General features: G+C 39.6%; 72 protein-coding genes and 2 other annotated features (1 of these 74 running past the window's edge). Of the genes, 69 read left to right on the top strand and 3 right to left on the bottom strand.

The annotated features are described in order from the left end of the window. The 67 genes from clpC to POF52_RS26940 all read left to right on the top strand — a co-directional run. Positions 1-949, top strand: the end of a protein-coding gene (clpC, locus tag POF52_RS27270; RefSeq protein ID WP_271996743.1) for an ATP-dependent protease ATP-binding subunit ClpC. Its footprint begins 1,493 nt before the window's first position; 949 of the gene's 2,442 nt are visible here — the last part of the coding sequence; its start codon lies off the left edge, out of view; its stop codon occupies positions 947-949. A 123-nt stretch (positions 950-1,072) separates the two neighbouring features. Beyond that, positions 1,073-2,449, top strand: a complete 1,377-nt coding sequence (gene radA / locus POF52_RS27265) for a DNA repair protein RadA (protein ID WP_013054899.1) — start codon at positions 1,073-1,075, stop codon at positions 2,447-2,449. Between the two features lie 3 nt (positions 2,450-2,452). Beyond that, positions 2,453-3,532 carry a DNA integrity scanning diadenylate cyclase DisA gene (disA, locus tag POF52_RS27260; RefSeq protein ID WP_013054900.1) on the top strand — a complete coding sequence of 360 codons (1,080 nt, stop codon included), beginning with the start codon at positions 2,453-2,455 and terminating at the stop codon, positions 3,530-3,532. A gap of 147 nt (positions 3,533-3,679) precedes the next feature. Beyond that, on the top strand, positions 3,680-4,777 hold the full coding sequence (locus POF52_RS27255) for a PIN/TRAM domain-containing protein (protein WP_014462040.1): 1,098 nt from the start codon (positions 3,680-3,682) through the stop codon (positions 4,775-4,777). A gap of 25 nt (positions 4,778-4,802) precedes the next feature. Next, positions 4,803-5,504 carry a 2-C-methyl-D-erythritol 4-phosphate cytidylyltransferase gene (gene ispD / locus POF52_RS27250; RefSeq protein WP_271996739.1) on the top strand — a complete coding sequence of 234 codons (702 nt, stop codon included), beginning with the start codon at positions 4,803-4,805 and terminating at the stop codon, positions 5,502-5,504. After that, on the top strand, positions 5,501-5,980 hold the full coding sequence (ispF, locus tag POF52_RS27245; protein ID WP_013054903.1) for a 2-C-methyl-D-erythritol 2,4-cyclodiphosphate synthase: 480 nt from the start codon (positions 5,501-5,503) through the stop codon (positions 5,978-5,980). Before ispD ends, ispF begins: the two co-directional genes overlap by 4 nt. A 105-nt stretch (positions 5,981-6,085) precedes the next feature. Next, positions 6,086-7,543: a glutamate--tRNA ligase gene (gltX, locus tag POF52_RS27240; protein ID WP_271996737.1), complete on the top strand. Its 1,458-nt coding sequence runs from the start codon at positions 6,086-6,088 to the stop codon at positions 7,541-7,543. 39 nt (positions 7,544-7,582) lie between these two features. Next, positions 7,583-7,807 (top strand) — a binding site (T-box leader). Between the two features lie 72 nt (positions 7,808-7,879). Further along, a complete protein-coding gene (gene cysE / locus POF52_RS27235; RefSeq protein WP_025753192.1) occupies positions 7,880-8,536 on the top strand; it encodes a serine O-acetyltransferase in 657 nt (218 codons plus the stop codon). After that, entirely contained in the window at positions 8,526-9,923 is a 1,398-nt protein-coding gene (gene cysS / locus POF52_RS27230; protein ID WP_271996734.1) for a cysteine--tRNA ligase, read from the top strand. The genes cysE and cysS overlap by 11 nt, the downstream gene beginning before the upstream one ends. 7 nt (positions 9,924-9,930) lie before the next feature. Beyond that, positions 9,931-10,356, top strand: a complete 426-nt coding sequence (locus tag POF52_RS27225) for a Mini-ribonuclease 3 (protein ID WP_271996732.1) — start codon at positions 9,931-9,933, stop codon at positions 10,354-10,356. Next, positions 10,346-11,089, top strand: a complete 744-nt coding sequence (gene rlmB, locus POF52_RS27220) for a 23S rRNA (guanosine(2251)-2'-O)-methyltransferase RlmB (RefSeq protein ID WP_013054908.1) — start codon at positions 10,346-10,348, stop codon at positions 11,087-11,089. The genes POF52_RS27225 and rlmB overlap by 11 nt, the downstream gene beginning before the upstream one ends. Before the next feature lie 2 nt (positions 11,090-11,091). Beyond that, positions 11,092-11,601 (top strand): NYN domain-containing protein, encoded by a 510-nt coding sequence (locus POF52_RS27215; protein ID WP_013081364.1) that lies wholly within the window; start codon positions 11,092-11,094, stop codon positions 11,599-11,601. Positions 11,602-11,669: 68 nt separating this feature from the next. Beyond that, positions 11,670-12,320, top strand: coding sequence for an RNA polymerase sporulation sigma factor SigH (sigH, locus tag POF52_RS27210; protein ID WP_013054910.1), 651 nt, complete (start codon positions 11,670-11,672; stop codon positions 12,318-12,320). 81 nt (positions 12,321-12,401) lie between these two features. After that, complete coding sequence (gene rpmG, locus POF52_RS27205; protein WP_013081365.1) at positions 12,402-12,551, top strand: 50S ribosomal protein L33; 150 nt, start codon at positions 12,402-12,404, stop codon at positions 12,549-12,551. Between the two features lie 53 nt (positions 12,552-12,604). Then, positions 12,605-12,784 carry a preprotein translocase subunit SecE gene (gene secE / locus POF52_RS27200; RefSeq protein WP_013054912.1) on the top strand — a complete coding sequence of 60 codons (180 nt, stop codon included), beginning with the start codon at positions 12,605-12,607 and terminating at the stop codon, positions 12,782-12,784. A 195-nt stretch (positions 12,785-12,979) separates the two neighbouring features. Beyond that, complete coding sequence (gene nusG / locus POF52_RS27195; protein ID WP_013054913.1) at positions 12,980-13,513, top strand: transcription termination/antitermination protein NusG; 534 nt, start codon at positions 12,980-12,982, stop codon at positions 13,511-13,513. 165 nt (positions 13,514-13,678) lie between these two features. Then, positions 13,679-14,104 (top strand): 50S ribosomal protein L11, encoded by a 426-nt coding sequence (gene rplK / locus POF52_RS27190; RefSeq protein WP_013054914.1) that lies wholly within the window; start codon positions 13,679-13,681, stop codon positions 14,102-14,104. Positions 14,105-14,214: 110 nt separating this feature from the next. Then, positions 14,215-14,910, top strand: a complete 696-nt coding sequence (gene rplA / locus POF52_RS27185) for a 50S ribosomal protein L1 (protein WP_013054915.1) — start codon at positions 14,215-14,217, stop codon at positions 14,908-14,910. A 65-nt stretch (positions 14,911-14,975) separates the two neighbouring features. Beyond that, positions 14,976-15,119: a sequence feature (ribosomal protein L10 leader region), on the top strand. Between the two features lie 40 nt (positions 15,120-15,159). Then, entirely contained in the window at positions 15,160-15,660 is a 501-nt protein-coding gene (gene rplJ, locus POF52_RS27180; RefSeq protein WP_013054916.1) for a 50S ribosomal protein L10, read from the top strand. 44 nt (positions 15,661-15,704) lie between these two features. Beyond that, positions 15,705-16,067, top strand: a complete 363-nt coding sequence (gene rplL / locus POF52_RS27175; RefSeq protein WP_013054917.1) for a 50S ribosomal protein L7/L12 — start codon at positions 15,705-15,707, stop codon at positions 16,065-16,067. A gap of 112 nt (positions 16,068-16,179) precedes the next feature. Continuing rightward, entirely contained in the window at positions 16,180-16,782 is a 603-nt protein-coding gene (locus tag POF52_RS27170) for a class I SAM-dependent methyltransferase (protein ID WP_271996719.1), read from the top strand. A gap of 245 nt (positions 16,783-17,027) precedes the next feature. Then, complete coding sequence (rpoB, locus tag POF52_RS27165; protein WP_271996716.1) at positions 17,028-20,591, top strand: DNA-directed RNA polymerase subunit beta; 3,564 nt, start codon at positions 17,028-17,030, stop codon at positions 20,589-20,591. A 62-nt stretch (positions 20,592-20,653) separates the two neighbouring features. After that, positions 20,654-24,247 carry a DNA-directed RNA polymerase subunit beta' gene (gene rpoC / locus POF52_RS27160; RefSeq protein WP_013081369.1) on the top strand — a complete coding sequence of 1,198 codons (3,594 nt, stop codon included), beginning with the start codon at positions 20,654-20,656 and terminating at the stop codon, positions 24,245-24,247. Between the two features lie 131 nt (positions 24,248-24,378). Further along, positions 24,379-24,627: a 50S ribosomal protein L7ae-like protein gene (locus tag POF52_RS27155; RefSeq protein WP_271996712.1), complete on the top strand. Its 249-nt coding sequence runs from the start codon at positions 24,379-24,381 to the stop codon at positions 24,625-24,627. A gap of 99 nt (positions 24,628-24,726) precedes the next feature. Then, positions 24,727-25,149, top strand: coding sequence for a 30S ribosomal protein S12 (gene rpsL / locus POF52_RS27150; RefSeq protein ID WP_013054922.1), 423 nt, complete (start codon positions 24,727-24,729; stop codon positions 25,147-25,149). Between the two features lie 50 nt (positions 25,150-25,199). After that, positions 25,200-25,670 carry a 30S ribosomal protein S7 gene (gene rpsG, locus POF52_RS27145; RefSeq protein WP_013054923.1) on the top strand — a complete coding sequence of 157 codons (471 nt, stop codon included), beginning with the start codon at positions 25,200-25,202 and terminating at the stop codon, positions 25,668-25,670. A 57-nt stretch (positions 25,671-25,727) separates the two neighbouring features. Beyond that, the gene (gene fusA / locus POF52_RS27140) at positions 25,728-27,806 is read left to right on the top strand and encodes an elongation factor G (protein WP_013081370.1); all 2,079 of its coding nucleotides are present in this window, start codon (positions 25,728-25,730) and stop codon (positions 27,804-27,806) included. 116 nt (positions 27,807-27,922) lie between these two features. Then, positions 27,923-29,113, top strand: a complete 1,191-nt coding sequence (tuf, locus tag POF52_RS27135; RefSeq protein ID WP_013081371.1) for an elongation factor Tu — start codon at positions 27,923-27,925, stop codon at positions 29,111-29,113. A 315-nt stretch (positions 29,114-29,428) separates the two neighbouring features. Then, on the top strand, positions 29,429-29,737 hold the full coding sequence (rpsJ, locus tag POF52_RS27130) for a 30S ribosomal protein S10 (protein WP_013054926.1): 309 nt from the start codon (positions 29,429-29,431) through the stop codon (positions 29,735-29,737). Positions 29,738-29,778: 41 nt separating this feature from the next. Further along, positions 29,779-30,408, top strand: a complete 630-nt coding sequence (gene rplC, locus POF52_RS27125; RefSeq protein WP_013054927.1) for a 50S ribosomal protein L3 — start codon at positions 29,779-29,781, stop codon at positions 30,406-30,408. 28 nt (positions 30,409-30,436) lie between these two features. Continuing rightward, entirely contained in the window at positions 30,437-31,060 is a 624-nt protein-coding gene (rplD, locus tag POF52_RS27120; RefSeq protein WP_013081372.1) for a 50S ribosomal protein L4, read from the top strand. Further along, a complete protein-coding gene (rplW, locus tag POF52_RS27115; protein ID WP_013054929.1) occupies positions 31,060-31,347 on the top strand; it encodes a 50S ribosomal protein L23 in 288 nt (95 codons plus the stop codon). Before rplD ends, rplW begins: the two co-directional genes overlap by 1 nt. A gap of 27 nt (positions 31,348-31,374) precedes the next feature. Next, the gene (rplB, locus tag POF52_RS27110) at positions 31,375-32,205 is read left to right on the top strand and encodes a 50S ribosomal protein L2 (protein ID WP_013081374.1); all 831 of its coding nucleotides are present in this window, start codon (positions 31,375-31,377) and stop codon (positions 32,203-32,205) included. 57 nt (positions 32,206-32,262) lie between these two features. Then, the gene (gene rpsS, locus POF52_RS27105; RefSeq protein ID WP_013054931.1) at positions 32,263-32,541 is read left to right on the top strand and encodes a 30S ribosomal protein S19; all 279 of its coding nucleotides are present in this window, start codon (positions 32,263-32,265) and stop codon (positions 32,539-32,541) included. Positions 32,542-32,560: 19 nt separating this feature from the next. Next, on the top strand, positions 32,561-32,902 hold the full coding sequence (rplV, locus tag POF52_RS27100; RefSeq protein WP_013054932.1) for a 50S ribosomal protein L22: 342 nt from the start codon (positions 32,561-32,563) through the stop codon (positions 32,900-32,902). 3 nt (positions 32,903-32,905) lie between these two features. Next, on the top strand, positions 32,906-33,562 hold the full coding sequence (rpsC, locus tag POF52_RS27095; RefSeq protein WP_013054933.1) for a 30S ribosomal protein S3: 657 nt from the start codon (positions 32,906-32,908) through the stop codon (positions 33,560-33,562). A 2-nt stretch (positions 33,563-33,564) separates the two neighbouring features. Next, positions 33,565-33,999: a 50S ribosomal protein L16 gene (gene rplP / locus POF52_RS27090; protein WP_013054934.1), complete on the top strand. Its 435-nt coding sequence runs from the start codon at positions 33,565-33,567 to the stop codon at positions 33,997-33,999. Further along, the gene (gene rpmC / locus POF52_RS27085; RefSeq protein WP_013054935.1) at positions 33,989-34,189 is read left to right on the top strand and encodes a 50S ribosomal protein L29; all 201 of its coding nucleotides are present in this window, start codon (positions 33,989-33,991) and stop codon (positions 34,187-34,189) included. The genes rplP and rpmC overlap by 11 nt, the downstream gene beginning before the upstream one ends. A gap of 25 nt (positions 34,190-34,214) precedes the next feature. Continuing rightward, positions 34,215-34,478: a 30S ribosomal protein S17 gene (rpsQ, locus tag POF52_RS27080; RefSeq protein ID WP_013054936.1), complete on the top strand. Its 264-nt coding sequence runs from the start codon at positions 34,215-34,217 to the stop codon at positions 34,476-34,478. A 51-nt stretch (positions 34,479-34,529) separates the two neighbouring features. Next, positions 34,530-34,898, top strand: coding sequence for a 50S ribosomal protein L14 (rplN, locus tag POF52_RS27075; protein WP_013054937.1), 369 nt, complete (start codon positions 34,530-34,532; stop codon positions 34,896-34,898). Between the two features lie 49 nt (positions 34,899-34,947). After that, positions 34,948-35,259, top strand: a complete 312-nt coding sequence (rplX, locus tag POF52_RS27070) for a 50S ribosomal protein L24 (RefSeq protein ID WP_013054938.1) — start codon at positions 34,948-34,950, stop codon at positions 35,257-35,259. A 31-nt stretch (positions 35,260-35,290) separates the two neighbouring features. Further along, positions 35,291-35,830 carry a 50S ribosomal protein L5 gene (gene rplE, locus POF52_RS27065; protein ID WP_013054939.1) on the top strand — a complete coding sequence of 180 codons (540 nt, stop codon included), beginning with the start codon at positions 35,291-35,293 and terminating at the stop codon, positions 35,828-35,830. Positions 35,831-35,863: 33 nt separating this feature from the next. Beyond that, on the top strand, positions 35,864-36,049 hold the full coding sequence (locus POF52_RS27060; RefSeq protein ID WP_013054940.1) for a type Z 30S ribosomal protein S14: 186 nt from the start codon (positions 35,864-35,866) through the stop codon (positions 36,047-36,049). Positions 36,050-36,079: 30 nt separating this feature from the next. Further along, positions 36,080-36,478: a 30S ribosomal protein S8 gene (rpsH, locus tag POF52_RS27055; RefSeq protein WP_013081375.1), complete on the top strand. Its 399-nt coding sequence runs from the start codon at positions 36,080-36,082 to the stop codon at positions 36,476-36,478. A gap of 30 nt (positions 36,479-36,508) precedes the next feature. Then, positions 36,509-37,048 (top strand): 50S ribosomal protein L6, encoded by a 540-nt coding sequence (gene rplF / locus POF52_RS27050; RefSeq protein ID WP_013054942.1) that lies wholly within the window; start codon positions 36,509-36,511, stop codon positions 37,046-37,048. 32 nt (positions 37,049-37,080) lie between these two features. Beyond that, a complete protein-coding gene (gene rplR / locus POF52_RS27045; protein ID WP_271996690.1) occupies positions 37,081-37,443 on the top strand; it encodes a 50S ribosomal protein L18 in 363 nt (120 codons plus the stop codon). A 20-nt stretch (positions 37,444-37,463) separates the two neighbouring features. Further along, the gene (gene rpsE, locus POF52_RS27040; RefSeq protein ID WP_013054944.1) at positions 37,464-37,964 is read left to right on the top strand and encodes a 30S ribosomal protein S5; all 501 of its coding nucleotides are present in this window, start codon (positions 37,464-37,466) and stop codon (positions 37,962-37,964) included. A 14-nt stretch (positions 37,965-37,978) separates the two neighbouring features. Then, complete coding sequence (gene rpmD, locus POF52_RS27035) at positions 37,979-38,161, top strand: 50S ribosomal protein L30 (protein ID WP_013054945.1); 183 nt, start codon at positions 37,979-37,981, stop codon at positions 38,159-38,161. Between the two features lie 33 nt (positions 38,162-38,194). Continuing rightward, positions 38,195-38,635, top strand: coding sequence for a 50S ribosomal protein L15 (gene rplO, locus POF52_RS27030; RefSeq protein ID WP_013054946.1), 441 nt, complete (start codon positions 38,195-38,197; stop codon positions 38,633-38,635). Further along, positions 38,635-39,927, top strand: a complete 1,293-nt coding sequence (gene secY / locus POF52_RS27025; RefSeq protein ID WP_013081376.1) for a preprotein translocase subunit SecY — start codon at positions 38,635-38,637, stop codon at positions 39,925-39,927. Before rplO ends, secY begins: the two co-directional genes overlap by 1 nt. Before the next feature lie 66 nt (positions 39,928-39,993). Further along, the gene (locus tag POF52_RS27020; RefSeq protein WP_013054948.1) at positions 39,994-40,647 is read left to right on the top strand and encodes an adenylate kinase; all 654 of its coding nucleotides are present in this window, start codon (positions 39,994-39,996) and stop codon (positions 40,645-40,647) included. After that, positions 40,644-41,390 carry a type I methionyl aminopeptidase gene (map, locus tag POF52_RS27015; RefSeq protein WP_016762725.1) on the top strand — a complete coding sequence of 249 codons (747 nt, stop codon included), beginning with the start codon at positions 40,644-40,646 and terminating at the stop codon, positions 41,388-41,390. Before POF52_RS27020 ends, map begins: the two co-directional genes overlap by 4 nt. 235 nt (positions 41,391-41,625) lie before the next feature. Then, on the top strand, positions 41,626-41,844 hold the full coding sequence (infA, locus tag POF52_RS27010; RefSeq protein ID WP_010285101.1) for a translation initiation factor IF-1: 219 nt from the start codon (positions 41,626-41,628) through the stop codon (positions 41,842-41,844). Between the two features lie 37 nt (positions 41,845-41,881). Continuing rightward, complete coding sequence (gene rpmJ / locus POF52_RS27005) at positions 41,882-41,995, top strand: 50S ribosomal protein L36 (RefSeq protein ID WP_003156543.1); 114 nt, start codon at positions 41,882-41,884, stop codon at positions 41,993-41,995. A 24-nt stretch (positions 41,996-42,019) separates the two neighbouring features. Continuing rightward, complete coding sequence (rpsM, locus tag POF52_RS27000) at positions 42,020-42,385, top strand: 30S ribosomal protein S13 (RefSeq protein WP_013054950.1); 366 nt, start codon at positions 42,020-42,022, stop codon at positions 42,383-42,385. A gap of 23 nt (positions 42,386-42,408) precedes the next feature. Continuing rightward, entirely contained in the window at positions 42,409-42,798 is a 390-nt protein-coding gene (rpsK, locus tag POF52_RS26995; RefSeq protein WP_013054951.1) for a 30S ribosomal protein S11, read from the top strand. A gap of 180 nt (positions 42,799-42,978) precedes the next feature. Beyond that, positions 42,979-43,923, top strand: a complete 945-nt coding sequence (locus POF52_RS26990) for a DNA-directed RNA polymerase subunit alpha (protein WP_013054952.1) — start codon at positions 42,979-42,981, stop codon at positions 43,921-43,923. A gap of 44 nt (positions 43,924-43,967) precedes the next feature. Continuing rightward, positions 43,968-44,330 (top strand): 50S ribosomal protein L17, encoded by a 363-nt coding sequence (gene rplQ / locus POF52_RS26985; RefSeq protein ID WP_013054953.1) that lies wholly within the window; start codon positions 43,968-43,970, stop codon positions 44,328-44,330. 138 nt (positions 44,331-44,468) lie between these two features. After that, positions 44,469-45,308: an energy-coupling factor ABC transporter ATP-binding protein gene (locus POF52_RS26980; RefSeq protein ID WP_013054954.1), complete on the top strand. Its 840-nt coding sequence runs from the start codon at positions 44,469-44,471 to the stop codon at positions 45,306-45,308. Further along, positions 45,284-46,153 (top strand): energy-coupling factor ABC transporter ATP-binding protein, encoded by an 870-nt coding sequence (locus tag POF52_RS26975; protein ID WP_271996675.1) that lies wholly within the window; start codon positions 45,284-45,286, stop codon positions 46,151-46,153. The genes POF52_RS26980 and POF52_RS26975 overlap by 25 nt, the downstream gene beginning before the upstream one ends. Continuing rightward, a complete protein-coding gene (locus tag POF52_RS26970) occupies positions 46,150-46,947 on the top strand; it encodes an energy-coupling factor transporter transmembrane component T family protein (protein WP_016762726.1) in 798 nt (265 codons plus the stop codon). The genes POF52_RS26975 and POF52_RS26970 overlap by 4 nt, the downstream gene beginning before the upstream one ends. Positions 46,948-46,965: 18 nt before the next feature. Further along, positions 46,966-47,706: a tRNA pseudouridine(38-40) synthase TruA gene (gene truA, locus POF52_RS26965; protein ID WP_013054957.1), complete on the top strand. Its 741-nt coding sequence runs from the start codon at positions 46,966-46,968 to the stop codon at positions 47,704-47,706. A gap of 156 nt (positions 47,707-47,862) precedes the next feature. After that, on the top strand, positions 47,863-48,300 hold the full coding sequence (gene rplM, locus POF52_RS26960) for a 50S ribosomal protein L13 (RefSeq protein WP_013081381.1): 438 nt from the start codon (positions 47,863-47,865) through the stop codon (positions 48,298-48,300). Positions 48,301-48,322: 22 nt separating this feature from the next. Beyond that, entirely contained in the window at positions 48,323-48,715 is a 393-nt protein-coding gene (gene rpsI / locus POF52_RS26955; protein ID WP_013054959.1) for a 30S ribosomal protein S9, read from the top strand. 108 nt (positions 48,716-48,823) lie between these two features. Beyond that, entirely contained in the window at positions 48,824-49,249 is a 426-nt protein-coding gene (locus tag POF52_RS26950) for a DUF2521 family protein (protein ID WP_013081382.1), read from the top strand. A gap of 70 nt (positions 49,250-49,319) precedes the next feature. Then, entirely contained in the window at positions 49,320-50,027 is a 708-nt protein-coding gene (gene cwlD / locus POF52_RS26945) for an N-acetylmuramoyl-L-alanine amidase CwlD (RefSeq protein ID WP_013054961.1), read from the top strand. A gap of 90 nt (positions 50,028-50,117) precedes the next feature. Beyond that, positions 50,118-51,191, top strand: coding sequence for an Mrp/NBP35 family ATP-binding protein (locus tag POF52_RS26940; RefSeq protein ID WP_271996668.1), 1,074 nt, complete (start codon positions 50,118-50,120; stop codon positions 51,189-51,191). Positions 51,192-51,229: 38 nt separating this feature from the next. Here the strand turns inward: POF52_RS26940 and POF52_RS26935 are convergent, their stop codons facing one another. Both POF52_RS26935 and gerD read right to left on the bottom strand, forming a co-directional pair. Then, on the bottom strand, positions 51,230-52,138 hold the full coding sequence (locus tag POF52_RS26935; protein ID WP_013081385.1) for a LysR family transcriptional regulator: 909 nt from the start codon (positions 52,136-52,138) through the stop codon (positions 51,230-51,232). Between the two features lie 187 nt (positions 52,139-52,325). Continuing rightward, entirely contained in the window at positions 52,326-52,955 is a 630-nt protein-coding gene (gene gerD, locus POF52_RS26930) for a spore germination lipoprotein GerD (protein WP_013054964.1), read from the bottom strand. A 145-nt stretch (positions 52,956-53,100) separates the two neighbouring features. Between gerD and POF52_RS26925 the strand changes: the two genes are divergently transcribed. Next, the gene (locus tag POF52_RS26925) at positions 53,101-53,721 is read left to right on the top strand and encodes a KinB-signaling pathway activation protein (RefSeq protein ID WP_271996662.1); all 621 of its coding nucleotides are present in this window, start codon (positions 53,101-53,103) and stop codon (positions 53,719-53,721) included. Positions 53,722-53,765: 44 nt separating this feature from the next. Here the strand turns inward: POF52_RS26925 and pdaB are convergent, their stop codons facing one another. After that, positions 53,766-54,530: a polysaccharide deacetylase family sporulation protein PdaB gene (gene pdaB, locus POF52_RS26920; protein WP_271996659.1), complete on the bottom strand. Its 765-nt coding sequence runs from the start codon at positions 54,528-54,530 to the stop codon at positions 53,766-53,768. Positions 54,531-54,666: 136 nt separating this feature from the next. Between pdaB and POF52_RS26915 the strand changes: the two genes are divergently transcribed. Continuing rightward, positions 54,667-54,867: a hypothetical protein gene (locus tag POF52_RS26915; RefSeq protein ID WP_042451667.1), complete on the top strand. Its 201-nt coding sequence runs from the start codon at positions 54,667-54,669 to the stop codon at positions 54,865-54,867. The last annotated feature ends 167 nt before the right edge of the window (positions 54,868-55,034 follow it).

Raw genomic sequence — 55,034 nt, 5'->3', positions numbered from 1 at the left:
AAGACTGCTGAACATGGAAGAGATTCTTCACTCTCGTGTAATTGGGCAAGAAGAAGCGGTAAAAGCAGTTGCAAAAGCTGTGCGCCGTGCTAGAGCAGGCTTGAAAGATCCAAAACGTCCAATTGGTTCATTCATTTTCTTAGGGCCAACAGGGGTTGGTAAAACAGAGCTTGCACGTGCATTAGCGGAGTCAATCTTCGGCGATGAAGATGCAATGATTCGTATTGATATGTCTGAGTACATGGAGAAACATTCTACTTCACGCTTAGTAGGTTCACCTCCAGGATATGTTGGATACGAAGAAGGCGGCCAGTTAACGGAAAAAGTAAGAAGAAAACCTTACTCAGTTGTTCTTTTAGACGAAATTGAAAAAGCGCATCCAGATGTATTTAACATTTTATTACAAGTGTTAGAAGATGGACGCTTAACAGATTCAAAAGGCCGTACAGTTGATTTCCGTAATACGATTTTAATTATGACATCAAACGTAGGTGCTGATACATTAAAACGAAGCAAGCACTTAGGGTTCACAGTGGAAGCAGAAGGGCAAGACTACAAAGATATGAAAGGAAAAGTAATGGCGGAAATGAAGCGCGCTTTCCGTCCGGAGTTCCTAAACCGTATCGATGAAATTATCGTCTTCCATTCATTAGAGAAACCTCACTTAGCTGAAATCGTTAAATTAATGGCGGATCAGTTAACAAAACGCTTAAAAGAGCAAGAAATTGATCTTGAATTAACAAAAGAGGCAATTGATAAGATTGCAGAGGAAGGTTTTGATCCAGAATACGGTGCTCGTCCACTTCGTAGAGCGATTCAAAAGCATATTGAAGACCGTTTATCTGAAGAGCTGCTAAAAGGGGTTGTTCAAAAAGGTCAGAAAGTGACGCTAGATGTAGATAAAGGAGAATTTGTTGTTAAATCCTCCGCTCCAAGCAGCATCAGCTAAATTTACTCAAACCAAGACGAGGCATACGAAAAAACACGTATGCCTCCCTTTTTATTTTAGCTTAGGAAATAGTGTACAATAGAGATAGAAATCGATTGAATGAACGGAGAGATTGATAACATAATGGCGAAACGAAAAACAAAATTTGCATGTCAGCATTGCGGATATGAATCAGCAAAATGGATGGGGAAATGTCCCGGATGCGGAAGCTGGAATTCTATGGTAGAAGAAATGGAAGAAACGAAATCATCACGCCGAGGAGCTTTTTCCGGAGCTACTGCTTCTAAAGTTCAAAAACCTCAGTCAATTACAGCGATTGAATCTACAACAGAACCACGAATTTTCACACCTTCTGCAGAGTTAAATCGTGTATTAGGAGGAGGTATTGTCAGAGGGTCACTCGTTTTAATAGGGGGAGATCCGGGTATCGGAAAGTCTACTTTACTTTTGCAAACCTCCGCGCAGTTAGCAATGAAACAAAATAAAGTACTATATATTTCGGGAGAGGAATCAACCAAGCAAACGAAGTTAAGAGCGGACAGGCTAGGTGTAAAAGCTGAAGAGCTTTATGTTCACGCAGAAACAAACTTAGAATTAATACTAGAGGCCATCTCAAGCATGCAGCCTGATTTTGTGGTGATTGATTCAATTCAAACCATTTACCATGCTGATGTCACATCAGCGCCAGGAAGCGTCTCACAGGTGCGAGAGTGTACGGCTGAACTAATGCGTGTTGCTAAAACGAATGGAATTGCCATCTTTATTGTGGGGCATGTAACGAAAGAAGGGGCCATTGCAGGTCCAAGACTTCTTGAACATATGGTGGATACGGTTCTTTATTTTGAAGGAGAGCGTCATCATACGTATCGTATATTAAGAGCGGTTAAGAACCGGTTTGGGTCTACAAATGAAATGGGCATTTTTGAAATGAAAGAAAGCGGGCTAGAAGAAGTATTGAATCCGTCTGAAATCTTTCTAGAAGAACGGTCTCAGGGAGCAGCAGGGTCGGTTGTTGTCGCTTCAATGGAGGGGACAAGACCCGTATTAGTAGAGCTGCAGGCGCTAATCAGTCCAACGAGCTTTGGAAACCCTAGAAGAATGGCGACAGGAGTAGATCATAATCGCGTTTCGCTTATCATGGCTGTCTTAGAAAAGCGTGTAGGAATGCTGCTGCAGAATCAAGATGCTTATTTAAAAGTAGCAGGTGGAGTGAAATTAGATGAACCAGCAATCGATTTAGCTGTAGCCGTTAGCATTGCTTCAAGCTTCAGAGATGCTGCTTCTAGCGCTACAGATGTTATTGTAGGAGAGGTAGGATTAACAGGTGAAGTACGCCGAGTGTCTAGAATTGAACAGCGCGTTCAAGAAGCGGTAAAATTAGGGTTCCAAAGAATTATTATCCCGGAGAAAAATTTAGGAGGATGGAAAGTCCCAGATGGTATTGATGTGATTGGGGTATCAACAGTAGCGGAGGCTCTGCAATATACATTAGGAGGATAAGCAGTGGAAGGAGAAAAAACAACAGTTAGTCAAAAACAAATATCAGAAATTCTGCAGTTTGTAGCACCAGGAACCCCTATTCGTGACGGTATCGATAACGTCTTGCGGGCAAAGACGGGCGGCTTAATTGTTATGGGCTACAATGAACAAGTCAAAAAGATGGTAGATGGAGGATTTTCGATTAATTGTGCATTTACACCTGCACATTTATACGAGTTAGCCAAAATGGATGGAGCGCTTATTTTAAACGACAGCGGAAGCAAGATATTATTTGCTAATGCTCAGCTCATGCCAGATCCCTCTACTCCTTCTTCACAGACAGGAATGCGTCACCGTACAGCGGAGCGTGTAGCTAAGCAGTCAGGTGTATTGGTGATAGCCATTTCACAAAGACGAAATGTGATTACGCTTTACAAAGGGTCTCTGCAGTATGTATTGAAAGACATTAGCGTTATTTTAGCAAAAGCCAATCAAGCGCTTGGAACACTTGAGAAGTACAAGGCGGTATTAGACGAATCGATTACAAGTCTCAGTGCATTAGAGTTTGAAGAGCAAGTAACTCATACAGATGTGCTGCAGTCGCTTCATCGTACAGAAATGGTTCTGCGTATTAAAAATGAAATTTTGAGCTATATTAGCGAGTTAGGAACAGAAGGAAGACTAATCCGTCTCCAAATGAATGAACTGCTTTCTCACTTAGAGGAAGAAGCAACTTTATTAATCAAAGATTATATGTATGACCTCAGCTTTGACCCTTACCGAGTAATTGAACGCATGCAGCAGCCGTCAAATAATGTTCTTCTCGATGACCAGACGCTCCTTCGCTTAATGGGATATCCTATGTATACAAGCTTTGAAGACAGCGTTATTCCTAGAGGGTATCGAATGCTTCATAAAATTCCAAGACTTCCATCGATTATTATTGAAAATCTCATTGATGAATTAGGGGATTTAAAAACGATAGCAGATGCGTCGGTAGAAGAATTGGATGAGGTAGAAGGCATCGGTGAAATTCGAGCACGGAAAATCAGAGAAGGCCTAAAAAGACTAAAAGAGCAGCATCTTACAAACCGTCAGCTATAGGATATTAATTGACATTAAATGTTTGATTCATTAAGATATTGTGAAAATACAAAAAAAGTGACAGTTTGTTTACAAATTCTGTTTTTTGGTTAAATAACAGGTTTCAATCACTGTAAACTGTTTATAATGATAAAGGGAGGTGAAGGCGTGTTAAAACGTTTTGTACAGTTATTTTTTATTATTACAGGTGGTACACTGGGCGTCTTTTTTATACCTGAACTTATTCAATTATTAAATCTGCAAGATGTAGCATTTCTAGAAAAACCTTACGTCGATGCAATACTGGGAGCTATTTTGTTTTTCCTTGTCACGTTTTGGATTGTTGATTATATAGTTGAATTAATTCGCCGAGTGGAAGAGGCGTTACTGAAGGCGCCTGTAACGGATGTACTTTTTGGTAGCTTAGGATTGATTTTAGGGCTTATTGTAGCCTACTTGGTCGGAGCTTTTTTAGGAAGAATTCAACTTCAAGTAGTAAGTACCATTTTACCAATCTTTCTAAGTATTCTTTTAGGTTACTTAGGGTTTCAAGTCGGCTTTAAAAAACGTGATGAGCTTGTGAACGTTTTTTCGATGCCATCTCGAATTGGGAAGAAAAAAGGGCAAGAAGAAGAAGCAGATAATGAAGAATCACTAAAGTCTCTTAAAATTTTAGATACAAGCGTTATTATTGACGGCCGTATCGCAGATATTTGTCAAACAGGATTTTTAGACGGAACGATTGTTATTCCGCGCTTTGTGCTTGAGGAACTTCAGCATATTGCTGATTCGTCGGATGTTTTAAAACGAAACAGAGGTAGACGAGGTCTAGATATTCTAAACCGTATTCAAAAGGAACTGGCAATGAAGGTAGAAATTTATGAAGGCGATTTCGAAGATATTCAAGAAGTGGACAGTAAGCTGGTCAAATTGGCAAAGCTGACTTCCGGGTTGGTCGTGACAAACGATTTTAATTTAAATAAAGTATGTGAACTTCAAAATGTCGGCGTCTTAAATATTAATGACTTAGCAAATGCCGTCAAGCCAATTGTACTTCCAGGAGAAGAAATGAACGTATTGGTTATAAAAGACGGTAAAGAGCACAATCAAGGTATTGCCTATCTTGATGACGGGACAATGATCGTGGTAGAAGAAGGAAGAAATTATATTGGAAAGCAAATTGATGTACTGGTGACGAGCGTACTCCAAACCTCAGCAGGCCGTATGATTTTTGCGAAACCCAAGTTATTAGAAAAAGCACTGTGACGTAACAGGTAAAGGGAGTATACCTATGAAGTATGAAATTATCGTTTTAGCTGCAGGGCAGGGGAAGCGAATGAAAGCGGGGCGGAACAAACAATTTTTAACTATTCAAAACGTTCCGCTTATCATTCATACGCTGCAAAAATTCGAACAAGATCCTTGGTGCAGTGGAATTGTACTAGTCGTAAACGAAAAAGAAGTGGCGATTTTTGAAGAGTTATTAACCGAATATCCAATTCAAAAGGTTCAATCATTGACAGCTGGAGGCGATGAACGTCAACATAGCGTTTATAACGGCCTTAAAAGTTTAAAGCAGGCTCAGATGATATTAATTCATGATGGCGCTCGTCCATTTGTTCAACAAAACACAATCCATGAGTTAGTAGAAAAAGCTGCTAGTGATAAGGCTGCTGTGCTGGCTGTTCCAGTAAAAGACACAATTAAGCGTGTGGAACAGGGTACTGTCATTGAAACAGTTGAGCGCTCTAGCTTGTGGGCTATTCAAACGCCGCAGGCTTTTCTTTTTGATGTAGTAATGGATGCACACGAAAAAGCAAAAACAAATGAATACTTAGGCACCGATGATGCAAGCTTAGTAGAAAAAGCGGGGCAAAAAGTATCGATTGTAGAGGGAAATTACGATAATATAAAACTAACAACACCAGAAGATTTGTTATATGCAGAAGCTATATTAACAAAGCTAAACAGGACTGAAGGAGTGGAAAAATGAACATTCGAGTAGGACAAGGTTTCGACGTACATGAATTTGCAGAAGGAAGACCTTTAATCATCGGCGGTTTAGAAATTCCGTATGAAAAAGGATTATTAGGCCATTCAGATGCAGATGTGCTGTTGCATACAATCGCAGATGCCTTATTAGGAGCGGCGGCTAAAGGAGATATCGGAAAGCATTTTCCGGATACAGACCCTGAATTTAAAGATGCTGATTCAGCAAAGCTTCTTCAACACGTATGGAAACTGCTAAAAGATGAAGGCTATGAATTAAGCAATGTCGATTGCACAATTATCGCGCAAAAACCTAAAATGGCTCCTTACATTGAACCAATGAGAGAGCGTATTGCGCAGCTGTTAGAAGCAAGCATTTCTCAAATTAACGTCAAGGCAACAACAACAGAAAAGTTAGGCTTTACGGGACGTGAAGAAGGAATTGCCGCCCAAGCAGCCGTTTTAGTTTATCAAAAATAAAAACAGTTGACTTTGACAGATACCTATTTGGTGATAAAATTAGAACATGTCTAAAACATATAAATACATACTATAAGTAATATTAAATTGGAGGTCATCTTAGTTATGTCAAGCGAAGTAAGAGTTCGTTATGCCCCGAGTCCAACTGGACATCTTCATATAGGGAATGCAAGAACAGCACTATTTAATTATTTATTTGCACGAAATCAAAACGGTAAATTTATTATCCGTATTGAAGATACAGATCAAAAGCGTAATATCGAAGGCGGAGAAGAAAGTCAGCTGCGCTATTTAAAATGGTTAGGTATTGAATGGGATGAGAGTATCGACGTAGGCGGCGAGTACGGTCCTTACCGCCAGTCTGAACGTACGGAAATCTATCAAAAATATACGAAAGAACTTCTTGAAAAAGGATTAGCTTATCACTGTTACTGTACGTCAGAAGAGCTTGAAAAAGAGCGTGAAGAACAGCAAGCGAACAGTCAAATGCCGCGCTATTCAGGTAAGTGCCGTAACTTAACAGCTGAACAGCGTGCTGAACTAGAAGCAGAAGGCCGTGAGCCAAGCATTCGCTTCCGTGTTCCTAGCAACACAGAAATTAAATGGAATGATATTGTCAAAGATGAAGTATCATTTGAGTCTGAAGGCATTGGTGACTTCGTTATTGTGAAAAAAGACGGTACACCAACATATAATTACGCTGTAGCCATTGATGATTATCTAATGAAGATGACACATGTTCTACGCGGAGATGACCATATCTCTAATACACCGAAGCAAATTCTTGTGTATGAAGCTTTAGGCTGGACGCCTCCTGTATTTGGTCATATGACATTAATCGTAAATGAAAATCGCCGTAAGCTAAGTAAACGTGATGAGTCAATCATTCAGTTTATTGAGCAATATAAAGAATTAGGCTACTTGCCGGAAGCACTGTTTAATTTTATTACAATGCTTGGCTGGTCACCTGTGGGAGAAGAAGAAATCTTCTCTAAAGAACAGTTCATTGAAATTTTTGACCCAGCTCGTTTATCAAAATCTCCAGCACTATTTGATACAAGTAAATTACGTTGGATGAACAACCAATACATGAAACAATTGGATTTAGACGAGGTAGTAGCTTTATCAGTTCCTCACTTAGTGAAAGCTGGAAAAGTTGAAGAAACGCGCGATGCAGAAACAGAACAATGGGTACGTGACTTAGTCGCTCTATACCAAGAACAAATGAGCTTTGGCGCTGAGATTGTTGAACTTACTGAAATGTTCTTTAAGAAAGAAATTGATTACAGTGAAGAAGCAAAAGCAGTGCTTGCTGAAGAACAAGTACCGGAAGTGTTAAAAACATTTGCTGAAGAGATTTCTTCCTTAGAAGAATTCAGCGCTGATGAAATTAAGGCAGCAACAAAGGCTGTACAAAAAGCAACAGGTCAAAAAGGTAAAAAACTATTTATGCCAATTCGTGTAGCAACAACAGGCGAAACACACGGTCCTGAGCTTCCAAAAGCTATTTCTCTTTTAGGGAAAGAAACAGTTTTAGCTCGTCTAGAAAGCATTTATAGTTAACAAATTTCTATTTTGCCCATATGATAGAATAATCAAATATGGATATCGTTGAGAAGGAAGAGTAGGCAAGTTCATTGCATATCAGAGAGGGTTATCACCGGCTGAAAGTAACCTATGACAAAACTTGTTGAAGTGCGCCTTTGAGTCTTTTGTTGAATGCTGCTAAAGTAAGTAGGCAAAAGCGGGTACTTTCACGTTATGAGAGAAGAGTTGGGATCGTTTGTTGATCCAAACAGAGTGGAACCGCGTATATACGTCTCTGTGTCATTTGACATAGGGGCGTTTTTTTATACAATCAATGAGTAGATAGAGGAATAGCGGAATTGGGGTGAGATGATGCTAAAATTGTTAAAGGAAGACATTGAAGCCATATTTGAACAAGATCCTGCAGCAAGAAGTTATATTGAAGTGATATTAACCTATTCGGGGTTGCATGCTATTTGGGCACATAGATTCGCTCACGGGCTTTTTAAAAGAAAGTGGTTTTTTCTGGCACGTGTAATCTCACAAATTAGCCGATTCTTCACAGGGATTGAAATCCATCCGGGTGCGAAAATTGGCCGCCGCTTTTTTATTGACCATGGAATGGGAATTGTGATTGGGGAAACGTGCGAAATTGGAGATAATGTAACAGTATATCAAGGAGTAACACTCGGAGGAACAGGGAAAGAAAAAGGAAAGCGTCACCCGACGATCGAAGACAATGTCTTAATTGCAACAGGTGCTAAAGTACTAGGGTCGATTACGATTCATGCGCACTCCAAAATTGGAGCGGGCTCAGTTGTGTTAAATGACGTCCCAGAAAACTCAACGGTTGTTGGTATCCCTGGCCGAGTCGTCATTCAAAATGGCGTCCGGATTCCAAAAGATTTGAATCATCAAGATTTGCCAGATCCAGATGCAGAGCGTTTTAAACAGCTAGAGAAAGAAATTTTACACCTGCAAAATCAATTAAAGGAATTAAAAGAAGGGAAGATTCACCATGGCAATTAAGCTATATAACACGTTAACACGTCAAAAAGAGACATTCGTACCTCTAGAAGAAAACAAAGTCAAAATGTACGTGTGCGGACCGACCGTGTATAACTATATTCATATTGGAAATGCGCGTCCTGCAATCGTATTTGATACGGTGCGCCGCTATTTAGAATTTAGAGGCTACGATGTAGAGTATGTCTCAAACTTCACAGATGTAGATGATAAATTAATTAAGGCAGCAAAAGAGTTAGGAGAAGATGTTCCAACGATCGCAAACCGCTTTATCGATGCTTACTTTGAAGATACGTCAGCTCTTGGATGCAAGCATGCCGATGTGCATCCACGCGTAACTGAAAATATGGATATCATTATTGAGTTCATTGATGAACTGGTGAGAAAAGGATATGCATATGAGTCAGAGGGTGATGTATACTATCGTACACGTAAGTTTGAAGGATACGGAAAATTATCACATCAATCTATTGATGAATTGCAATCCGGTGCTCGTATCGAAGTTGGAGAAAAGAAAGAAGATCCATTAGACTTTACTCTTTGGAAAGCAACCAAAGATGGAGAAATCGCATGGGATAGCCCTTGGGGTCAAGGAAGACCAGGCTGGCATATCGAGTGCTCTGCGATGGCACGCAAGTATTTAGGTGATACAATTGATATCCACGCAGGCGGTCAGGATTTAGCTTTCCCTCATCACGAAAATGAAATTGCCCAATCAGAAGCGCTCACTGGGAAATCGTTTGCGAAATACTGGCTTCATAACGGATATATCAATATTGATAATGAAAAGATGTCTAAATCACTAGGGAACTTCGTGTTAGTTCATGACATTATTAAAAAGCATGATCCGTCCCTACTTCGATTCTTTATTTTATCTGTTCACTATCGTCACCCAATTAACTATAACGAAGAAACTTTAGAGAATACGCGCAAAGGGTTTGAGCGTCTGCAAACAGCTTACGGCAACTTAACTCACCGTCTAGAGGCAGCAACAAATCTTCAAGAAGATGCTTCAGAATGGTTCGAAAAGCTAAAAGAGCTTCGCGAAACGTTTGTTGAAGAGATGGATGATGATTTTAATACGGCAAATGCCATTTCTGTTCTGTTCGAGCTAGCAAAGCAAGCTAACTTGTATTTATTAGAACAAACAACGTCTACAGATGTAATTGAAGCCTTTATTAAAGAGTTTAAAGAATTAGGTGCTGCAATAGGCATTACGTTTGGAGAAGCTGAACTTCTAGACGAAGAAATTGATCAATTGATCCAAGATCGTATTCAGGCTCGTAAAGATCGTAATTTCCAGTTAGCAGATCAAATTCGAGATGAATTAAAGGCTAAAAATATTATTTTAGAAGATACGGCGCAAGGAACAAGATGGAAAAGAGGATAATAGTGTTATGAGCAGCAGTAAATTAGATGTAAAACAGCTAAATAGCTTAGCTCTTGCTTATATGGGTGATGCGGTGTTTGATTTACATGTTCGCCGCCATCTGCTGGTGTTAGGGACAGTGCGCCCTAACCAGCTTCATAATAAAGCTAAAAAATACGTATCAGCAAAAGCACAAGCGCAAATCGTATATTATTTTAAAAATGAAAACTTTTTTACTGAAGAAGAAGAAGGTGTACTGCGCCGAGGACGCAATGCAAAGTCCGGTACAGTCCCTAAAAACACAGATGTGCAAACGTATCGCTACAGTACGGCATTTGAAGCGGTCGTAGGCTATTTGTATCTTTTAGGTGAAGAAGAAAGAATGATGGAATTTATTACTAAAGCTATCTCTTTCGTCGATGAAGGAGAGGGAGGAATGAATCATGGAACATGAATTTATCATTGGACGTAACCCGGTCCTAGAAGCCCTAAAGTCTGGGCGTGACATTAACAAACTATGGATTGCCGAAGGATCGCAAGGCGGTTCTATGGGGCAAATCACGCAGTTAGCAAAACGTAATGGTGTATTGGTGCAGTTTGTACCGAAAAAGAAAATTGAACAAATGGTAGACGGTATTCATCAAGGAGTAGCTGCACAAGTTGCTGCTTATCAATATGCAGAGTTAGATGATTTATTTAACTTAGCGGAAAAACGTAATGAAAGTCCGTTTTTTCTTCTGCTAGATGAGCTTGAAGATCCCCATAATTTAGGTTCTATTATGCGAACAGCCGATGCCGTTGGCGCACACGGTATTATTATTCCAAAGCGCCGTTCAGTTGGATTAACGGCCACTGTAGCTAAGGCCTCTACAGGAGCGATTGAACATGTTCCCGTAGCAAGGGTAACAAACCTATCAAGGACAATTGATGAATTAAAAGATCGAGGCGTATGGATTGTTGGAACAGATGCGAAAGAAAGCGATGATTATCGCAACTTAGATGGAGGTATGCCGCTTACGTTAGTGATTGGAAGCGAAGGAAAAGGCATGAGTCGTTTGATTCGTGAAAAATGCGACTTCCTTGTACAACTTCCAATGGTTGGGCATGTTACATCGTTAAATGCATCTGTAGCAGCTAGTCTTCTCATGTATGAGGTTTACCGAAAACGCCATCCTCTAGGTGAATAAGAATGGATATTCTACTGGTGGATGGTTATAACATGATAGGTGCGTGGCCCGACCTAAGAAAGCTTAGAGATAATGATTTAGCCGGTGCTCGAGACCTGTTAATCGAAAAGATGGCAGAGTATCAAGCATATATGGGGTACCGTGTCATTATTGTCTTCGATGCTCATATGGTCGAAGGAATTGAAAAGAAGGCAAAAAATCATAAGGTTGACGTTGTATTTACAAGAGAAAATGAAACAGCGGATGAGTACATTGAAAAGCTGGCTCAAGAGCTAAACAATGTAAAGACACAGATTCATGTTGCTACATCTGATTTCACGGAGCAGTGGGCAATCTTTGGACAAGGTGCGCTCAGAATTTCTGCTCGAGAATTGTACAACGAAATTGAGCAGATTGAGAAACATATTAATCTTGATGTGAAGTCTATTCAAAATCAAAAGCCAGCGGCACGCATTCAACTTTCCAATCAAGTAGCCGAAATTTTCGAAAAATGGCGTCGGGGACAGCGGTGAGGTTATTGACGGTACGGAATTAGCTACTGTATAATATTTCTATCTACTGTGCGGTCGGGGGGATCGATATGGGCGATAATTATGGGAGAAAACTGCATGCTCATTTCGAACAACAAGAGGATGAAACAGTTGTCGATCTTGTGCATAAAGGCGATATTGACGCATTAGAGTATTTGATTCATAAATACAAAAACTTTGTGCGAGCAAAGGCGCGGTCATATTTTTTAATTGGGGCAGACCGTGAAGATATTGTACAAGAAGGTATGATAGGGTTATATAAGGCAATTAGAGATTTTAGAGAAGATAAGCTAACTTCGTTTAAAGCTTTTGCTGAACTTTGCATTACCAGGCAAATTATTACCGCTATTAAAACCGCAACAAGGCAAAAACATATTCCATTAAACTCTTATGTATCATTGGACAAGCCAATATATGATGAAGAGTCCGACCGAACCTTAATGGATGTTATTTCGGGGACAAAAGTAGCAAATCCAGAAGAGTTGCTCATTAATCGAGAGAAGTTTGATGATATTGAATTAAAGATGGCTGAACTTTTAAGTGATCTTGAGCGAAAAGTTCTCGTTCTTTATTTAGATGGTCAATCTTATCAAGAGATTTCAGAAGAGTTAAACCGCCACGTCAAATCCATCGATAATGCACTTCAGCGTGTGAAGAGGAAATTAGAGCGCTACCTCGAGATTCGTGAAATCACAATGTAGCCTTCTATCCTCATATTGACATGCTAAGAAAGTCTGTGATACTTTTTTATAGACATTATCACTCTATAGGTGGTTGACATTATGCGTAAAAAAGTTGTACTTGCGTGTGTGCAATGCGCTAGTCGTAACTATACGACTATGAAAAACACACAGCAAAATGAAGAGCGTTTAGAAATGAAGAAGTTTTGCAAAACGTGTAACGCACATACGATTCATCGTGAAACAAAGTAGATCAATAATCTGCACAGACTAATACCCCTTTTAATTTATTGGAGGTTACAAACATGAACCGTGTAGGAAATTTCTTGCGTGATGTTGGGCGTGAGATGAAGAAGGTAAGTTGGCCTAAAAAAAATGAGCTAACTCGTTATACAATTACTGTTATTTCTACAGTTGTATTTATGACACTCTTTTTTGTAGTAGTTGATTACGGAATTTCGTCACTTATTCGTTTAATCCCTTGAATAAATTGACTTAAATCATGGTATAATAAAGCTAAATTATGTTTTTTTCAGAAAAGCCCGGAGACGGGTTTTTTAATTTGCTTTAAGAATGATTGTGCTAGGAGTCAACTATTTTCCTAGTGCGTTGTCTGTGCAATAGATTAGGACATCTTATTTTATAGTGAGCTGGGAGGGAAGGACGTATAGTCCTCAGAAATGGAGAAAAATTGGTATGTAGTCCATACTTATTCTGGATATGAAAATAAAGTAAAAACAAATTTAGAAAAGCGCGTAGAAACAATGGGTATGCAAGATAAAATTTTCCGCGTTGTTGTTCCTGAAGAAGAAGAAAGAGAAATTAAGAACAACAAAGAAAAGATTACAAAGAAAAAAGTATTTCCAGGGTACGTGTTAGTTGAAATCATCATGACGGATGATTCATGGTATGTAGTTCGTAATACACCTGGCGTTACGGGCTTTGTAGGTTCAGCAGGTTCTGGCTCAAAGCCAACTGCTCTTCTACCAGAAGAAGTAGAAATGATCTTAAAACAAATGGGCATGGACGAGAAGCATGCTGACTTTGACTTTGAACTAAAAGAAACAGTATTGGTTCAAGAAGGTCCGTTTGCAAACTTCGAAGGTACCATTGAAGAAATCGATACAGATAAACGTAAAGTTAAGGTTCATGTGGATATGTTCGGAAGACAAACGCCAGTAGAGCTAGACTTTACACAAATTGAAAAAATATAATCTGTAAGACCTTGCAATTCATGAAGTTTAATGTTAATATTTCATAAGTCAGTATGTCTCAAAACTAGAGACTAAAACAACTATTTCTTTATTTTATATATAAAGAACATTGAGTGGGAGGGCATCGCCCTATTACCACATCACGGACTTAAGGAGGTGTGTCTCGTGGCTAAAAAAGTAATTAAACTTGTTAAGTTACAAATTCCTGCAGGTAAAGCAAATCCAGCGCCACCAGTTGGTCCTGCATTAGGTCAAGCCGGTGTTAACATCATGGGTTTCTGTAAGGAGTTTAACGCTCGCACAGCTGATCAAGCTGGTCTTATCATTCCTGTTGAAATCACGGTATTTGAAGACCGTTCATTTACATTTATTACGAAAACTCCACCTGCTGCTGTACTACTTAAGAAAGCGGCTGGTATTGAGTCTGGTTCTGGTGAACCAAACCGTAATAAAGTTGCAACAGTCAAGCGTGACAAAGTGCGTGAGATTGCTGAAACTAAAATGCCTGACTTAAACGCTGCTAGCGTTGAATCTGCAATGCGCATGGTAGAAGGTACAGCGCGCAGTATGGGAATCGTAGTTGAAGACTAATTCCATTTGATTGGGTGTTAGAAGGTTGCGAGAAATGGAATTTTTCCTATGCTCGCAACCTTTATTAGTGGGAGGTTATTCCGTTAAAACCACATAAGGAGGAAACAAAAATGGCTAAAAAAGGTAAAAAGTACGTTGAAGCTGCTAAGCTTGTAGATCGTACACAAACTTATTCAGTACAAGAAGCGATTGAATTAGTAAAGAAAACAAACACAACTAAATTTGATGCAACTGTAGAAGTAGCATTCCGTTTAGGAGTTGACCCTAAGAAAGCTGACCAACAAATTCGTGGTGCAGTAGTACTACCAAACGGTACAGGTAAAACTCAACGTGTATTAGTATTCGCTAAAGGCGAAAAAGCTAAAGAGGCTGAAGCTGCAGGCGCTGACTATGTTGGCGATGCTGACTACATCAACAAAATCCAACAAGGTTGGTTCGAGTTCGATGTAATCGTAGCTACTCCAGATATGATGGGTGAAGTTGGTAAACTTGGTCGTGTATTAGGACCTAAAGGTTTAATGCCAAACCCTAAAACTGGTACAGTAACATTTGATGTTCAAAAAGCAGTTAACGAAATCAAAGCTGGTAAAGTAGAATACCGCGTTGATAAAGCTGGTAACATCCACGTACCAATCGGTAAAGTATCTTTCGAAGAGAGCAAGTTAGTTGAAAACTTCACTACAATCTTCGAAACTATGGTAAAAGCTAAGCCGGCAGCAGCAAAAGGCACATACATGAAGAACGTAGCTGTTACTTCAACAATGGGCCCTGGTATCAAAGTTGATACTGCTTCATTCTCTGCTTAATAAATTTGGAAATAAATCGGTGTTGACTTTTTGAAAGTCCCTGATTATAATAGATAATGTTGTTAAAAAGAATAACATTTGTACCGTAGACAGTAGGTGCTGCAAAGCTTAATTTCCTACCGAGGTGTGTGAGATAAATTAGTGAAACGTTATGGTTCGCTTACTACACCTCCATGTCTTTATTGTCATGGAGGTTTTTTATTGCACCTTGTCTGAGTGTACGGAAGGAAATCTACAGGAGGTGTAAAGATGAGCAACGTAATTGAACAAAAGAAACAAGTCGTAGACGAAATTGCTGAAAAACTTCAAGCGAGTAACTCAATAGTTGTCGTTGACTACCGTGGTTTGAATGTTGCTGAAGTTACTGAACTTCGTAAGCAATTACGTGAAGCAGGCATTGAGTTCAAAGTTTACAAAAACACTTTAACTCGCCGTGCTGTAGAAAAACTTGAACTAACAGATCTTAATGATGCGTTAGTAGGTCCAAATGCAATCGCATTTGGTGGAGAAGATGTTGTTGCTCCAGCTAAAATTCTAAACAACTTCGCGAAAGAACACGAAGCGTTAGAAATCAAAGCTGGTGTAATTGAAGGTAATGTTGCATCTGTTGAAGAAATTAAAGCACTTGCAGAACTACCATCTCGCGAAGGCTTACTTTCTATGTTGCTTAGCGTGCTTCAAGCTCCAATTCGCAACCTTGCTCTTGCTACAAAAGCTGTGGCAGATCAAAAAGAAGAACAAGGTGCATAATCTAGTCTGTTATATATAACACAATCACAAGGAGGAAATTAACAATGACTCAAGAACAAATCATTGAAGCAGTTAAAAATATGACTGTTTTAGAACTTAACGATTTAGTAAAAGCAATCGAAGAAGAATTTGGCGTAACTGCTGCTGCTCCTGTAGCTGTAGCTGGCGGTGCTGCTGGTGAAGCTGCTGCTGAGAAAACTGAATTTGACCTAGTACTTGAAAGTGCTGGCGGACAAAAAATCAAAGTTATCAAAGTAGTACGTGAAATCACTGGTCTTGGCTTAAAAGAAGCTAAAGAAATCGTTGATAACGCTCCAAAAGCTCTTAAAGAAGGTATTTCTAAAGAAGAAGCTGAAGAAGCAAAAGCTAAACTTGAAGAAGTTGGCGCTTCTGTAGAAGTTAAGTAATTATTGCTTAACAACTGATATAAAAAAGCTCGCTTGTACAAGCGAGCTTTTTTGCTTCTGTCATCCTTTTCATTTATAGTAAAGAAGAACATATTGATTAGGAGGTTCTATTTTGACAGAACATTATTTTTCTAATACACCATCGTCTGCAAGTAATGAAGAGCGCTTTTCATTTGAATTGAGAGGAACCTCTTTTTCATTTACGAGTGACCGCGGTGTTTTTTCAAAAAAAGAGATCGATTTTGGATCGCGCCTGTTAATTGAAACGTTTCAAATGCCCGAGAGTCCCGGCCCGCTTCTGGATGTTGGATGCGGATATGGCCCAATTGGGTTGGCACTTGCAAAAGAGGACAGCCAAAGGAACGTTCATATGGTTGATGTTAATGAACGTGCATTAGCACTAGCTCAAAAAAATGCTGAAGTTAATTCAGTATCAAATGTTTCAATCTATCAAAGCTCTTGCTATGAAAATGTGAAGGAAACGAATTTTGCAGCTATTCTTAGTAATCCGCCGATCCGTGCGGGTAAAAAAGTTGTTCATGAAATTCTAGAAAAATCATTAGATCACCTTGCTGGCCAAGGAGAACTTTGGATTGTGATTCAGAAAAAGCAAGGAGCGCCATCTGCTCTTGCGAAATTAGAATCTCTATTTAATGAAGTAGAAGTAGTAGAAAAGAAAAAAGGGTATTATATCATATGTGCTAAAAAATGTTGACTAATATTTTTTAGTATGTTAGCATTATAAAATGCCAATATATAAATATTCCATATAAGCTCGGGTTATACATAAAATAAAAGGTATAATTTTGAATTATATGGGAAAAACTAATAAAATCAATAGTACGTTTTTATGAAATTGTGGTTTTCTATTTAAAGAGACCATTTTTCTTTTGTTCAATAATAAACATATGGTTTATTATATATTTTGAATAATAACGCTTGATTTGAGGGGTGAATCAGTTGACAGGTCAACTAGTTCAGTATGGACGCCACCGCCAACGCAGAAGTTATGCTCGTATTAGTGAAGTTTTAGAGTTACCGAACTTAATCGAGATTCAAACGGCTTCATACCAATGGTTTTTAGATGAAGGTTTACGAGAAATGTTCCAAGATATTTCTCCAATTGATGATTTTACAGGTAACTTATCACTAGAATTTATTGATTACAGCTTAGGTGAGCCAAAGTATTCAGTAGGAGAGTCCAAAGAACGTGATGTAACTTATGCAGCACCTCTTCGTGTTAAGGTGCGGTTAATTAATAAAGAAACAGGTGAAGTAAAAGACCAAGATGTGTTCATGGGAGATTTCCCATTGATGACCGAAACAGGTACCTTTGTAATTAATGGTGCTGAGCGCGTTATCGTATCACAGTTGGTTCGTTCACCAAGTGTTTACTATAGTGGAAAGCTTGATAAAAACGGTAAAAAAGGATATACAGCAACTGTTATCCCTAACCGTGGTGCATGGCTAGAATATGAAACTGATGCAAAAGATGTAGTATACGTGCGTATTGATCGTACTCGTAAACTGCCAGTAACAGTGCTGTTACGCGCGCTAGGTTTCGGTTCTGACCAAGAGATTATCGATTTAATCGGTGATAATGAATACATCCGTAATACGCTTGAAAAAGATAATACGGAAACAACGGAAAAAGCGCTATTAGAAATCTATGAGCGTTTACGTCCGGGTGAACCACCGACAGTTGAGAATGCGAAGTCTCTATTAGTATCTCGCTTCTTTGACCCAAAACGATATGACTTAGCGAACGTAGGTCGCTATAAAATTAATAAAAAGCTTCATATCAAACATCGCTTATTTAATCAAAAGCTAGCTGAAACATTAGTTGATCCTGAAACAGGTGAAATTATTGCAGAAAAAGGCGCAATGATTGACCGCCGTCTGCTAGATCGCTTGATTCCGATGCTTGAAGGTGGAGTAAACTTCAAAACTTATAGTCCGGTTGGTGGAGTAGTAGAAGACGATGTTACATTACAATCTATTAAGATTTATGCGCCAAATGATCCAGAAGGTGAAAAAGTCATCACTGTATCAGGTAACGCATATGTAACAGAAGAAGTTAAAAATATCACGCCTGCTGATATTTTAGCATCAATCAGTTACTTCTTTAACTTGCTTCATCAAGTAGGAGACACAGATGATATCGACCACTTAGGTAACCGTCGTCTGCGTTCTGTAGGTGAATTGTTACAAAATCAATTCCGTATCGGTTTATCTCGTATGGAACGTGTTGTTCGTGAAAGAATGTCAATTCAAGACACGAATACAATCACACCTCAACAATTAATTAATATTCGCCCAGTTATTGCGGCGATTAAAGAGTTCTTTGGAAGTTCTCAATTATCACAGTTCATGGATCAAACGAATCCATTAGGCGAATTGACGCACAAACGTCGTCTTTCAGCTCTAGGACCTGGTGGTTTAACTCGTGAGCGCGCTGGTTTCGAAGTGCGTGACGTTCACTACTCCCACTATGGCCGTATGTGTCCGATTGAAACGCCAGAGGGTCCGAATATCGGGTTAATCAACTCACTATCTTCTTATGCAAAAGTAAACAAATTCGGTTTCATCGAAACACCTTACCGTCGTATCGATCCTGAAACAGGTAAAGTGACAGAGCGAATTGACTACTTAACAGCTGATGAAGAAGATAACTATGTTGTAGCCCAAGCGAACGCTCGTCTAGGTAATGATGGTTCATTCTTAGATGAAAATGTCGTTGCACGTTTCCGTGGAGAAAACACGGTTATCCGTCGCGATCGTTTAGATTATATGGATGTATCACCAAAACAAGTTGTATCTGCCGCTACAGCATGTATCCCATTCTTAGAGAACGATGACTCTAACCGTGCATTAATGGGTGCGAACATGCAACGTCAAGCAGTACCTTTATTAAATCCTGAAGCACCAATCGTAGGTACAGGTATGGAATACGTATCTGGTAAAGACTCTGGTGCAGCCGTGATTTGTAAATATCCTGGCGTTGTAGAGCGCGTAGAAGCAAAACAAATTTTTGTTCGCCGCTATGAAGAAGTAGACGGACAAAAAGTTAAAGGTAACTTAGATCAATACAAATTATTAAAATTTGTTCGTTCTAACCAAGGTACTTGTTACAACCAGCGTCCAATTGTTTCAGTTGGCGACGAAGTAGTAAAAGGTGAGATCTTAGCCGACGGTCCTTCAATGGAAAAAGGTGAGCTTGCTTTAGGACGAAACGTAATGGTTGGTTTCATGACATGGGATGGTTATAACTATGAGGATGCCATCATCATGAGTGAACGCCTTGTGAAAGATGATGTATATACGTCTGTTCATATTGAAGAATATGAATCTGAGTCTCGTGATACGAAGCTTGGACCTGAAGAAATTACGCGTGACATTCCAAACGTAGGTGAAGATGCGCTTCGCAACTTAGATGAGCGTGGAATCATCCGCATTGGTGCAGAAGTAAAAGACGGAGATCTTTTAGTTGGTAAAGTAACGCCAAAAGGTGTAACAGAACTAACAGCTGAAGAACGTCTTCTACACGCTATTTTCGGTGAAAAAGCGCGTGAAGTTCGTGATACTTCTCTTCGTGTACCGCACGGCGGCGGTGGAATCATTCTTGATGTTAAAGTCTTCAACCGTGAAGATGGCGACGAATTACCACCAGGTGTAAACCAATTAGTCCGTGTATATATTGTTCAGAAGCGTAAAATTTCTGAAGGTGACAAAATGGCCGGTCGTCACGGTAACAAAGGTGTAATTTCACGTATTTTACCTGAAGAAGATATGCCTTATCTACCAGACGGTACGCCAATTGACATCATGTTAAACCCATTAGGGGTACCATCTCGTATGAACATCGGTCAGGTGCTAGAGCTTCATTTAGGTATGGCTGCTCGTAAGCTTGGCATTCACGTTGCGTCCCCAGTATTTGATGGTGCGCGTGAGGAAGATGTTTGGGCAACAATCGAAGAAGCTGGCATGTCTCGTGATGCTAAAACAGTTCTATATGATGGTCGAACAGGTGAACCATTCGATAACCGTGTATCAGTAGGAATCATGTACATGATCAAACTTGCTCACATGGTAGACGATAAACTTCACGCTCGTTCTACTGGACCATACTCACTTGTTACACAACAACCACTTGGTGGTAAAGCGCAGTTCGGTGGACAGCGTTTTGGTGAGATGGAAGTATGGGCACTTGAAGCATACGGTGCTGCTTACACATTACAAGAGATCTTAACAGTGAAATCAGATGACGTAGTAGGTCGTGTGAAAACATACGAAGCAATTGTTAAAGGTGAAAACATTCCAGAACCTGGCATACCTGAATCGTTCAAAGTATTAATTAAAGAACTACAAAGTTTAGGTATGGATGTGAAGATGCTTTCTGCTGACGAGCAAGAAATTGATATCATGGACTCAGAAGAGGACCATGAGCAACCAACAGAATCAATTATTGCTGATAACGAAGAAAGCCTTTCTGAAGGACAAAAAGATCCTGTCACAAAAGAGTAAGGAATTACTTTCATATAAACGTTAAGGGAAAAAACCTGTAGATTAAAAGGGAGGTAGGCTCCTTGCTAGATGTAAATAACTTTGAGTATATGAAAATCGGTCTAGCTTCGCCAGATAAAATTCGTTCTTGGTCGTACGGTGAGGTAAAAAAACCTGAAACGATCAACTATCGTACGTTAAAACCTGAAAAAGACGGCTTATTCTGTGAGCGTATTTTTGGTCCACAAAAGGACTGGGAATGTCACTGCGGAAAATATAAGCGCGTTCGTTATAAAGGTGTTGTATGTGATCGTTGCGGCGTAGAAGTTACGCGCGCAAAAGTTCGTCGTGAACGCATGGGTCATATCGAACTAGCTGCACCTGTTTCTCATATTTGGTACTTTAAAGGTATTCCTAGCCGCATGGGACTTGTCTTAGACATGTCCCCTCGTGCGCTAGAGGAAATCATTTATTTTGCTTCTTATGTAGTAACAGATGCTGGTGATACACCACTTGAAAAGAAACAGCTTTTATCAGAGAAAGAATACCGTGCGTATCGTGAGAAGTACGGACAAACTTTCCATGCAGCAATGGGTGCTGAAGCTGTTAAGAAATTATTGCATGACATCGATCTTGATAAAGAAGTAGATGCTTTGAAAGAAGAATTGAAAACTGCTCAAGGTCAACGTCGTACACGTGCCATTAAACGTTTAGAAGTACTAGAGGCTTTCCGTCATTCTGGTAACGAACCTTCTTGGATGATTTTAGACGTTCTACCGGTTATTCCGCCAGAACTTCGTCCAATGGTTCAATTAGATGGTGGACGCTTTGCTACGTCTGATCTAAATGATTTATATCGCCGTGTAATTAACCGTAACAACCGCTTAAAGCGTTTATTAGACCTTGGAGCTCCTAGCATTATCGTTCAAAACGAAAAGCGTATGCTTCAAGAAGCTGTAGATGCATTAATCGATAATGGTCGTCGCGGACGTCCGGTAACAGGACCAGGTAACCGTCCATTAAAATCTCTTTCTCACATGTTAAAAGGTAAGCAAGGTCGCTTCCGTCAAAACTTATTAGGTAAACGTGTTGACTACTCTGGCCGTTCGGTAATCGTTGTAGGTCCGAACTTAAAGATGTATCAATGTGGTCTTCCAAAAGAAATGGCGTTAGAGCTTTTCAAACCTTTCGTAATGAAAGAGCTTGTTGAACGCGGTTTAGCTCATAACATCAAGAGTGCAAAGCGTAAAATTGAACGCGTGCAACCTGAAGTATGGGACGTATTAGAATCGGTTATTAAAGAGCATCCAGTTCTTTTAAACCGTGCACCAACGCTACACAGACTAGGTATTCAAGCATTTGAACCTACGCTTGTAGAAGGTCGCGCTATCCGTCTTCACCCGCTTGTATGTACAGCATATAACGCTGACTTTGACGGTGACCAAATGGCGGTTCACGTTCCATTATCTGCAGAAGCACAAGCAGAAGCACGTATCTTAATGCTTGCTGCTCAAAATATCTTGAACCCTAAAGATGGTAAACCAGTTGTTACACCTTCACAGGATATGGTATTAGGTAACTACTACTTAACGCTTGAGCGTGAAGAGGCAGTTGGAGAAGGTATGGTATTCAAGGATACAAATGAAGCACTATTAGCGTACCAAAACGGTTATGTGCATCTTCATACACGTGTAGGTGTGTATGCAGGTTCTTTAAACAACGAAACGTTTACAGAAGCACAAAATCAACAGTTGCTTGTTACAACGGTTGGTAAATTAGTTTTCAACGAAATTTTACCAAAATCGTTCCCATACATTAACGAACCAACAAGAGAAAATTTAGAAGTGAAAACTCCTGAGAAGTATTTTGTTGAAAAAGGTGCAGATGTGAAGGAATTCATCAAGAATCAACCGGCTATCGCACCGTTTAAGAAAAAAATCTTAGGTAATATTATCGCTGAAGTATTTAAACGTTTCAAAATTACTGAGACTTCTAAAATGCTTGACCGTATGAAAGACCTAGGTTTCAAATATTCTACTAAAGCCGGTATTACAGTTGGTGTAGCTGATATCGTGGTTTTAGGAGAGAAAGAAGTTATCTTAACAGAAGCGCAGGCTAAAGTAGATAACGTACTAAAACAATTCCGTCGCGGTTTAATTACTGAAGATGAGCGTTATGAGCGTGTTATCTCTGTATGGAGTAGCGCGAAAGACGTTATCCAAGGTAAATTAATGGCGTCATTGGACAAACGCAACCCAATCTTCATGATGAGTGACTCTGGTGCCCGTGGTAACGCATCTAACTTCACTCAGCTTGCAGGTATGCGTGGACTAATGGCCAACCCGTCTGGTCGTATCATTGAGTTACCAATCAAATCTAGTTTCCGTGAAGGTTTAACAGTATTAGAGTACTTTATCTCTACCCATGGTGCACGTAAAGGTCTTGCCGATACGGCTCTTAAAACAGCTGACTCAGGTTACCTTACTCGTCGTTTGGTTGACGTGGCACAAGACGTTATCGTACGTGATGACGACTGCGGTACAGACCGCGGTATTCTGGCTGTTGCAATCAAAGAAGGAACAGAAGAAATTGAGAAACTTGATGAGCGTCTAATTGGACGTTATGCAAGAAAAACATTACTTCACCCAGGAACAAACGAAGTGTTAGTGAAAGAAAACGAACTAATTACAGAAGACCTAGCTGAAACAATTGTGGATGCTGGTGTTGAAGAAGTATGGATTCGTTCTGCATTCACTTGTAACACTCGCCACGGTGTATGTAAAAAATGTTATGGTCGTAACCTTGCAACTGGTTCAGAAGTTGAAGTGGGTGAAGCAGTTGGTATCATCGCTGCTCAATCTATCGGTGAGCCAGGTACACAGTTAACGATGCGTACATTCCATACAGGTGGGGTTGCTGGAGACGATATCACTCAAGGTTTACCGCGTATCCAAGAGATCTTCGAAGCGCGTAACCCTAAAGGTCAAGCCGTTATTTCTGAAATTGAAGGTACAATTGCCGGCATTTCTGAAGGACGCGATCGTCAACATGAAATTACTGTTCAAGGAGAGATTGAAACTCGTTCTTACACAGCTCCGTACAGTGCACGTCTGAAAGTTATTGAAGGACAGCGCATTGCACGTGGTCAAGAATTAACAGAAGGTTCAATTGATCCTAAAGAATTACTAAAAGTAAAAGACATCACGGCTGTACAAGAGTACTTGCTTCGTGAGGTGCAAAAAGTATATCGTATGCAAGGGGTAGAAATTGGAGATAAACACGTAGAGGTAATGGTTCGCCAAATGCTTCGTAAAGTGCGCGTAATGGATTCAGGAGATACAGATGTATTACCAGGTTCATTACTTGATATTCACCAATTCACTGATGCAAATGAAAAAGTATTACTTGAAGGCAATCGTCCAGCGACAGGCCGTCCTGTATTACTTGGTATTACAAAAGCATCTCTTGAAACTGATTCCTTCTTATCTGCTGCATCGTTCCAAGAAACAACGCGTGTTCTTACGGATGCTGCAATCAAAGGAAAACGTGATGAGTTGCTTGGACTTAAAGAGAATGTTATCATTGGTAAGCTAGTTCCGGCTGGTACAGGTATGACGAGATATCGTAATGCTGAACCGATCAAAAACCAAGCTGAAGAAACGGTAACAATCGACTAATTATAAAATCATTACTCTAGAATGGATGTTTTTTAAAAAAACTACAAAACGTTAGTTGACATCCATTCTAGGGAATGATACTATATCAAAGGTGCTCCTATAAACTACCTGTTACTTTGGAGGATATGATAATGTCTTATGAAAAAGTATTACAGGCTGATCATATTATTGTAGGAACAAAGCAGACGGTGAAAGCATTAAAAAAAGGTACAGTAAAGGAAGTCATCATTGCTGAAGACGCTGATTTTTATGTCACATCCATTGTGGCAAGAACAGCACAGCAAGAAAACGTTCCGTATACGTATGTCCCTTCTATGCGAAAGCTTGGTCAAGCTTGTAGGATAGAAGTTAACGCTGCAACTGTTGCAATTATTAGTTAACACGTTTTTGAACTTTTAGTTTCAAAGACTTTGTTTTTTGCTAAAAAATGAACCACCTGGATGTGTGGTCTTACAAAAGGCGAAAGGAGGAAAAATTAAATGCCTACTATTAACCAATTAATCCGTAATGGTCGTGTGAGTAAAGGTAAAAAATCTGACTCACCTGCTTTAAACAGAGGTTACAACAGCTTCAAAAAAGCTCAAACTAACCAATCTTCTCCACAAAAACGTGGTGTATGTACACGTGTGGGTACTATGACACCGAAGAAACCGAACTCGGCTCTTCGTAAATATGCTCGTGTACGTTTAACAAACGGTATCGAGGTAACAGCTTATATCCCAGGTATTGGTCACAACTTACAAGAACACAGCGTGGTACTTATCCGCGGTGGACGTGTAAAAGATTTACCAGGGGTACGTTACCATATCGTACGTGGTGCACTTGATACTGCTGGTGTGGATGGCCGTATGCAAGGTCGTTCTAAATATGGTACTAAGCGACCAAAAGCAGCTAAAAAATAATAGCTTAACAATTAATAGATAAACTTTTAAAAGTGAAAGGAGGAAGTAGAATGCCACGTAAGGGACCTGTTGCAAAAAGAGACGTATTACCAGATCCGATTTACAATTCTAAGCTTGTATCTCGCTTAATCAACAAAATGATGCTTGATGGAAAGCGCGGTAAGTCACAAGCTATTCTTTATAGAGCATTCGATTTAGTACAAGAGCGCAGTGGTAAAGAAGCTATGGAAGTATTCGACCAAGCTCTTAAAAACATCATGCCTGTACTAGAAGTTAGAGCACGCCGTGTAGGGGGTTCTAACTACCAAGTTCCTGTAGAAGTACGTCCAGAGCGTCGTACTACTTTAGGTCTTCGTTGGTTAGTAAACTATGCTCGTCTTCGTGGAGAAAAAACGATGGAAGAGCGTTTAGCTAACGAAATCCTTGATGCAGCTAACAACACTGGTGCTGCAGTTAAGAAACGTGAAGATACTCACAAAATGGCAGAAGCTAACAAAGCATTTGCTCATTACCGTTGGTAATCTTTTAACGAAACCTTTTAAAAAACAAATTATAATATGGAAGGAGAAATACCTAAGATGGCAAGAGAGTTCTCCTTAGAAAACACTCGTAATATTGGGATCATGGCTCATATTGATGCTGGTAAAACAACAACAACTGAGCGTGTTCTTTATTATACTGGCCGTATCCATAAAATTGGTGAAACTCATGAAGGAGCTTCACAAATGGACTGGATGGAGCAAGAGCAAGAACGTGGTATCACTATCACGTCTGCTGCGACAACTGCTTCTTGGAAAGGTCACCGCGTTAACATCATCGATACTCCTGGACACGTAGACTTCACTGTTGAAGTTGAGCGTTCATTACGTGTACTTGATGGCGCTGTGGCAGTTCTTGATGCTCAATCTGGTGTTGAGCCTCAAACAGAAACAGTATGGCGTCAAGCGACTACGTACGGTGTTCCCCGTGTCGTATTCGTTAACAAAATGGACAAAATTGGTGCTGACTTCTTGTACTCTGTAAAAACGATCCACGATCGTTTAGGTGCAAATGCTCACCCAATTCAGTTGCCAATCGGTGCTGAAGATGACTTCGAAGCAATCATTGACCTTGTGGAAATGAAAGCATACTTCTACGAAGATGACTTAGGTACTCGTTCAGAATCTCGTGAAATTCCTGAGGAATACAAAGAGCAAGCTGAAGAATACCGTGCAAGCCTAGTAGAAGCTGTTGCAGAACTTGACGAAGAATTAATGATGAAGTACTTAGACGAAGGCGAGCTTACAGTTGAAGAACTAAAAGCTGGTATCCGTAAAGGTACTTGTGACGTTGAATTCTACCCAGTTATCTGTGGTTCAGCATTCAAAAACAAAGGTGTACAATTAATGCTAGATGCAGTAATTGACTACCTACCATCTCCAGTTGATGTACCATCAATCCAAGGTATCGTACCTGACACAGAAGAAGAAGTTACGCGTGAGTCTAGCGACAACGCTCCTTTCTCAGCATTAGCGTTCAAAGTTATGACGGACCCTTATGTTGGTAAATTAACATTCTTCCGTGTGTACTCTGGTGTACTAAGCTCTGGTTCATACATCAAAAACTCTACAAAAGGTAAGCGTGAGCGTGTAGGTCGTATCCTACAAATGCATGCTAACTCTCGTGAAGAGATTTCTGAAGTATACGCTGGAGATATCGCGGCAGCTGTAGGATTAAAAGATACTTCTACTGGTGATACTCTATGTGACGAAAAGAGTCTTGTAATTCTTGAGTCTATGGAATTCCCAGAGCCAGTTATCTCTTTATCTGTTGAGCCAAAATCAAAAGCTGACCAAGATAAAATGACTACAGCTCTTCAAAAGTTACAAGAAGAAGACCCAACTTTCCGTGCGGAAACTAATACAGAGACTGGTCAAATCATCATCTCTGGTATGGGTGAGCTTCACCTTGATATCATCGTTGACCGTATGCGTCGCGAATTCAAAGTAGAAGCAAACGTTGGTGCTCCTCAAGTAGCTTACCGTGAAACTTTCCGCGCTGGTGCGAAAGTTGAAGGTAAATTCGCTCGTCAATCTGGTGGTCGTGGACAATTCGGTCACGTTTGGATTGAGTTCGAACCTAACGAAGAAGGAAAAGGCTTTGAATTTGAGAACAAAATCGTTGGTGGTGTAGTTCCACGTGAATACATCCCTGCAGTTCAAGCTGGTCTTGAAGATGCATTACAAAACGGTGTTCTTGCTGGTTATCCATTAATCGATATCAAAGCTGCTTTAGTTGATGGATCTTACCATGACGTTGACTCAAGTGAGATGGCGTTTAAAATTGCCGCTTCTATGGCTCTTAAAAACGCAGTATCAAAATGTAACCCAGCTATCCTTGAACCAATGATGAAGGTAGAAGTTGTTATCCCTGACGAATACTTAGGAGATATCATGGGTGACATTACGTCTCGTCGTGGACGTGTAGAAGGTATGGAAGCACGCGGTAACGCTCAAGTTGTACGTGCATTCGTTCCACTTTCTGAAATGTTTGGTTATGCAACTGCATTACGTTCAAACACTCAAGGTCGCGGAACATATTCTATGCACTTCGATCACTACGAAGAAGTTCCTAAATCAATTTCAGAAGAAATTATTAAAAAAAATAAAGGTGAATAATTGATTTTCACTCTTTATTGAAGTATAACTACTTATGTACGCTGTGAAAGTGGAGTTCATTCCCTTTCACGGCCTCATAAAACATAAACTACATGAATTTTAAGGAGGATTTTCGAATGGCTAAGGAAAAATTCGACCGTTCAAAAACACATGCCAATATCGGTACAATTGGTCACGTTGACCATGGTAAAACAACTTTAACAGCTGCTATCACTACTGTTCTTGCTAAGAAAAGTGGTAAAGGTGCAGCAATGGCTTACGACATGATCGACGCTGCTCCAGAAGAGCGCGAGCGTGGAATCACAATCTCAACTGCACACGTTGAGTACGAAACTGACACTCGTCACTATGCACACGTTGACTGCCCAGGACATGCTGACTATGTTAAAAACATGATCACTGGTGCTGCTCAAATGGATGGCGGTATCTTAGTAGTATCTGCTGCTGATGGTCCAATGCCACAAACTCGTGAGCACATCCTTCTTTCTCGTCAAGTAGGTGTACCTTACCTAGTTGTATTCTTAAACAAATGTGACATGGTAGACGACGAAGAGCTACTTGAATTAGTAGAAATGGAAGTACGTGACCTTCTTTCTGAATACGACTTCCCTGGTGACGATGTACCAGTAATCAAAGGTTCTGCTCTTAAAGCTCTTGAAGGCGAAGCTGATTGGGAAGCTAAAATCATCGAGCTTATGGACGCTGTTGATGAGTACATCCCAACTCCAGAACGTGACACTGAAAAACCATTCATGATGCCAGTTGAGGACGTATTCTCAATCACTGGTCGTGGTACAGTTGCTACAGGTCGTGTAGAGCGTGGACAAGTTAAAGTTGGTGACGTTATCGACATCATCGGTTTAACTGAAGAGCCAAAATCTACTACTGTAACAGGTGTAGAAATGTTCCGTAAGCTTCTTGACTATGCTGAAGCTGGCGACAACATCGGTGCTTTACTTCGTGGTGTAGCACGTGAAGAAATCCAACGTGGACAAGTATTAGCTAAACCAGGCTCAATCACTCCACACACTAAATTTACTGCTGAAGTATACGTTCTTTCTAAAGACGAAGGTGGACGTCACACTCCATTCTTCACAAACTACCGTCCACAGTTCTACTTCCGTACAACTGATGTAACTGGTATTTGTAACTTACCTGAAGGCGTAGAAATGGTAATGCCTGGCGACAACATCGAAATGACTGTTGAACTTATCGCTCCAATCGCGATTGAAGAAGGTACTAAATTCTCAATCCGTGAAGGTGGACGTACAGTAGGCGCTGGCGTTGTAGCTAAAATCAGCGAGTAATTTCTCGTTTCAGTAAAGGGAGTAGGGTAACCTACTCCTTTTTTATTTGGTGATAAAAGGTAAAGATAGTTTTTACTATTACACTTGCAAAATGATCTCCTTTTATATATAATGAAAAAAGTGTGCGACACATAAAAAAGTTTTTTAACTTTATTGTTGCAATATGAACCCATTTTTAGTATAATAAAAATGTTGGTCTTTGACTGCGATGATGCGGAAGGTTGCCGACACACCCGGCCGCTTTGCCATGGCGAGTGTGGGGAAATTTCCGCGGAGAATGTCTATTGTAAAATAGGCGAAAAAGGAGGGAAAATAATGGCAAAAGAAAAAATTCGCATTCGTTTAAAAGCATATGATCACAGAATTCTTGATCAATCTGCTGAGAAAATCGTAGAAACTGCAAAACGTTCTGGTGCGGCTGTATCTGGTCCGATTCCATTACCGACTGAAAAATCAATTTATACAATTCTACGTGCAGTACACAAATATAAAGATTCTCGTGAGCAGTTCGAAATGCGCACGCATAAACGCTTAATTGATATCGTGAATCCAACACCACAAACTGTTGATTCATTAATGCGTTTAGACTTACCATCTGGTGTAGATATCGAAATTAAACTTTAATTTAAAATAAAGAATGAAAAGATACTTAGGAGGTGTGACTAATGGCCAAAGGAATCTTAGGAAGAAAGATCGGTATGACTCAAGTATTTGCTGAAAATGGTGACTTGATCCCAGTAACAGTAATTGAAGCTTCTGCTAACGTAGTTCTTCAAGTTAAAAACGCTGAGACAGACGGTTACGAAGCAATCCAATTAGGTTTCGAAGATATCCGTGAAAAACTATCTAACAAACCTGCAAAAGGACATGCTACTAAAGCTAATACTGCTCCTAAGCGCTTCATCCGTGAGTTACGCGGTGTGGACGCTTCAGCATATGAAGTTGGTCAAGAAGTCAAGGTTGATATTTTCGCAGAAGGCGATGTAATTGATGTAACAGGAATCTCAAAAGGTAAAGGTTTCCAAGGTGCTATTAAACGCCACGGACAATCTCGCGGACCTATGTCTCATGGTTCTCGCTACCACCGTCGCCCAGGTTCAATGGGTCCTGTAGCTCCAAACCGCGTATTCAAAGGTAAATTATTACCAGGACGTATGGGTGGAGAGCGCATCACTGTGCAAAACTTATCAATCGTTAAAGTTGACGCAGAACGCAATCTTTTATTAGTAAAAGGTAACGTGCCAGGAGCTAGAAAATCTCTAGTTACTGTTAAATCTGCAGTTAAATCTAAATAATAATTCTTCGAGAAAGGAGGAATAACCAATGCCAAAAGTAGCATTGTTTAACCAAAACGGTGAAAACGTTGGAGAAATCGAACTTCAAGATGCCGTTTTCGGTATCGAACCAAACAACAAAGTACTTTTCGACGCGATCGTAATGCAACGCGCATCTCAACGTCAAGGTACTTCTAAAGTTAAAAATCGTTCTGAAGTAAGAGGCGGTGGCCGTAAGCCATGGCGTCAAAAAGGTACTGGTCGTGCTCGTCAAGGATCTATCCGTTCTCCACAATGGCGTGGCGGTGGCGTAGTATTTGGTCCAGTTCCAAGAAGCTATAGCTACAAATTACCTAAAAAAGTTCGTCGTTTAGCAATTAAGTCTGCATTATCAACTAAAGCTCAAGATAACAGCATCGTTGTTCTTGAAGCTCTTTCTTTTGACGCTCCAAAAACAAAAGAAATGGTAGCAGTTCTTAAAAACCTAACAGTAGAACGCAAAGCATTAGTAGTAACTGCGGATCTTAACGAAAATGTTGCACTTTCAGCACGTAATATTCCTGGTGTAACAGTTGTTGCAGCTAATGGTTTAAGCGTATTAGACGTTATGAACCATGATAAGCTTGTAATCACTAAAGACGCAGTTGAAAAAGTAGAGGAGGTGCTTGCATAATGAAAGATCCTCGTGATATTATTAAGCGCCCCGTAATTACAGAACGTTCAACAGACTTAATGGCTGAGAAAAAATATACGTTTGATGTTGATGTAAGAGCTAATAAAACTGAGGTTAAAGATGCTATCGAAAAAATCTTTGACGTAAAAGTTGAAAAAGTAAACATCATGAACTACAAAGGTAAATTCAAGCGTGTAGGTCGCTACAGTGGTCTTACTAACCGTCGTCGTAAAGCGGTAGTAACACTAACTCAAGAGAGCAACGAAATCGAATTCTTCGAAGCTTAAGATTACTAGAGAAGGAGGGAAATTGAGATGGCGATTAAAAAGTATAAACCAACCTCAAATGGTCGTCGTGGTATGTCAGTTTCTGATTTCGCTGAAATTACTACTGACAAACCAGAAAAATCGTTACTTGCACCTGTCAAGAGAAAAGGTGGTCGTAACAACCAAGGTAAATTGACTGTTCGTCACCAAGGTGGTGGGCACAAGCGTCAATACCGTATCATCGATTTTAAACGCGATAAAGATGGAATACCTGGACGCGTTGCTACAATCGAATATGATCCAAACCGTTCAGCTAACATCGCATTAATTCATTATGCTGATGGTGAAAAACGTTACATCCTTGCTCCTAAAAACCTAAAAGTAGGTTTAGAAGTTATGTCAGGTCCTGAAGCTGACATCAAAGTAGGTAACGCGCTTCCTTTAGCTAACATTCCTGTTGGTACAGTAGTACACAACATCGAATTAAAACCTGGTAAAGGTGGACAATTAGTTCGTTCTGCAGGTACATCTGCTCAAGTACTTGGTAAAGAAGGTAAATACGTATTAGTACGTTTAACTTCTGGTGAAGTACGCATGATCCTTGCAACTTGTCGTGCAACTGTAGGTCAAGTTGGTAACGAACAACACGAGTTAATCAACATCGGTAAAGCCGGTCGTTCTCGTTGGTTAGGTATCCGTCCAACTGTACGTGGTTCTGTAATGAACCCTAACGATCACCCACACGGTGGTGGTGAAGGACGTTCTCCAATCGGACGTAAGTCTCCAATGAGTCCATGGGGTAAACCAACACTTGGTTACAAAACTCGTAAGAAGAAAAACAAATCCGATAAATTTATCGTTCGTCGTCGTAAAAAATAACGGGATTGAGCTACGGTTCAAACGAACCGTAGGACAATCACGAAGGGAGGTTCATTTATGGGTCGCAGCTTAAAGAAAGGACCTTTTGTAGATGACCATTTAATCAACAAAATTGAGAAGTTAAACGAAACTGACAGCAAGCAAGTAGTAAAAACTTGGTCTCGTCGTTCAACTATCTTCCCTCAGTTCATTGGTCATACAATTGCTGTATATGACGGTCGTAAACATGTACCAGTTTATGTTACTGAAGACATGGTAGGTCACAAACTTGGTGAATTCGCACCATCTCGTACTTACAAAGGTCACGCAAGTGATGATAAGAAAACAAGACGCTAATATGAGAGGAGGCTTTTAAATGCAAGCTAAAGCTGTCGCGAGAACAGTACGTATTGCTCCTCGTAAAGTTCGTTTAGTTGTAGATTTAATTCGAGGTAAGCAAGTGGGTGAAGCGCTAGCAGTGCTACTTCACACGCCAAAGGCTGCTTCTCCAGTCGTTGAGAAAGTATTAAAATCTGCTATTGCCAATGCAGAACACAATTATGAAATGGACGCTAACAATTTAGTTATTACTGACGCTTTTGTTAACGAAGGTCCAACTTTAAAACGTTTCCGTCCACGCGCTATGGGACGTGCAAGCCAAATTAACAAGCGCACAAGCCACATCACAATCGTGGTATCAGAAAAGAAGGAGGGATAATTCATGGGTCAAAAGGTAAATCCGGTCGGTCTTCGCGTCGGTGTCATCCGTGATTGGGAATCAAGATGGTTCGCTGGCAAAGACTACGCTGACTTATTACATGAAGACTTAAAAGTACGTGAATATATCGCTAAACGTTTAAACGATGCAGCTGTTTCTAAAGTTGAAATCGAACGCGCTGCTAACCGCTTAAACGTAACGATCCACACTGCAAAACCTGGTATGGTAATTGGTAAAGGTGGTACTGAAGTAGAATCACTTCGTAAAGCTCTTAACCAATTAACAGGCAAGCGTGTACACATTAACATCCTTGAAATTAAACGAGCAGATTTAGATGCTAAACTAGTAGCTGAAAACATCGCTCGCCAACTTGAGAACCGTGTATCATTCCGTCGTGCTCAAAAGCAAGCTATCCAACGTAGCATGCGTGCTGGCGCACAAGGTATCAAAACAATGGTATCTGGTCGTTTAGGCGGAGCTGATATCGCTCGTTCTGAATATTACAGTGAAGGTACAGTTCCACTTCATACACTTCGCGCTGATATTGACTATGCTCACGCTGAAGCAGATACTACTTATGGTAAACTTGGTGTGAAAGTATGGATCTATCGTGGAGAGGTTCTTCCTACTAAAAAGAAAACTGAGGAAGGAGGAAAATAATTATGTTATTACCAAAACGCGTTAAATATCGTCGCGAACACCGCGGAAAAATGCGTGGACGCGCTAAAGGTGGTACGGAAGTACATTTCGGTGAATTCGGTTTACAAGCTACTGAAGCTTCTTGGATTACAAACCGTCAAATCGAAGCTGCTCGTATCGCAATGACTCGTTACATGAAACGTGGCGGTAAAGTATGGATTAAAATTTTCCCTTCTAAACCTTATACTGCTAAGCCTCTAGAAGTCCGAATGGGTTCTGGTAAAGGTGCTCCTGAAGGTTGGGTAGCAGTTGTTAAACCTGGAAAAGTAATGTTTGAAATTTCAGGTGTATCTGAAGAGGTTGCACGTGAAGCTTTACGTTTAGCTGCACACAAGCTACCTGTAAAATGTAAGTTTGTAAAACGTGAAGAAATTGGTGGTGATTCTAATGAAAGCTAATGAAATTCGTGACCTTACCACTGCTGAAATTGAACAAAAAGTTAAGGCTTTAAAAGAAGAGTTGTTTAACCTTCGTTTCCAATTAGCGACTGGACAATTAGAGAATACTACTCGTATTCGCGAAGTGCGCAAATCGATCGCTCGTATGAAAACTGTAGTTCGTGAAAGAGAGATTGCTGCTAATAAATAATTAAGTCTGAGAGGAGGCTTTCAGAATGAGTGAACGCAACCAACGTAAAGTTTACACTGGCCGCGTAGTTTCTGACAAAATGGATAAGACTGTTACTGTTCTTGTTGAAACTTACAAAAAGCATTCGCTTTATGGCAAGCGTGTAAAATACTCAAAGAAATTCAAAGCTCACGATGAAAACAATACAGCTCAACTAGGCGATATCGTGAAGATCATGGAAACTCGTCCGTTATCAGCTACTAAACGTTTCCGTCTAGTAGAAGTTGTAGAAAAAGCTGTTATCATCTAATAGTTAAGATAGATCGGATAAGAATGATTCATCCGAAGGGAGGTTTCGTACATGATTCAACAAGAATCTCGTTTAAAAGTTGCAGACAACTCTGGTGCACGTGAGGTACTTACTATTAAAGTACTTGGTGGTTCAGGTCGTAAGACAGCAAACATTGGTGATGTTATCGTTTGTACGGTGAAACAAGCAACACCAGGAGGCGTTGTTAAAAAAGGTGACGTTGTTAAAGCTGTTGTTGTACGTACAAAAAGTGGTGTTCGCCGTACTGACGGTTCTTACATCCGTTTCGACGAAAATGCTTGCGTAATCATCCGTGACGACAAAGGACCACGTGGTACTCGTATCTTCGGACCAGTTGCTCGTGAATTACGTGATAACAACTTCATGAAGATCGTATCATTAGCTCCAGAAGTTATCTAATTGATATATAGAACAAATACAAAATGCCTTTTAAGGAGGTGCGAATAGGATGCATGTTAAAAAGGGCGACAAAGTAGTGGTTATCTCTGGTAAAGACAAAGGTAAGCAAGGTGAAGTACTTGCAGCTTTCCCAAAGAAAGACCGTGTACTTGTTGAAGGTGTGAACGTTGTGAAAAAACACTCTAAACCTTCTCAAGTAAATCCACAAGGTGGAATCGTTAGCCAAGAGGCACCTATCCACGTATCAAACGTAATGCCGTTGGATCCTAAATCTGGTGAGCCAACTCGTGTTGGGTACCAAGTTATCGATGGCAAAAAGGTACGTGTAGCAAAAAAATCTGGTGAAACTTTAGATAAATAATTAATGAAATGTGAAGGGAGGTTTAGTTCACATGAACCGTCTTAAAGAGAAATTTACAAAAGAGATTACTCCTGCTCTAGTTAGCAAGTTTAATTATGAATCTGTAATGCAAGTGCCAAAAATCGACAAGATCGTAATCAACATGGGTATCGGTGATGCTGTTTCCAACTCAAAAGCTTTAGATAACGCTGTTGAAGAACTAGCTGAAATCACTGGTCAAAAACCTGTTGTAACTCGTGCGAAAAAATCTATCGCTGGTTTCCGTCTTCGTGAAGGTATGCCAATCGGTGCGAAAGTTACTTTACGCGGCGAGCGTATGTACGAATTCTTCGATAAACTAGTATCAGTATCACTTCCACGTGTGCGCGATTTCCGTGGTGTATCTAAAAAAGCATTTGATGGTCGTGGAAACTACACGTTAGGTGTTAAAGAACAATTGATCTTCCCAGAGATCGATTATGATAAAGTAACTAAAGTTCGTGGTATGGATATCGTTATTGTTACAACAGCAAACACTGATGAAGAAGCTCGTGAGCTTTTAACTCAGTTCGGTATGCCATTCCAGAAGTAATAACTGCCAACGTTAAGCAGAGGAGGCGAAAATGTGGCTAAAAAATCAATGATTGCGAAGCAAAAACGCCAGCAAAAATTCCAAGTACAAGAGTATACACGTTGCGAACGTTGTGGACGTCCACACTCAGTACTACGTAAATTCAAGCTTTGCCGTATTTGTTTCCGTGAGCTTGCTTATAAAGGTCAAATTCCTGGTGTTAAAAAAGCTAGTTGGTAAAACCCAAGTTTGGGAAGGAGGTAAATTAATATGGTAATGACTGATCCTATTGCAGATTTACTAACTCGTATCCGCAATGCGAACATGGTTCGTCATGAGAAAATTGAAGTTCCTGCTTCTAACATTAAGAAGCAAATTGCAGAAATCCTTAAGCGTGAGGGTTTCGTACGTGATGTAGAATACATCGAAGACAACAAACAAGGTATTATCCGTATCTTCTTAAAATACGGTTCAAATAACGAACGTGTAATTACAGGCTTAAAACGTATCAGTAAACCTGGTCTACGTGTTTATGCAAAAAATAACGAAGTACCACGTGTACTTAACGGTTTAGGTATCGCAATCGTTTCTACTTCTCAAGGTGTTTTAACTGACAAAGAAGCTCGTCAAAAGCAAACTGGTGGAGAAGTATTAGCGTACGTTTGGTAATAAGTTTTAAATGTGAATGGAGGTGTAACTATGTCACGTGTTGGTAAAAAGCCTTTAGAACTTCCAGCAGGTGTTACAGTTACGAACGAGAGCAACACTGTAACTGTAAAAGGACCAAAGGGTGAATTAACTCGTACATTCCACCCTGAAATCGAGATTAAAGTTGAAGACAACGTATTAGTTGTTAATCGTCCTAGTGACAATAAAGAGCACCGCGCTCTTCACGGAACTACTCGTAGCCTTTTAGGTAACATGGTTGAAGGTGTTACTAAAGGATTCGAACGTGGTTTAGAATTAGTCGGTGTAGGTTACCGTGCACAAAAATCTGGTAGCAAATTAGTATTGAGCGTTGGATACTCTCACCCAGTTGAGATTACTCCTGAAACAGGAATCGAAATCGAAGTTCCTTCTCAAACTAAGATCGTTATTAAAGGTATTGATAAAGAACGCGTAGGTGCATTAGCTGCAAATATTCGTGACGTTCGTCCACCAGAGCCTTACAAAGGTAAAGGTATTCGTTACGAAGGCGAATATGTACGTCGTAAAGAAGGTAAAACTGCTAAGAAGTAATGCCGGTTAGGTAAAAGAAAGGAGTGCCCGAAATGATCACGAAGCTTGATAAAAACAAAGTTCGTAAAAAAAGACATGCTCGTGTTCGTGCGAAGTTATCTGGAACTGCAACTCGTCCGCGTTTAAACGTGTTCCGTTCTAATCAACATATTTACGCACAAGTTATCGACGATTTAAATTCAGTAACAATCGCAAGTGCTTCAACGTTAGATAAAGACCTGACTTTAGAAAGCACTAGTAACACTGAAGCTGCTATCAAAGTTGGCGAATTAGTCGCTAAACGCGCAGTAGAAAAAGGTGTAAACGAAGTAGTATTCGACCGTGGCGGTTATTTATATCATGGCCGTGTTAAAGCATTAGCTGACGCTGCTCGTGAAGCTGGATTACAATTCTAATTGTAAAAGGAGGGAAAATCATGCGTCGTATTGATCCAAATAAATTAGAGCTTGAAGAACGTGTTGTTACCGTTAACCGCGTAGCTAAAGTTGTGAAAGGTGGACGTCGTTTCCGCTTCGCTGCATTAGTTGTAGTTGGTGACAAAAACGGTCACGTTGGATTCGGTACTGGTAAAGCACAAGAGGTACCAGATGCAATCCGTAAAGCAATTGAAGATGCGAAGAAAAACTTAATTACTGTACCTATGGTTGGTACAACTATTCCACACGAAATCCTTGGACAATTTGGTGCAGGTCAAATTTTCTTAAAACCTGCTTCTGAAGGTACAGGAGTTATCGCTGGTGGCCCAGTTCGTGCGGTACTAGAATTGGGTGGAGTAAGTGATATTCTATCTAAATCTTTAGGTTCAAACACTCCAATCAACATGGTACGTGCAACTCTTAACGGTTTAGCTAACCTAAAACGTGCTGAAGATGTTGCAAAACTACGTGGCAAGACTGTAGAAGAACTGTTAGGATAAGGGAGGGATATGGAATGGCAAACAAACTAGCAATTACCCTTACTCGTAGCGTAATTGGTCGTCCAGAAGATCAACGTGTAACTGTTCGTACACTTGGCCTACGTAAGTTAAATCAAACTGTCGTTCAAGACGATAATCCTGCAATTCGCGGAATGATTAACAAAGTAGCTCACCTTGTTACAGTAAAAGAGCAATAAGTATAAATTGTCACTCTAAGGAGGTGCTCCGGAATGAAACTTCATGAATTGAAACCAGCTGAAGGTTCACGTAAAGTACGTAACCGTGTAGGTCGTGGTACTGGTTCAGGTAACGGAAAGACTTCAGGTAAAGGTCACAAAGGGCAAAACGCTCGCTCTGGCGGTGGCGTAAGACCTGGCTTCGAAGGTGGTCAAACTCCTTTATTCCGTCGTCTTCCAAAACGTGGGTTCACTAATATCAATCGCAAAGAATACGCGATCGTTAATTTAGAAGCTCTTAACCGTTTTGAAGATGGAACTGAAGTAACACCAGAATTATTAATCGAAACTGGTTTAGTAAGCAAAGCAAAAGCTGGCGTTAAAGTACTAGGAAACGGTACATTAAACTCTAAGCTAACTGTTAAAGCTGCTAAATTCTCTTCAACTGCTAAAGAAGCTATCGAAGCTGCTGGCGGTACAGTTGAGGTGATCTAATGTTTCAAACAATCTCCAATTTAATGCGCGTGCGTGAAATAAGACAAAAAATCTTTTTCACTTTGTTAATGTTAATTGTCTTCCGAATTGGTACATTTATTCCTGTACCAAGTGTTAATACGGATGTACTAAAATTGCAAGATGGGTTAAATGTATTCGGGGTTCTGAATACATTTGGCGGCGGCGCGTTAAAAAACTTCTCCATTCTTGCTATGGGCATTATGCCTTATATTACAGCATCCATCATCGTCCAATTATTACAGATGGATGTTGTACCTAAGTTTACAGAATGGTCAAAGCAGGGAGATGTTGGGCGCCGTAAATTAGCTCAAGTAACTCGTTATGGAACAATTGTGCTTGGATTTATCCAGGCTTTAGGTATGTCTATAGGATTCAACAATATTTCGGGCGGACAATTGATCGCTAATCCAGGAATTTCTACGTATCTTCTAATTGCTACAGTGTTAACGGCAGGTACTGCCTTCTTAATGTGGTTAGGAGAGCAGATTACTGCAAAAGGCGTAGGTAACGGTATTTCTATCATTATCTTTGCTGGGATTGCAGCTGGTATTCCGACAACATTAAATCAAATTTATGCACAGCAATTTGAAGACGTTGGAGATCAATTATTCATTCGTATCGTAACGGTAGTTTTAATTGCGATTGCAGTTTTAGCTATTATTGTTGGGGTTATTTACTTCCAACAAGCGCTACGAAAAATTCCTATTCAATATGCAAAGGGTTCAGCTGGTCGTAATCCTGTTGGAGGTCAATCCACTCATTTGCCGTTAAAAGTAAATGCAGCTGGGGTTATTCCTGTTATCTTTGCAGTTTCATTTATTATTACACCACCAACAATTGCATCATTTTTCGGTCCAAATGATGTAACGGCGTGGATTCAGAATACATTTGACTATACTAAGCCAATTGGTATGATAGTGTATGTAGCGTTAATCATTGCTTTTTGTTACTTCTATACTTTTGTTCAAGTTAACCCTGAACAAGTAGCAGAGAACTTGAAAAAGCAAGGTGGCTACATCCCAGGCATCCGTCCTGGTAAAAGCACACAAGCTTATTTAACGAAAGTGTTATATCGTCTGACATTAATCGGTTCGATATTCCTTGCGTTAATTGCTGTGTTGCCGGTTCTGTTCATCAAAATTGCAAACTTACCATCATCTGCTCAGATCGGCGGTACTAGTTTGTTAATTGTTGTCGGTGTAGCTCTTGAGACAATGAAACAGCTTGAGAGTCAATTAGTGAAACGCCATTATAAGGGATTTATTAAGTAAAGCTGTTTAGTGGGAAGCAAGCTGCTTTCCCATTAAACGGATAAGATACTGAGGGGGAAGCAAGAAATGAATTTAGTGTTAATGGGCCTTCCTGGTGCTGGGAAAGGTACTCAAGCAGAAAAAATCGTTGAGCATTACGATATCCCTCATATCTCAACAGGAGATATGTTCCGAGCTGCAATTAAAGAAGGAACGCAACTAGGTTTAAAAGCTAAATCATTTATGGATCAAGGTAACCTTGTTCCTGATGAAGTAACAATTGGAATTGTGCGCGAGCGTTTAAACAAACAAGATTGTGAAAACGGCTTTTTACTTGATGGCTTCCCAAGAACAGTAGCCCAAGCAGAAGCTCTTGAAACAATTACAAAAGAACTAAACAAGCAAATTGATTATGTGATTAATATTGATGTAGATCAAAGCATTTTAATGGAGCGTCTTACTGGACGCCGCATTTGTAAAGATTGCGGAGCTACTTACCACTTAGTATTCAATCCTCCTGCGAAAGAAGGAGTTTGTGACAAATGTGGCGGAGAGCTTTACCAACGTGCAGATGACAATGCTGAGACGGTTTCAACTAGACTTTCAGTTAATGTTAAACAATCTCAACCTCTACTTGATTTCTATCAAGAAAAAGGTTATCTACGCAATATTAATGGTAATCAAGATATTAACATTGTGTTTGAGGATGTTCGTCAATTACTTGCTGGGGTTAAGCAATGATCATTTGCAAGACACCAGAGGAAATTGAGGTCATGCGTGAAGCTGGACGAATCGTGGCTTTAACTCATCAAGAGTTAAAAAAGCATATCGCTCCAGGTATTACGACTATAGAATTGGATGCAATTGCTGAAAATTTTATTCGTCAACATGATGCAATTCCGTCTTTTAAAGGGTATAATGGTTTTCGCGGCAGTGTATGTGCTTCTGTGAATGAAGAATTAGTTCATGGTATTCCGGGTGAACGCAAGCTTAATGAAGGAGATATCATCAGTTTAGACATCGGAGCTAAATTCGGTGGCTATCACGGTGATTCAGCTTGGACATATGGAGTAGGAAAGATTTCATTAGAAAATCAAGAGCTGCTTAATGTGACTGAGCAATCTCTCTACAAGGGATTAGCAGAAGCTAAGCCGGGTGAGCGTTTGTCGAATATTTCACATGCTATTCAACAGTACGCAGAATCACGTAACTTTTCGATTGTAAGAGAATATGTTGGCCATGGGGTCGGCAAAGACTTACATGAAGATCCGCAAGTACCTCATTATGGTCCACCGAATAAAGGACCGCGTCTACGTCCAGGCATGGTATTGGCAGTTGAGCCAATGGTGAATGCTGGTATGCGATATGTAAAAACATTACCTGATAACTGGACAGTTGTCACAGTAGATGGTAAAATGTGTGCGCACTTCGAACATACTATTGCAATTACTGAGACGGGATATGAAATTCTGACAGCATTGTAATGTTAAAGGATGTTATCTCTATCCATTCCTCGCTAGATGCACTGGACAGTAAACAGTAATTATCTAAATTCACGATGATCGTTTTTCGTCTGAATTGCTGTTAAAATGGTAAAGATGTATATTAGCGTCAATCATCTTGAATTTAATGATTACGATCTCCGGATGTTCAGAACAGGTTCTTTTTAAGTCGTTTAATGATAGCTTGTTACTGTTTCAAAGAAAGGAGAGCACTTTAATGGCAAAAGACGATGTAATTGAAGTTGAAGGTACAGTTGCTGAAACTTTACCTAACGCTATGTTCAAGGTAGAATTAGAAAATGGTCATACAGTACTTGCTCACGTATCAGGAAAAATTCGCATGCATTTCATTCGAATCTTACCTGGTGATAAAGTAACTGTAGAATTGTCACCATACGATTTAACTCGCGGTAGAATTACGTACCGTTTCAAATAAAACCTATGCACTCCGTACTATCAAGGAGGTATGAAACATGAAAGTCAGACCATCAGTTAAACCAATCTGCGAAAAATGTAAAGTTATCCGTAGAAAAGGTAAAGTAATGGTAATTTGTGAAAACCCTAAGCATAAACAAAAACAAGGTTAATCAATAAGGAGGTGCACTATTCATATGGCACGTATTGCTGGTGTTGATATTCCTCGTGACAAGCGTGTAGTAATTTCATTAACATACATTTTCGGTATTGGTCGTCCAACTGCTGAAAAAGTTCTAGCTGAAGCTGGAGTTTCTGAAGATACTCGCGTTCGTGACTTAACAGAAGAAGAATTAGGTAAAATTCGTGATATTTTAGATAGCTATAAAGTAGAAGGCGATCTTCGTCGTGAAGTTTCTTTAAACATCAAACGTTTAATTGAGATTGGTTCATACCGTGGTATCCGCCACCGTCGTAGTTTACCAGTTCGTGGTCAAAACAGTAAAAACAATGCTCGTACACGTAAAGGCCCACGCCGTACTGTAGCGAACAAGAAGAAATAATTAGTAAGGGAGGTCATTAACAGATGGCACGTAAAACTAATACACGTAAACGTCGCGTGAAAAAGAATATTGAAGCTGGTGTAGCTCATATTCGCTCAACGTTTAACAACACTATTGTAACAATTACAGATGTTCACGGTAATGCGATTGCTTGGTCTAGTGCAGGCGCACTTGGCTTCAGAGGTTCTCGTAAATCTACTCCATTTGCTGCGCAAATGGCTGCTGAAACTGCTGCTAAAGTTTCTATGGATAACGGAATGAAAACTCTTGAAGTTACAGTTAAAGGCCCTGGTGCTGGTCGTGAAGCAGCTATCCGTGCTCTTCAAGCTGCAGGTTTAGAAGTAACAGCTATTAAAGATGTTACTCCTGTACCTCACAACGGATGCCGCCCACCAAAACGTCGTCGTGTATAATTAATATGTATAGATTCTATTTCGTTGTCTATAATGATGATGGTGTAGAATTTATTCATGCAACGAAATGTTTTCCATTTGTTGTGCACATTCGGGAACTGTCTAATAGGGAATTTCGGTTAGGCATTTGAGAAATCAGCCGTCTAGCCGAGGTTTCGACGTTTTGAAGGAGGGTTTATATTGATAGAGATTGAAAAGCCAAAAATCGAAACGGTAGAAATCAGCGATGATAGAAAGTACGGTAAATTCGTCGTCGAACCACTTGAGCGTGGATATGGTACTACTTTGGGTAACTCCTTACGTCGTATCCTATTATCCTCACTCCCTGGTGCAGCTGTAACATCTATTCAAATTGAAGGTGTATTACATGAATTTTCAACAGTTCCTGGAGTTGTTGAAGATGTAACAAACATCATTTTAAACGTTAAAAAGTTAGCGTTAAAGATTTACTCTGATGAAGAGAAAACACTTGAGATCGATGTTAAAGGTCCTGGTACAGTAACGGCTGCTGACATTCAAGCAGACAGCGATATCGAAGTTCTAAATCCGGATCTTCATATTGCAACACTTGAGTCAGATGCTCATTTCCGTATGAGACTTACTGCTCGCACAGGTCGAGGTTATAATCCTGCCGATGCTAACAAGCGTGAAGACCAACCAATTGGTGTACTTCCAATTGATTCAATCTATACGCCTGTTACTCGCGTATCGTATTATGTAGAGAATACTCGTGTTGGTCAAATGACAAATTACGATAAGTTAACGTTGGATGTTTGGACTGACGGTAGCATTGAGCCAGAAAAAGCTGTTGCTTTAGGTGCAAAGATTCTAACTGAACACTTAAATATCTTCGTTAACTTAACAGATGAAGCTCAAAAAGCAGAGATTATGGTAGAAAAAGAAGAAGACCAGAAAGAAAAAGTTCTAGAGATGACGATCGAGGAACTGGATTTATCTGTTCGTTCTTACAACTGCTTAAAACGAGCAGGCATCAATACTGTACAAGAGCTTGCTAATAAAACAGAAGAAGATATGATGAAAGTTCGTAACTTAGGCCGTAAATCTTTAGAAGAAGTTAAAGCTAAACTTGAAGAATTAGGTTTGGGTCTACGTAAGGACGACTGATTATATCTACCTGTTTAACTACTTAACAAAGGAGGGGACCTCACATGTCTTACCGTAAATTAGGTCGTACAAGCGCACAACGCAAGGCGCTTCTTCGTGATTTAACAACTGATTTAATCATCAGTGAACGCATTGAGACAACTGAAGCTCGTGCAAAAGAATTACGTTCAACTGTTGAAAAAATGATTACTTTAGGTAAACGTGGAGATCTACACGCTCGTCGTCAAGCTGCATCTTACATCCGTAATGAAGTAGCTAACGAAGAAGCTGGTCAAAGCGCTTTACAAAAACTATTCAGCGATATTGCTACTCGCTACGAAGATCGCCAAGGCGGTTACACTCGTATCTTAAAAGTTGGACCTCGCCGTGGTGACGGTGCTCCAATGGTTATCATTGAATTAGTTTAATATTTTTAATACAGATAGAAAAGGGCGAGACAGTGTGTAACTAGTCGTTGCCCTTTTTTTATACCTAAAACCGGGTAAATAGCGTAAAAAATCAATGTAGGTAATGCTGCAATAGAAAAAGCTGAGAGGAAGATAGCGTTGAAAGAAATGTCTTTAGAGGTAAAAGATTTATGCTTTCGATACGATCCTGAAGCAGACCTAACATTAGATCACCTTTCTCTCTCTGCTTATAAAGGTGAATGGTTAGCGATAGCTGGACATAATGGATCTGGTAAGTCGACGCTGGCACGAATTCTAAACGGCCTTTTGCTACCTGAAAAAGGAACGGTTCGAGTGGGCGATACTCTTTTATCTGAAGAAACAATATGGGATGTGCGCAAGCAGATTGGAATGGTGTTTCAAAATCCAGATAATCAATTTGTTGGCTCAACCGTTCAAGACGATATTGCGTTTGGGCTTGAAAACAACGGGATCCCATTTGAGATTATGGAAAAACGTATACCTGAAGCAATCGAAATGGTCAATATGAGTGCTTTTCTGGATCAAGAGCCTCATCAGCTATCAGGTGGACAAAAACAGCGTGTGGCCATTGCGGGTATAATTGCCGTACAGCCATCTGTCATCATTCTAGATGAAGCAACATCTATGTTAGATCCTATTGGGCGAACTGAAGTACTTGAAACTGTTAGAAAATTAAAAGAAGAAAAACAACTGACGGTTATTTCAATTACTCACGATTTAGATGAAGTAGCAATGGCTGACAGAGTCGTTGTGATGAACAAAGGGAAGATCTATGCAACAGGTACTCCACGCGAAGTATTTGCATTAGGTTCCAAGTTAACGGATATTGGACTAGACTTGCCGTTTTCCGTTAAACTAAGCCATCGTTTTGCTTCCGTAGGAATTCCTTTATCAAAAATTCATTTAACAGATGAGGACTTGGTGGACGAACTATGGACATTATATTCAAAGAAGTAGAGCACCGTTATCAAGTTAATACACCATTTGAACGAATTGCTCTACATGACTTAAATTTAAACATTCAATCAGGTACATTTTTGGCTGTTATTGGCCATACTGGTTCTGGGAAATCAACAATCATACAGCATCTGAATGCCTTATTGAAGCCAACTGCTGGTGAAATTCAAATCGGTGAGCGCACCATTAAAGCCAATCGAAAAGAAAAGAATTTAAAAGCTATTCGGCAGCAAGTAGGCGTGGTGTTTCAATTTCCAGAACATCAGCTTTTTGAAGAAACGGTGGAAAAAGATATAGCTTTTGGACCAATGAATTATGGCGTTTCGGAAGAAGAAGCAAAGCAAAAAGCAAGAGAGCTTATCAAGTTAGTAGGGTTGCCAGAAGACATTCTCTCCAGATCTCCTTTTGATTTGAGTGGTGGACAAATGCGTCGTGTAGCGATAGCAGGTATTCTAGCGATGAATCCTAATGTGCTAATTTTAGATGAGCCAACTGCTGGATTGGACCCTAGAGGGCGTCAAGAAATTATGAATATGATTTATCGTCTTCATAAAGAAAAAGGCTTGACGACGATTCTCGTGACTCACAGCATGGAAGATGCAGCTATGTACGCAGATGAGCTAATTGTGATGAATAAGGGAACGATTGCGATGAAAGGGTCACCTAGAGAAGTATTTGGTCAGCATACGCAGTTAAAAGAATATGGATTGGATGTTCCAGAATCGCTTCGCTTTATGCTGAAGCTGCAAGAGAAATTTCAGCTTGAAGCATCGGATACGGTTATTACCTTTTCTGAGGTGGTAGAGAAAGTGCAGCACCTTATGCAGCAAGGTGAACGATTATGATGAACTCAATCATTATTGGTAAGTATGTGCCGGGTCATTCGGTTGTCCATCGAATGGATCCTCGGGCCAAGCTGCTTCTCGTATTTGCGTATGTATTAATTGTGTTTTTAGCAAATAACCCTATTGGCTATGCTTTTTTAGGTGTGTATACCCTTATGATAGTGGCCATGAGTAAAGTGCCCGTTTCGTTTATTTTAAGAGGGTTAAAGCCCGTTATGTTTATTATTATCATCACGTTTCTATTGCACATTTTTATGACGAAGGAAGGTCCTCTTTTGTTTGAATGGGGATGGTTTTCTGTCTATAAAGGCGGCCTTATTCAAGGTGTTTTAATTTCCTTGCGCTTCTTGTTCTTAATTCTAATTACGACGATGCTAACTTTAACGACTACGCCTATTGAAGTAACAGATGGAATGGAAAGCTTGCTGAATCCATTTAAAAAGCTTAAGCTTCCCGTACACGAATTAGCTTTAATGATGTCCATTTCTCTTCGCTTTATTCCTACATTGATGGAAGAGACAGATAAAATTATTAAAGCGCAGACAGCACGAGGAGTGGACTTTAGCAGCGGCCCCGTTACGGATCGTTTGAAAGCTGTCGTTCCTTTACTTGTTCCTCTATTTATAGGTTCATTTAAGCGTGCTGAAGAGCTGGCTATTGCCATGGAGGCAAGGGGTTATAAAGGCGGAGAAGGGCGTACAAAGTATCGTCAATTGAAATGGGGAAGCATAGATACAATTATGCTTTTACTTCTGCTGGCAGTAGCAGTTGTTTTAGTGCTGATTAGAACGTAAAGATTGTTTGGTGAAAAGATGAAACGTTTAAAATGTATAGTTGCATACGACGGCACACACTTTTCAGGTTATCAAGTTCAGCCCAATAAGCGAACTGTTCAACTGGAGATTGAAGCCGTTTTAGAGAAAATGCATAACAAAAAAGTGCCGATTTACGCCTCTGGACGAACGGACACAAATGTTCATGCACAGGGGCAAGTCATTCATTTTGATACAAACCTAAATATTCCATGTGATAAGTGGAAAAAAGCATTGAATTCAATGCTACCAGATGATATTGTAATGAAGAATGTATGTGAAGTTGATGCACATTTTCACGCCCGGTATGACGTTACTTCAAAAGAGTATCGCTATCATATTTTGCGCGGCGAAGATCGAAATCCTTTCACTCGTTCTTATGCATACCATTATCCTTATCCATTAGACTACTCAAAAATGAAAAAAGCCATCACATATTTACTCGGTACACACGACTTTACAAGCTTTTGTTCAGCGAGAACAGAAGTGGAAGATAAGATTCGTACGATTTACAAGATTGATATGTATGAAGAGAATAGTCAGCTTGTGTTTAGATTCGTTGGAAGTGGCTTTCTGTATAATATGGTTCGTATTCTTGTTGGAACGCTTTTAGAAGTAGGACAAGGCCGTATTGAACCAGATGCTATAAAAGATATTCTAGAAAGCAAATCACGTCCTCGTGCAGGGAAGACTGCGCCTTCGCAAGGACTATATTTATGGCGCGTTTTCTATGACAACTAAACCTGGTGTAACATTTTCTTGACATTAGTAGCTTAAAGATATAATATATCATATGGTATGTATTTTAACCCCACGGTTAGCCCCGGAAATTAATCGTGTTGAAATAGAAGGTTGAAATAATTTTATAATTGATGATGAAAATTAGGAGGGAAACTCATGCGTACAACTTTCATGGCGAAAGCAAACGAAGTAGAGCGTAAATGGTATGTTGTCGATGCTGAAGGTAAAACTTTAGGTCGTTTAGCAAGTGAAGTAGCATCAATCTTACGCGGTAAACATAAACCAACTTTTACACCACATGTTGATACTGGTGATCACGTGATCCTTATCAATGCGTCAAAAATCGAACTAACAGGTAAGAAATTAACTGATAAAATTTATTACCGTCACAGCATGCACCCAGGTGGTTTGAAACAACGTACAGCATTAGAAATGCGTACTAACTACTCTGAGAAAATGCTTGAATTAGGAATCAAAGGCATGCTTCCAAAAGGTAGCCTAGGCCGTCAAATGTTCAAAAAATTACATGTGTATGCTGGTGAAGCACATCCACATGAAGCACAAAAACCAGAAGTTTACGAACTTCGCGGATAATTAATAAGAGGAGGTTATTATCTTGGCACAGGTACAATATTACGGAACTGGTCGTCGTAAAAGCTCTGTTGCTCGTGTACGTTTAGTACCAGGTAACGGTCGCGTAACAATCAACGGTCGTGAAATCGAAGAATACATTCCATTTGCTGCACTACGTGAAGTAGTAAAACAACCACTTGCTTTAACTGAAACTGTAGGTAACTATGACGTATTTGTAAACGTTAATGGTGGAGGTTATGCAGGTCAAGCTGGCGCTATTCGTCACGGAATCTCTCGTGCTTTATTAGAAGCAGACCCTGAATACCGTGGAACATTAAAACGTGCTGGTCTATTAACTCGTGACGCTCGTGCGAAAGAACGTAAAAAATACGGTCTTAAAGGCGCTCGTCGTGCACCACAATTCTCAAAACGTTAATTTTATATTACGTTTCAAGCCTTGGTCTTTGGACCAAGGCTTTTTTTATTTGTTGTTTGCGTATGAGACGAAGGCTTGTGCAGACAATATGTAAAAAAGGGAGGCGTTATGGTGAACGAGGTTACATATTTAAAAGAAAAACGTTATGAAAAAGAAATGAAATATGAACGCAAAGTCCTAAGAGAACTGTCGTTTGATTTGCTTCAAGAGAGGCTGCGTCGTTATTTTCATCCCATGTTTCAGTGGAATATGCTAGGAGACGAACATGTGGAGGAGTACTGTCTTGATATTGCCATCGAATCATTTTTATTAGGTGCCCGGGTGAGTAAACGTGGTAAAGGCTACGAAGACTTTCAGAAGCACAGTAAGCAAGAAGAGTCTCTTTTAATTGATACATTGTATGGAGCCGTCAGCATGTCTGTAACAGATCTTTATCAAGACGGTCTGTATTATTTGTGTCAAGGATATGTGCAAGACTGGTGGAAAGAAGGTTATCGTACCGCAGAAAAAAGACGTCGGTTACGTTTGCATTAAAAAGTACTCATAATTCCCGTTCTTGTCCCATATAGAAATAAATAGGTGAGGCAAGAAGGGAAGGGATAAAATGTCTAAAGTAAAAATAATGAGCACAATTATAGCGCTTCTCGTTCTTTTTGTCATTGTACAATATCAGATAGATCATAGAACATCATCCGGTTCGCTTTCACTCCCTCTTAGCGGGAAAGTTATTGTACTAGATCCTGGACATGGCGGTGTTGATGGAGGAGCCGTAGGAGGGGATGAAGTGCTTGAAAAAGAAATAACTCTTAAAATTTCGTTGATGCTTCGGGACTATCTGCAAGAGCAAGGAGCACTTGTTATTATGACGAGAGAAAAAGACGAAGACCTAGCGGCCAAAGACACAAGAGGATACAGTCGCAGAAAAGTAGAGGACTTAAAAAATCGCTTAACGATGATTAATAAATCCAATGCTGATTTGTACTTAAGTATTCACTTGAATGCTATTCCATCCTCTGCATGGAGAGGGGCTCAAACTTTCTATTACGGGTCCCTAAAAGAAAACGAGCAAGTGGCTAAACTCATTCAACAAGAGCTAAGAAATAATCTGGATAATACGAGTCGTGAAGCAAAAGCTATTCAAACTCTTTACCTTCTTAAGCATTCTAAGCCACCAGGTGCTTTGGTTGAAGTAGGATTCTTATCAAATCCTACAGAACGTAAAATGCTTCAATCGAAACGCTATCAAAAAAAGTTAGCTGAATCCATTTATGAAGGAGTCAGCCGGTATTTTACTGGAGAAAAGCCTAAATAAAAAGCATAGCATCCTTCTATTCAGAAAAATCTAATATGTATGATATACTTGATAGTATAAATAAATAGATTTTAACATGGTGGTGGGAGTATGCTAACGGAAAAGCAAGTAAAAGAAGTAGTAGGGGAAATTACAGATCCATTTTTAAATAAAAAACTATCAGAAACAGATGCGATTAAAGAAATAACAATTAAATCTGAAAAACAGCATATAAGCCTGAAGATTGCTGTTGCAAAAACAGGTACTAGTGAACAGCTGAGCCTTCAAGGCACAATTGTAGAAGAATTAAAAAAAGCAGGTGTACAGTCGGTCGGACTGCGATTTGTTGAGTTTACGCCTGAAGAACTTCAGCAGTACCGCGCTGAGCAACCGAATACTGGCAACTTACTAACTAGTCCGAATGCACCTGAATTTATTGCTATTGCCAGCGGTAAAGGAGGCGTTGGTAAATCAACAGTCTCTGTTAACTTGGCCGTTTCTCTAGCTCGTTTAGGAAAGAAAGTTGGTTTAATTGATGCTGACATTTATGGATTCAGCGTTCCAGATATGATGGGAATCACACAGCGTCCTGTAGTAGAAGGTGAAAAGATTATTCCAGTTGACCGTTTCGGAGTAAAAGTTATTTCCATGGGCTTCTTTGTAGAAGATAATTCACCTGTTATCTGGCGAGGACCTATGCTTGGAAAAATGTTGACAAGCTTTTTTACAGAAGTTGAATGGGGAGAATTAGATTATCTTTTACTAGACTTACCTCCCGGAACAGGTGATGTCGCATTAGACGTTCACTCTATGCTTCCTGCTTGTAAAGAAGTGATTATTACAACACCACATCCTACAGCGGCATTTGTTGCAGCCAGAGCGGGTGCTATGGCTTTGAAAACCGATCATGAGATAATTGGAGTTGTAGAAAATATGGCCTACTTTGAAAGCCAGCTAACAGGGGAAAAAGAGTATGTATTTGGTAAAGGCGGAGGTCCAAAACTTGCTGAGGAACTTCAGACAGAGCTGTTAGGACAGCTTCCGTTAAGTCAGCCTGACTGGAATGAAGAAGATTTTGCACCTTCCATTTACGATGAATCGCATCGTTTAGGTAAAATATATGGAGAGATTGCAAGCAAGATTGCATTTATTTGCGAAAATGAAAAAGCAGCAACAGGAAAATAACAAAAAGCACGCGCTGTTCGAGCGCGTGCTTTTTGCTATTATACAGAGAGTTCAATCTGCGCCTTTTTTAAATCAAATGCAAGGTTTTGTTTTAAGAGAGCTAAAAATGTTTTTCCGGCTGTACTTACGGTGTGAGACTGGTGCTTTAAAATGCCGATTGCAGGCCCCTCATGCAAGTCATGAATCGTTTTAACCACCACTTGATCTGGCGGAAGAGTTGCGCTTATTTGTGGAACAACGGCTACTCCTAAGTTTTCTTTTACAAAATGCTGAAGTGTGCTAATAGTACCTAACTGGACTTTAGCAGGCAGTTGGCCTGTTCGTTCAAAGATTAGCTGCTCAATTTTCTTTTGAACGGAAGATTGCCCAGCTGTAATCAGCGTTTCGTGTATTAAATCTTTTGCAAAGATTGTTTTTCTTTTTGTTAGAGCATGATTGAATGGTAGTAGCAGCACAAGTTTTTCCGTTAGTAATGCCTCAAATTCTATATCTCTGAACGATTCTGAGACAGTGCCAATCGCGAAATCAATTTCTTGATTGCGTATATGTTGATGAAGATGCTTTTCGTCTGCAACGAGTAAGCTAATTTCTGTGTTGGGATATCTTTTTTTAAATAATGAGAGAATGGAAGGCAGTCGACTGCTTGCTGTAGGCTCTGCAGCACCTATACGGATAGTGCCAGCTTCACCTGTTGAATAATCCTTTAAGGTGTTATTTAGATATTCATATTCCTTTAGTAAAATATTTGCCCGCTCGTAAAAGATTTTACCTGCTTCAGTAAGTTTTATGCTTTTTCCTCGTTCTAAAAGCTTAAATCCTAGTTCGGATTCCAACTTTTGAATGTGCAGTGTAATGGTAGGCTGAGAGTACTTTAAATATTCAGCGGCTAATTGAAAGCTTCCTAAACGAACAATGGTTTGAAACGTTTTAATAACGCGAAATTCCATCGAATTCCCTCCTTTTGCTATAAAACGATTGTGTTAATTTCTAATATTTTACCATAAAGCTAAGAATTAAAGTTTACAATTCCAATAAAAATACTAAGTATTAAAAAATATAAAGAAGTTATTTAGGTTTTTTAATAAAAATAAATGACATAATTAAATACGCACCTCATATGAGATGCGTATTTAATCACTGCTGTTGCTGTTCTCCGCCTGAATCAGATCCAGAGGAAGAAGAACCACCATCGTCGCTGCTTTGTTTTTGTCCACCTTGTGTTTCTTCAGCGGCTTTCAAAAGAATGTCTTGAATTTTAGATTGATAAAGAGGGCTATCAAACGTTTCGGTCATAATCTTTTGTAAATAAGTGCGATATTCTTTACTCTTTAAAACAGTCAGTACTTCTTTTTCCATAGCCGGATCCTTTAAAACATCTTGAAGCATTCCTTGATATTCAGGATCTTTCATCAGTTGTTTGATGACCGTCTTATTTTCTTTTTCCAAACTTTTAGCAAAGCTTTCAGCAAACTTCGGATCATCCATGGCTTTTTTCCAAAATTCCACGCCTTTATCTGAGACTAGGGTTTGAGAAATTGTATCTTTTATCGCGTTTTGATCCATTAAAATATCTTGTCTAACAGAAGGGTCTTTCATAATTGCCTCGACTGCTTTTTTTCCTTCATCTGTTTTTAAAATATCAACAACCATTTTCTTTGTTTGATCATAATCCATACCATTGTTCTCTTCATCTTGCGGTGCACAGGCTGTAGCTAAAAGCATACACATTCCTATATAAATGAGGAGCATGAGTCGCTTTTTCATAGTAATGAGCTCCTTTCCTAATATGCTTACGCTTAATATGAGATAATCAAGGTTTTTTATTCATAAAAGAGCTCTAGATTTTTCAAAACGTGATTGGTACAATTTATGAAAAGGTACAATTTTGTAACTTATGGGGGAGATGGAAGTGAATAGTCGAAACTGGGTTCGTCTATTTCTAACCACGTTAGCTGTCGGGGGTATAAGTACAGCTTTTGTTGGGTTTGCGGTGCGCTGGGGGGAATACGGTCACTTATTTCAACAAGGAAAGATAGGAGAAATTGTTGCTGTTTTAACATGGCTCGTAGGCGTAGGGTTTATTTTTAGTTTAATTAGCCAAATGGGGTTTTTTGCATATTTAACTATTCACCGATTTGGATTAGGAATTTTTAAATCTGTATCACTTTGGAAGTCGGTTCAAATTGTATTTGTTTTATTTGTATTATTTGACGTTGCTTATTTTCGTTATAAGTTCTTTCAACAACCGGGAGAAGGCATAGGCAAGTATATTTTGTTAAGCGTTTTCTTGTTAGCGGTGGGGTTGTTAGTGGCGTATGCAAAGAAAAAGCAGACAAATAAAGAGGCCTTTGTACCAGCGCTGTTTTTTATGATTGTTGTAACGACAATTGAATGGTTCCCAGCGCTGCGAACGAACGAAGAAAGCTGGCTTTACCTTATGTTGTTTCCACTTCTAATTTGTAATATGTATCAACTTCTTATTTTGCCGAAACTTCTTACGCACGCAAGAATAGCAAAAGCAGACAAATAGCATATTTGTCTGCTTTTGCTTTCCATATACAGTGCGAATAAATCTTAGCGGATATCTTTTACTTGGGTTTTTGAATTTGAAATTAATGTTGAAACACTTACGTTTGAGACTTTTTTATTTTGTAATGAATTCTTGATATATGGAACAGCCTTTGCTGTTTGTTGAGCGGAGTCAGACGCGTGCAGCAAGATAATATCTCCCCCGTCTAAAGGCTTTGTAACATTCGATACAATCTTTTCAACTCCTGGATTTGTCCAGTCTTTAGAGTCGATGCTCCAGTGAACAATAGTATATCCTATATCTGCTGTTAATTTTAAGATGTCTTTATTAAATTGCCCGTTAGGAGGACGAAGAAGGTGAACATCTTTAAGGCCTAGAGAATCAAAGACTTTCTTTGATTTTGCAAGATCCTGTCTAATCTCATTAGGTTTTAGGCTTGTATAGGAAGTATAGTCATAGCCCATTGTGCCAATTTCGTGCCCGTCTTTCTTAATGAGCTCTACAACATCTGGATGACGTTCAGCCCATGAAGCAGATAAAAAGAAAGTAGCATGTTCAATATGCTGTTTTTTCAGTTCATTTAGAATAGGAATAGCTCTTTCGTCTCCCCAGCTGATGTTAAATGTAAGAGCAACTTCGGAATTTTTATCATCCGCCTTATAAACAGCTCGTGGACCGTTATCTGTTGAAAACACAGGAAAGTGAAACGTCTGTTGAGCATAAAGAAAAAAGCTTGTAAAAAAAGCAGCAACTACGATAAGCATTGTTTGTTTGATTCTTTTGGCTCGAATAGTATAAAACATATTCATTTTGTCACCTCATTTAATAAGTAGTACTTGTCTAATTTGTATGCGTTTTGTCTACAATTAATAACAGGTAAGGAAAAGAACGACTGATTTTATTTTGATGTTTTGAGAATCAATGTCGCAAAAAGCAGGTGAATCAATGAAAATTTGTTTATTTAATCAAGTGGAGTGTTTAGAGTTAGAAGCACTGCTCAGAGAAGAAATGAAAAGAACAAACGTTGCTTTTCAACAAAGTTTGAATCATGTAGTTCTTGAACGAAACATTCAAGAGAAGTATCAAATCCTTTTAAAAATCTTGCTAAGATTCGGTGAAAACAGGGAAGTAAATAAGATTTTTTGATAAAACGAAAAAAACTTTTCAAAAGGTGTTGACTTTATATAGTACAGATGTTAAATTATTAAATGTCGCTGATGAGTGATTGGAAAGCAATCGCAATTCATCAGAAATGAAATATTAAAAAGTTGTTGACAAACGAAAGACAACTTGTTAATATAAAAAAGTCGCTC

Source organism: Priestia sp. AB, assembly GCF_028369225.1.
Lineage (GTDB): Bacteria > Bacillota > Bacilli > Bacillales > Bacillaceae_H > Priestia > Priestia megaterium.
This window is presented reverse-complemented; position numbering and strand designations above follow the sequence as displayed.

Excerpts from the sequence above, each read along its gene's own strand:
- radA (WP_013054899.1), top strand. The coding sequence starts at position 1,073 with ATGGCGAAACGAAAAACAAAATTTGCATGTCAGCATTGCGGATATGAA.
- ispD (WP_271996739.1), top strand. The coding sequence starts at position 4,803 with ATGAAGTATGAAATTATCGTTTTAGCTGCAGGGCAGGGGAAGCGAATG.
- ispF (WP_013054903.1), top strand. The coding sequence starts at position 5,501 with ATGAACATTCGAGTAGGACAAGGTTTCGACGTACATGAATTTGCAGAA.
- gltX (WP_271996737.1), top strand. The coding sequence starts at position 6,086 with ATGTCAAGCGAAGTAAGAGTTCGTTATGCCCCGAGTCCAACTGGACAT.
- cysE (WP_025753192.1), top strand. The coding sequence starts at position 7,880 with ATGCTAAAATTGTTAAAGGAAGACATTGAAGCCATATTTGAACAAGAT.
- cysS (WP_271996734.1), top strand. The coding sequence starts at position 8,526 with ATGGCAATTAAGCTATATAACACGTTAACACGTCAAAAAGAGACATTC.
- POF52_RS27225 (WP_271996732.1), top strand. The coding sequence starts at position 9,931 with ATGAGCAGCAGTAAATTAGATGTAAAACAGCTAAATAGCTTAGCTCTT.
- rlmB (WP_013054908.1), top strand. The coding sequence starts at position 10,346 with ATGGAACATGAATTTATCATTGGACGTAACCCGGTCCTAGAAGCCCTA.
- POF52_RS27215 (WP_013081364.1), top strand. The coding sequence starts at position 11,092 with ATGGATATTCTACTGGTGGATGGTTATAACATGATAGGTGCGTGGCCC.
- sigH (WP_013054910.1), top strand. The coding sequence starts at position 11,670 with ATGGGCGATAATTATGGGAGAAAACTGCATGCTCATTTCGAACAACAA.
- rpmG (WP_013081365.1), top strand. The coding sequence starts at position 12,402 with ATGCGTAAAAAAGTTGTACTTGCGTGTGTGCAATGCGCTAGTCGTAAC.
- secE (WP_013054912.1), top strand. The coding sequence starts at position 12,605 with ATGAACCGTGTAGGAAATTTCTTGCGTGATGTTGGGCGTGAGATGAAG.
- nusG (WP_013054913.1), top strand. The coding sequence starts at position 12,980 with ATGGAGAAAAATTGGTATGTAGTCCATACTTATTCTGGATATGAAAAT.
- rplA (WP_013054915.1), top strand. The coding sequence starts at position 14,215 with ATGGCTAAAAAAGGTAAAAAGTACGTTGAAGCTGCTAAGCTTGTAGAT.
- rplJ (WP_013054916.1), top strand. The coding sequence starts at position 15,160 with ATGAGCAACGTAATTGAACAAAAGAAACAAGTCGTAGACGAAATTGCT.
- rplL (WP_013054917.1), top strand. The coding sequence starts at position 15,705 with ATGACTCAAGAACAAATCATTGAAGCAGTTAAAAATATGACTGTTTTA.
- POF52_RS27155 (WP_271996712.1), top strand. The coding sequence starts at position 24,379 with ATGTCTTATGAAAAAGTATTACAGGCTGATCATATTATTGTAGGAACA.
- rpsL (WP_013054922.1), top strand. The coding sequence starts at position 24,727 with ATGCCTACTATTAACCAATTAATCCGTAATGGTCGTGTGAGTAAAGGT.
- rpsG (WP_013054923.1), top strand. The coding sequence starts at position 25,200 with ATGCCACGTAAGGGACCTGTTGCAAAAAGAGACGTATTACCAGATCCG.
- fusA (WP_013081370.1), top strand. The coding sequence starts at position 25,728 with ATGGCAAGAGAGTTCTCCTTAGAAAACACTCGTAATATTGGGATCATG.
- tuf (WP_013081371.1), top strand. The coding sequence starts at position 27,923 with ATGGCTAAGGAAAAATTCGACCGTTCAAAAACACATGCCAATATCGGT.
- rpsJ (WP_013054926.1), top strand. The coding sequence starts at position 29,429 with ATGGCAAAAGAAAAAATTCGCATTCGTTTAAAAGCATATGATCACAGA.
- rplC (WP_013054927.1), top strand. The coding sequence starts at position 29,779 with ATGGCCAAAGGAATCTTAGGAAGAAAGATCGGTATGACTCAAGTATTT.
- rplD (WP_013081372.1), top strand. The coding sequence starts at position 30,437 with ATGCCAAAAGTAGCATTGTTTAACCAAAACGGTGAAAACGTTGGAGAA.
- rplW (WP_013054929.1), top strand. The coding sequence starts at position 31,060 with ATGAAAGATCCTCGTGATATTATTAAGCGCCCCGTAATTACAGAACGT.
- rplB (WP_013081374.1), top strand. The coding sequence starts at position 31,375 with ATGGCGATTAAAAAGTATAAACCAACCTCAAATGGTCGTCGTGGTATG.
- rpsS (WP_013054931.1), top strand. The coding sequence starts at position 32,263 with ATGGGTCGCAGCTTAAAGAAAGGACCTTTTGTAGATGACCATTTAATC.
- rplV (WP_013054932.1), top strand. The coding sequence starts at position 32,561 with ATGCAAGCTAAAGCTGTCGCGAGAACAGTACGTATTGCTCCTCGTAAA.
- rpsC (WP_013054933.1), top strand. The coding sequence starts at position 32,906 with ATGGGTCAAAAGGTAAATCCGGTCGGTCTTCGCGTCGGTGTCATCCGT.
- rplP (WP_013054934.1), top strand. The coding sequence starts at position 33,565 with ATGTTATTACCAAAACGCGTTAAATATCGTCGCGAACACCGCGGAAAA.
- rpmC (WP_013054935.1), top strand. The coding sequence starts at position 33,989 with ATGAAAGCTAATGAAATTCGTGACCTTACCACTGCTGAAATTGAACAA.
- rpsQ (WP_013054936.1), top strand. The coding sequence starts at position 34,215 with ATGAGTGAACGCAACCAACGTAAAGTTTACACTGGCCGCGTAGTTTCT.
- rplN (WP_013054937.1), top strand. The coding sequence starts at position 34,530 with ATGATTCAACAAGAATCTCGTTTAAAAGTTGCAGACAACTCTGGTGCA.
- rplX (WP_013054938.1), top strand. The coding sequence starts at position 34,948 with ATGCATGTTAAAAAGGGCGACAAAGTAGTGGTTATCTCTGGTAAAGAC.
- rplE (WP_013054939.1), top strand. The coding sequence starts at position 35,291 with ATGAACCGTCTTAAAGAGAAATTTACAAAAGAGATTACTCCTGCTCTA.
- rpsH (WP_013081375.1), top strand. The coding sequence starts at position 36,080 with ATGGTAATGACTGATCCTATTGCAGATTTACTAACTCGTATCCGCAAT.
- rplF (WP_013054942.1), top strand. The coding sequence starts at position 36,509 with ATGTCACGTGTTGGTAAAAAGCCTTTAGAACTTCCAGCAGGTGTTACA.
- rplR (WP_271996690.1), top strand. The coding sequence starts at position 37,081 with ATGATCACGAAGCTTGATAAAAACAAAGTTCGTAAAAAAAGACATGCT.
- rpsE (WP_013054944.1), top strand. The coding sequence starts at position 37,464 with ATGCGTCGTATTGATCCAAATAAATTAGAGCTTGAAGAACGTGTTGTT.
- rpmD (WP_013054945.1), top strand. The coding sequence starts at position 37,979 with ATGGCAAACAAACTAGCAATTACCCTTACTCGTAGCGTAATTGGTCGT.
- rplO (WP_013054946.1), top strand. The coding sequence starts at position 38,195 with ATGAAACTTCATGAATTGAAACCAGCTGAAGGTTCACGTAAAGTACGT.
- secY (WP_013081376.1), top strand. The coding sequence starts at position 38,635 with ATGTTTCAAACAATCTCCAATTTAATGCGCGTGCGTGAAATAAGACAA.
- POF52_RS27020 (WP_013054948.1), top strand. The coding sequence starts at position 39,994 with ATGAATTTAGTGTTAATGGGCCTTCCTGGTGCTGGGAAAGGTACTCAA.
- map (WP_016762725.1), top strand. The coding sequence starts at position 40,644 with ATGATCATTTGCAAGACACCAGAGGAAATTGAGGTCATGCGTGAAGCT.
- infA (WP_010285101.1), top strand. The coding sequence starts at position 41,626 with ATGGCAAAAGACGATGTAATTGAAGTTGAAGGTACAGTTGCTGAAACT.
- rpmJ (WP_003156543.1), top strand. The coding sequence starts at position 41,882 with ATGAAAGTCAGACCATCAGTTAAACCAATCTGCGAAAAATGTAAAGTT.
- rpsM (WP_013054950.1), top strand. The coding sequence starts at position 42,020 with ATGGCACGTATTGCTGGTGTTGATATTCCTCGTGACAAGCGTGTAGTA.
- rpsK (WP_013054951.1), top strand. The coding sequence starts at position 42,409 with ATGGCACGTAAAACTAATACACGTAAACGTCGCGTGAAAAAGAATATT.
- rplQ (WP_013054953.1), top strand. The coding sequence starts at position 43,968 with ATGTCTTACCGTAAATTAGGTCGTACAAGCGCACAACGCAAGGCGCTT.
- POF52_RS26975 (WP_271996675.1), top strand. The coding sequence starts at position 45,284 with ATGGACATTATATTCAAAGAAGTAGAGCACCGTTATCAAGTTAATACA.
- POF52_RS26970 (WP_016762726.1), top strand. The coding sequence starts at position 46,150 with ATGATGAACTCAATCATTATTGGTAAGTATGTGCCGGGTCATTCGGTT.
- truA (WP_013054957.1), top strand. The coding sequence starts at position 46,966 with ATGAAACGTTTAAAATGTATAGTTGCATACGACGGCACACACTTTTCA.
- rplM (WP_013081381.1), top strand. The coding sequence starts at position 47,863 with ATGCGTACAACTTTCATGGCGAAAGCAAACGAAGTAGAGCGTAAATGG.
- POF52_RS26950 (WP_013081382.1), top strand. The coding sequence starts at position 48,824 with ATGGTGAACGAGGTTACATATTTAAAAGAAAAACGTTATGAAAAAGAA.
- cwlD (WP_013054961.1), top strand. The coding sequence starts at position 49,320 with ATGTCTAAAGTAAAAATAATGAGCACAATTATAGCGCTTCTCGTTCTT.
- POF52_RS26940 (WP_271996668.1), top strand. The coding sequence starts at position 50,118 with ATGCTAACGGAAAAGCAAGTAAAAGAAGTAGTAGGGGAAATTACAGAT.
- POF52_RS26935 (WP_013081385.1), bottom strand. The coding sequence starts at position 52,138 with ATGGAATTTCGCGTTATTAAAACGTTTCAAACCATTGTTCGTTTAGGA.
- gerD (WP_013054964.1), bottom strand. The coding sequence starts at position 52,955 with ATGAAAAAGCGACTCATGCTCCTCATTTATATAGGAATGTGTATGCTT.
- pdaB (WP_271996659.1), bottom strand. The coding sequence starts at position 54,530 with ATGAATATGTTTTATACTATTCGAGCCAAAAGAATCAAACAAACAATG.
- POF52_RS26915 (WP_042451667.1), top strand. The coding sequence starts at position 54,667 with ATGAAAATTTGTTTATTTAATCAAGTGGAGTGTTTAGAGTTAGAAGCA.